Source organism: Streptococcus sanguinis, assembly GCF_050234405.1.
Lineage (GTDB): Bacteria > Bacillota > Bacilli > Lactobacillales > Streptococcaceae > Streptococcus > Streptococcus sanguinis_W.
In genome coordinates this window covers 2,212,501-2,268,250 of the sequence record NZ_CP092117.1, presented here as the reverse complement: position 1 = coordinate 2,268,250, position 55,750 = coordinate 2,212,501, and the positions used below count along the sequence as shown (strand labels likewise).

The 55,750-nt window shown below is 43.5% G+C and carries 65 protein-coding genes, 1 tRNA gene, 2 rRNA genes and 2 pseudogenes (2 of these 70 running past the window's edge); 61 read left to right on the top strand and 9 right to left on the bottom strand.

The annotated features are described in order from the left end of the window. The 5 genes from MFP28_RS11130 to MFP28_RS11110 form a co-directional block, all read left to right on the top strand. Positions 1-186 carry the final stretch of a hypothetical protein gene (locus MFP28_RS11130; RefSeq protein ID WP_002905609.1) on the top strand. The gene continues 705 nt to the left of window position 1, outside the view, so only the last 186 of its 891 coding nucleotides appear in the window; its start codon lies off the left edge, out of view; the stop codon is at positions 184-186. Positions 187-237: 51 nt separating this feature from the next. Then, positions 238-1,272: a SepM family pheromone-processing serine protease gene (locus MFP28_RS11125; RefSeq protein ID WP_002907534.1), complete on the top strand. Its 1,035-nt coding sequence runs from the start codon at positions 238-240 to the stop codon at positions 1,270-1,272. A 197-nt stretch (positions 1,273-1,469) separates the two neighbouring features. Next, on the top strand, positions 1,470-2,066 hold the full coding sequence (locus tag MFP28_RS11120) for a hypothetical protein (protein ID WP_002907532.1): 597 nt from the start codon (positions 1,470-1,472) through the stop codon (positions 2,064-2,066). A 2-nt stretch (positions 2,067-2,068) separates the two neighbouring features. Beyond that, positions 2,069-2,293, top strand: coding sequence for a helix-turn-helix transcriptional regulator (locus MFP28_RS11115; protein WP_002894155.1), 225 nt, complete (start codon positions 2,069-2,071; stop codon positions 2,291-2,293). A 149-nt stretch (positions 2,294-2,442) separates the two neighbouring features. Beyond that, on the top strand, positions 2,443-2,961 hold the full coding sequence (locus tag MFP28_RS11110) for an AAA family ATPase (RefSeq protein ID WP_173306647.1): 519 nt from the start codon (positions 2,443-2,445) through the stop codon (positions 2,959-2,961). A gap of 311 nt (positions 2,962-3,272) precedes the next feature. Here the strand turns inward: MFP28_RS11110 and cadX are convergent, their stop codons facing one another. Next, positions 3,273-3,611 (bottom strand): Cd(II)/Zn(II)-sensing metalloregulatory transcriptional regulator CadX, encoded by a 339-nt coding sequence (gene cadX / locus MFP28_RS11105; RefSeq protein ID WP_032916123.1) that lies wholly within the window; start codon positions 3,609-3,611, stop codon positions 3,273-3,275. A 17-nt stretch (positions 3,612-3,628) separates the two neighbouring features. Further along, positions 3,629-4,237 (bottom strand): CadD family cadmium resistance transporter, encoded by a 609-nt coding sequence (locus tag MFP28_RS11100; RefSeq protein WP_002907530.1) that lies wholly within the window; start codon positions 4,235-4,237, stop codon positions 3,629-3,631. 28 nt (positions 4,238-4,265) lie between these two features. Here MFP28_RS11100 and MFP28_RS11095 point away from each other — a divergent pair, with 28 nt between their 5' ends. Next, positions 4,266-4,439 carry a hypothetical protein gene (locus MFP28_RS11095; protein WP_002907529.1) on the top strand — a complete coding sequence of 58 codons (174 nt, stop codon included), beginning with the start codon at positions 4,266-4,268 and terminating at the stop codon, positions 4,437-4,439. Between the two features lie 90 nt (positions 4,440-4,529). Here MFP28_RS11095 and rpmG read toward each other — a convergent pair whose 3' ends face one another. Both rpmG and rpmF read right to left on the bottom strand, forming a co-directional pair. Then, entirely contained in the window at positions 4,530-4,679 is a 150-nt protein-coding gene (gene rpmG, locus MFP28_RS11090) for a 50S ribosomal protein L33 (RefSeq protein WP_001265622.1), read from the bottom strand. A gap of 15 nt (positions 4,680-4,694) precedes the next feature. Then, positions 4,695-4,877, bottom strand: a complete 183-nt coding sequence (gene rpmF, locus MFP28_RS11085) for a 50S ribosomal protein L32 (RefSeq protein WP_002907528.1) — start codon at positions 4,875-4,877, stop codon at positions 4,695-4,697. 255 nt (positions 4,878-5,132) lie between these two features. Between rpmF and ilvD the strand changes: the two genes are divergently transcribed. Then, positions 5,133-6,836 carry a dihydroxy-acid dehydratase gene (gene ilvD / locus MFP28_RS11080; RefSeq protein ID WP_023917059.1) on the top strand — a complete coding sequence of 568 codons (1,704 nt, stop codon included), beginning with the start codon at positions 5,133-5,135 and terminating at the stop codon, positions 6,834-6,836. An 82-nt stretch (positions 6,837-6,918) separates the two neighbouring features. Here the strand turns inward: ilvD and MFP28_RS11075 are convergent, their stop codons facing one another. Then, positions 6,919-7,260: a metal-sulfur cluster assembly factor gene (locus MFP28_RS11075; protein WP_002907526.1), complete on the bottom strand. Its 342-nt coding sequence runs from the start codon at positions 7,258-7,260 to the stop codon at positions 6,919-6,921. A 181-nt stretch (positions 7,261-7,441) separates the two neighbouring features. Between MFP28_RS11075 and hisS the strand changes: the two genes are divergently transcribed. The 11 genes from hisS to MFP28_RS11020 all read left to right on the top strand — a co-directional run bounded on the left by hisS (position 7,442) and on the right by MFP28_RS11020 (position 22,581). Then, the gene (gene hisS / locus MFP28_RS11070) at positions 7,442-8,722 is read left to right on the top strand and encodes a histidine--tRNA ligase (protein WP_002907525.1); all 1,281 of its coding nucleotides are present in this window, start codon (positions 7,442-7,444) and stop codon (positions 8,720-8,722) included. Positions 8,723-8,889: 167 nt separating this feature from the next. After that, positions 8,890-9,177 (top strand): WXG100 family type VII secretion target, encoded by a 288-nt coding sequence (locus MFP28_RS11065; protein ID WP_032909143.1) that lies wholly within the window; start codon positions 8,890-8,892, stop codon positions 9,175-9,177. Between the two features lie 234 nt (positions 9,178-9,411). Continuing rightward, entirely contained in the window at positions 9,412-12,348 is a 2,937-nt protein-coding gene (esaA, locus tag MFP28_RS11060; RefSeq protein ID WP_002907522.1) for a type VII secretion protein EsaA, read from the top strand. Positions 12,349-12,354: 6 nt separating this feature from the next. Further along, positions 12,355-12,813: a type VII secretion protein EssA gene (gene essA, locus MFP28_RS11055; RefSeq protein WP_002907520.1), complete on the top strand. Its 459-nt coding sequence runs from the start codon at positions 12,355-12,357 to the stop codon at positions 12,811-12,813. Between the two features lies 1 nt (position 12,814). Beyond that, entirely contained in the window at positions 12,815-13,054 is a 240-nt protein-coding gene (locus tag MFP28_RS11050) for an EsaB/YukD family protein (protein ID WP_002907519.1), read from the top strand. 1 nt (position 13,055) lies between these two features. Then, a complete protein-coding gene (essB, locus tag MFP28_RS11045; RefSeq protein WP_080556486.1) occupies positions 13,056-14,315 on the top strand; it encodes a type VII secretion protein EssB in 1,260 nt (419 codons plus the stop codon). A 2-nt stretch (positions 14,316-14,317) separates the two neighbouring features. Beyond that, positions 14,318-18,736, top strand: a complete 4,419-nt coding sequence (gene essC, locus MFP28_RS11040; RefSeq protein WP_002907517.1) for a type VII secretion protein EssC — start codon at positions 14,318-14,320, stop codon at positions 18,734-18,736. Positions 18,737-18,745: 9 nt separating this feature from the next. Beyond that, the gene (locus tag MFP28_RS11035) at positions 18,746-19,087 is read left to right on the top strand and encodes a hypothetical protein (protein WP_002907515.1); all 342 of its coding nucleotides are present in this window, start codon (positions 18,746-18,748) and stop codon (positions 19,085-19,087) included. A 33-nt stretch (positions 19,088-19,120) separates the two neighbouring features. Further along, positions 19,121-21,250, top strand: coding sequence for a hypothetical protein (locus tag MFP28_RS11030; protein ID WP_002907513.1), 2,130 nt, complete (start codon positions 19,121-19,123; stop codon positions 21,248-21,250). A 15-nt stretch (positions 21,251-21,265) separates the two neighbouring features. Beyond that, positions 21,266-22,258: a hypothetical protein gene (locus tag MFP28_RS11025; RefSeq protein WP_002907512.1), complete on the top strand. Its 993-nt coding sequence runs from the start codon at positions 21,266-21,268 to the stop codon at positions 22,256-22,258. Positions 22,259-22,269: 11 nt separating this feature from the next. Further along, on the top strand, positions 22,270-22,581 hold the full coding sequence (locus tag MFP28_RS11020; protein WP_002907511.1) for a hypothetical protein: 312 nt from the start codon (positions 22,270-22,272) through the stop codon (positions 22,579-22,581). A gap of 81 nt (positions 22,582-22,662) precedes the next feature. Here MFP28_RS11020 and MFP28_RS11015 read toward each other — a convergent pair. Next, positions 22,663-22,818, bottom strand: a pseudogene (locus MFP28_RS11015) (IS3 family transposase); the annotation flags it as partial. A 107-nt stretch (positions 22,819-22,925) separates the two neighbouring features. Between MFP28_RS11015 and MFP28_RS11010 the strand changes: the two are divergent. From MFP28_RS11010 to MFP28_RS10990, 5 genes are all read left to right on the top strand, one after another. Next, the gene (locus tag MFP28_RS11010) at positions 22,926-23,138 is read left to right on the top strand and encodes a hypothetical protein (protein WP_002907510.1); all 213 of its coding nucleotides are present in this window, start codon (positions 22,926-22,928) and stop codon (positions 23,136-23,138) included. A gap of 169 nt (positions 23,139-23,307) precedes the next feature. Continuing rightward, the gene (gene aspS, locus MFP28_RS11005) at positions 23,308-25,062 is read left to right on the top strand and encodes an aspartate--tRNA ligase (protein WP_002907509.1); all 1,755 of its coding nucleotides are present in this window, start codon (positions 23,308-23,310) and stop codon (positions 25,060-25,062) included. Further along, positions 25,049-25,984 carry a YitT family protein gene (locus MFP28_RS11000; RefSeq protein WP_002907508.1) on the top strand — a complete coding sequence of 312 codons (936 nt, stop codon included), beginning with the start codon at positions 25,049-25,051 and terminating at the stop codon, positions 25,982-25,984. The genes aspS and MFP28_RS11000 overlap by 14 nt, the downstream gene beginning before the upstream one ends. A 179-nt stretch (positions 25,985-26,163) precedes the next feature. Then, on the top strand, positions 26,164-27,441 hold the full coding sequence (locus tag MFP28_RS10995) for an MATE family efflux transporter (RefSeq protein WP_032916120.1): 1,278 nt from the start codon (positions 26,164-26,166) through the stop codon (positions 27,439-27,441). Next, positions 27,438-28,052, top strand: a complete 615-nt coding sequence (locus MFP28_RS10990; protein ID WP_002907506.1) for an HAD-IA family hydrolase — start codon at positions 27,438-27,440, stop codon at positions 28,050-28,052. Before MFP28_RS10995 ends, MFP28_RS10990 begins: the two co-directional genes overlap by 4 nt. A gap of 47 nt (positions 28,053-28,099) precedes the next feature. Here the strand turns inward: MFP28_RS10990 and MFP28_RS10985 are convergent, their stop codons facing one another. Both MFP28_RS10985 and MFP28_RS10980 read right to left on the bottom strand, forming a co-directional pair. Then, positions 28,100-28,576, bottom strand: coding sequence for a YcxB family protein (locus MFP28_RS10985; RefSeq protein ID WP_002905769.1), 477 nt, complete (start codon positions 28,574-28,576; stop codon positions 28,100-28,102). A 77-nt stretch (positions 28,577-28,653) separates the two neighbouring features. Continuing rightward, positions 28,654-29,196, bottom strand: coding sequence for a histidine phosphatase family protein (locus MFP28_RS10980; RefSeq protein ID WP_032916118.1), 543 nt, complete (start codon positions 29,194-29,196; stop codon positions 28,654-28,656). A 98-nt stretch (positions 29,197-29,294) separates the two neighbouring features. On the opposite strand from MFP28_RS10980, the gene polA reads away from it, so the two are divergent. The 3 genes and pseudogenes from polA to MFP28_RS10965 all read left to right on the top strand — a co-directional run. Continuing rightward, positions 29,295-31,937: a DNA polymerase I gene (gene polA / locus MFP28_RS10975; RefSeq protein WP_002907504.1), complete on the top strand. Its 2,643-nt coding sequence runs from the start codon at positions 29,295-29,297 to the stop codon at positions 31,935-31,937. Positions 31,938-32,210: 273 nt separating this feature from the next. Next, on the top strand, positions 32,211-32,648 hold the full coding sequence (locus MFP28_RS10970) for a CoA-binding protein (RefSeq protein ID WP_032916117.1): 438 nt from the start codon (positions 32,211-32,213) through the stop codon (positions 32,646-32,648). Between the two features lie 26 nt (positions 32,649-32,674). Beyond that, positions 32,675-32,986: pseudogene (locus MFP28_RS10965) on the top strand (kinase); the annotation flags it as partial. 17 nt (positions 32,987-33,003) lie between these two features. On the opposite strand, the gene MFP28_RS10960 reads toward MFP28_RS10965, so the two are convergent. After that, complete coding sequence (locus MFP28_RS10960) at positions 33,004-33,879, bottom strand: DUF975 family protein (protein WP_002907501.1); 876 nt, start codon at positions 33,877-33,879, stop codon at positions 33,004-33,006. Between the two features lie 152 nt (positions 33,880-34,031). On the opposite strand from MFP28_RS10960, the gene tgt reads away from it, so the two are divergent. The 35 genes from tgt to MFP28_RS10785 form a co-directional block, all read left to right on the top strand. Beyond that, complete coding sequence (tgt, locus tag MFP28_RS10955; RefSeq protein ID WP_002907499.1) at positions 34,032-35,174, top strand: tRNA guanosine(34) transglycosylase Tgt; 1,143 nt, start codon at positions 34,032-34,034, stop codon at positions 35,172-35,174. A 25-nt stretch (positions 35,175-35,199) separates the two neighbouring features. After that, positions 35,200-35,838, top strand: coding sequence for a uridine kinase family protein (locus tag MFP28_RS10950; protein ID WP_002907498.1), 639 nt, complete (start codon positions 35,200-35,202; stop codon positions 35,836-35,838). 374 nt (positions 35,839-36,212) lie between these two features. Next, positions 36,213-36,521: a 30S ribosomal protein S10 gene (rpsJ, locus tag MFP28_RS10945; RefSeq protein ID WP_002894478.1), complete on the top strand. Its 309-nt coding sequence runs from the start codon at positions 36,213-36,215 to the stop codon at positions 36,519-36,521. A gap of 84 nt (positions 36,522-36,605) precedes the next feature. Beyond that, positions 36,606-37,232 carry a 50S ribosomal protein L3 gene (gene rplC, locus MFP28_RS10940; protein ID WP_002907497.1) on the top strand — a complete coding sequence of 209 codons (627 nt, stop codon included), beginning with the start codon at positions 36,606-36,608 and terminating at the stop codon, positions 37,230-37,232. A gap of 24 nt (positions 37,233-37,256) precedes the next feature. Further along, entirely contained in the window at positions 37,257-37,880 is a 624-nt protein-coding gene (rplD, locus tag MFP28_RS10935; protein ID WP_002907496.1) for a 50S ribosomal protein L4, read from the top strand. After that, positions 37,880-38,176 carry a 50S ribosomal protein L23 gene (locus MFP28_RS10930; protein ID WP_002894481.1) on the top strand — a complete coding sequence of 99 codons (297 nt, stop codon included), beginning with the start codon at positions 37,880-37,882 and terminating at the stop codon, positions 38,174-38,176. Before rplD ends, MFP28_RS10930 begins: the two co-directional genes overlap by 1 nt. 17 nt (positions 38,177-38,193) lie before the next feature. Then, complete coding sequence (gene rplB / locus MFP28_RS10925; protein ID WP_002894482.1) at positions 38,194-39,027, top strand: 50S ribosomal protein L2; 834 nt, start codon at positions 38,194-38,196, stop codon at positions 39,025-39,027. Between the two features lie 85 nt (positions 39,028-39,112). Further along, a complete protein-coding gene (gene rpsS, locus MFP28_RS10920) occupies positions 39,113-39,394 on the top strand; it encodes a 30S ribosomal protein S19 (protein ID WP_000533766.1) in 282 nt (93 codons plus the stop codon). Positions 39,395-39,405: 11 nt separating this feature from the next. Next, positions 39,406-39,750 carry a 50S ribosomal protein L22 gene (gene rplV, locus MFP28_RS10915; RefSeq protein ID WP_002894484.1) on the top strand — a complete coding sequence of 115 codons (345 nt, stop codon included), beginning with the start codon at positions 39,406-39,408 and terminating at the stop codon, positions 39,748-39,750. A 12-nt stretch (positions 39,751-39,762) separates the two neighbouring features. Further along, entirely contained in the window at positions 39,763-40,416 is a 654-nt protein-coding gene (gene rpsC / locus MFP28_RS10910; RefSeq protein WP_002894486.1) for a 30S ribosomal protein S3, read from the top strand. Between the two features lie 3 nt (positions 40,417-40,419). Next, positions 40,420-40,833: a 50S ribosomal protein L16 gene (gene rplP, locus MFP28_RS10905; RefSeq protein ID WP_000960948.1), complete on the top strand. Its 414-nt coding sequence runs from the start codon at positions 40,420-40,422 to the stop codon at positions 40,831-40,833. 9 nt (positions 40,834-40,842) lie between these two features. Continuing rightward, positions 40,843-41,049 (top strand): 50S ribosomal protein L29, encoded by a 207-nt coding sequence (rpmC, locus tag MFP28_RS10900; protein ID WP_002894488.1) that lies wholly within the window; start codon positions 40,843-40,845, stop codon positions 41,047-41,049. 23 nt (positions 41,050-41,072) lie between these two features. After that, complete coding sequence (rpsQ, locus tag MFP28_RS10895; protein WP_000440801.1) at positions 41,073-41,333, top strand: 30S ribosomal protein S17; 261 nt, start codon at positions 41,073-41,075, stop codon at positions 41,331-41,333. Positions 41,334-41,358: 25 nt separating this feature from the next. Then, on the top strand, positions 41,359-41,727 hold the full coding sequence (gene rplN, locus MFP28_RS10890; protein ID WP_002894494.1) for a 50S ribosomal protein L14: 369 nt from the start codon (positions 41,359-41,361) through the stop codon (positions 41,725-41,727). Positions 41,728-41,803: 76 nt separating this feature from the next. Beyond that, complete coding sequence (gene rplX, locus MFP28_RS10885) at positions 41,804-42,109, top strand: 50S ribosomal protein L24 (RefSeq protein ID WP_002894497.1); 306 nt, start codon at positions 41,804-41,806, stop codon at positions 42,107-42,109. Between the two features lie 23 nt (positions 42,110-42,132). Then, positions 42,133-42,675 carry a 50S ribosomal protein L5 gene (rplE, locus tag MFP28_RS10880; RefSeq protein WP_002894499.1) on the top strand — a complete coding sequence of 181 codons (543 nt, stop codon included), beginning with the start codon at positions 42,133-42,135 and terminating at the stop codon, positions 42,673-42,675. A gap of 17 nt (positions 42,676-42,692) precedes the next feature. Continuing rightward, positions 42,693-42,878: a type Z 30S ribosomal protein S14 gene (locus MFP28_RS10875; RefSeq protein WP_001085697.1), complete on the top strand. Its 186-nt coding sequence runs from the start codon at positions 42,693-42,695 to the stop codon at positions 42,876-42,878. 213 nt (positions 42,879-43,091) lie between these two features. Further along, on the top strand, positions 43,092-43,490 hold the full coding sequence (rpsH, locus tag MFP28_RS10870) for a 30S ribosomal protein S8 (RefSeq protein ID WP_002898725.1): 399 nt from the start codon (positions 43,092-43,094) through the stop codon (positions 43,488-43,490). Between the two features lie 189 nt (positions 43,491-43,679). Further along, positions 43,680-44,216 carry a 50S ribosomal protein L6 gene (gene rplF, locus MFP28_RS10865; protein ID WP_002894503.1) on the top strand — a complete coding sequence of 179 codons (537 nt, stop codon included), beginning with the start codon at positions 43,680-43,682 and terminating at the stop codon, positions 44,214-44,216. A gap of 85 nt (positions 44,217-44,301) precedes the next feature. After that, on the top strand, positions 44,302-44,658 hold the full coding sequence (gene rplR, locus MFP28_RS10860) for a 50S ribosomal protein L18 (protein WP_009659213.1): 357 nt from the start codon (positions 44,302-44,304) through the stop codon (positions 44,656-44,658). A gap of 17 nt (positions 44,659-44,675) precedes the next feature. Next, positions 44,676-45,170: a 30S ribosomal protein S5 gene (gene rpsE / locus MFP28_RS10855; RefSeq protein WP_002894506.1), complete on the top strand. Its 495-nt coding sequence runs from the start codon at positions 44,676-44,678 to the stop codon at positions 45,168-45,170. A 13-nt stretch (positions 45,171-45,183) separates the two neighbouring features. Next, the gene (gene rpmD, locus MFP28_RS10850; RefSeq protein WP_002894509.1) at positions 45,184-45,366 is read left to right on the top strand and encodes a 50S ribosomal protein L30; all 183 of its coding nucleotides are present in this window, start codon (positions 45,184-45,186) and stop codon (positions 45,364-45,366) included. Between the two features lie 154 nt (positions 45,367-45,520). Then, positions 45,521-45,961 (top strand): 50S ribosomal protein L15, encoded by a 441-nt coding sequence (gene rplO, locus MFP28_RS10845; RefSeq protein ID WP_002901833.1) that lies wholly within the window; start codon positions 45,521-45,523, stop codon positions 45,959-45,961. 12 nt (positions 45,962-45,973) lie between these two features. Further along, on the top strand, positions 45,974-47,281 hold the full coding sequence (gene secY / locus MFP28_RS10840; RefSeq protein WP_002907494.1) for a preprotein translocase subunit SecY: 1,308 nt from the start codon (positions 45,974-45,976) through the stop codon (positions 47,279-47,281). 173 nt (positions 47,282-47,454) lie between these two features. Further along, complete coding sequence (locus MFP28_RS10835) at positions 47,455-48,093, top strand: adenylate kinase (protein ID WP_002907492.1); 639 nt, start codon at positions 47,455-47,457, stop codon at positions 48,091-48,093. A gap of 117 nt (positions 48,094-48,210) precedes the next feature. Next, complete coding sequence (gene infA / locus MFP28_RS10830; protein ID WP_001029883.1) at positions 48,211-48,429, top strand: translation initiation factor IF-1; 219 nt, start codon at positions 48,211-48,213, stop codon at positions 48,427-48,429. A 22-nt stretch (positions 48,430-48,451) separates the two neighbouring features. Further along, on the top strand, positions 48,452-48,568 hold the full coding sequence (gene rpmJ / locus MFP28_RS10825) for a 50S ribosomal protein L36 (protein ID WP_001808836.1): 117 nt from the start codon (positions 48,452-48,454) through the stop codon (positions 48,566-48,568). A gap of 17 nt (positions 48,569-48,585) precedes the next feature. Next, on the top strand, positions 48,586-48,951 hold the full coding sequence (rpsM, locus tag MFP28_RS10820; protein WP_002894516.1) for a 30S ribosomal protein S13: 366 nt from the start codon (positions 48,586-48,588) through the stop codon (positions 48,949-48,951). Positions 48,952-48,970: 19 nt separating this feature from the next. Next, positions 48,971-49,354 carry a 30S ribosomal protein S11 gene (rpsK, locus tag MFP28_RS10815; RefSeq protein ID WP_001118385.1) on the top strand — a complete coding sequence of 128 codons (384 nt, stop codon included), beginning with the start codon at positions 48,971-48,973 and terminating at the stop codon, positions 49,352-49,354. Positions 49,355-49,399: 45 nt separating this feature from the next. After that, positions 49,400-50,338: a DNA-directed RNA polymerase subunit alpha gene (locus MFP28_RS10810; RefSeq protein WP_002894519.1), complete on the top strand. Its 939-nt coding sequence runs from the start codon at positions 49,400-49,402 to the stop codon at positions 50,336-50,338. Between the two features lie 11 nt (positions 50,339-50,349). Then, the gene (gene rplQ / locus MFP28_RS10805; protein WP_002894521.1) at positions 50,350-50,736 is read left to right on the top strand and encodes a 50S ribosomal protein L17; all 387 of its coding nucleotides are present in this window, start codon (positions 50,350-50,352) and stop codon (positions 50,734-50,736) included. A 247-nt stretch (positions 50,737-50,983) separates the two neighbouring features. Further along, a complete protein-coding gene (locus tag MFP28_RS10800; protein WP_002907488.1) occupies positions 50,984-52,243 on the top strand; it encodes a glutamate-cysteine ligase family protein in 1,260 nt (419 codons plus the stop codon). A gap of 235 nt (positions 52,244-52,478) precedes the next feature. Continuing rightward, positions 52,479-54,026 (top strand): 16S ribosomal RNA (locus MFP28_RS10795). A gap of 64 nt (positions 54,027-54,090) precedes the next feature. Then, a tRNA-Ala gene (locus tag MFP28_RS10790) sits at positions 54,091-54,163 on the top strand. A 127-nt stretch (positions 54,164-54,290) separates the two neighbouring features. Beyond that, positions 54,291-55,750 (top strand): 23S ribosomal RNA (locus tag MFP28_RS10785) (it continues 1,441 nt past the right edge of the window). Together the 16S and 23S rRNA genes with 1 tRNA gene alongside form the textbook arrangement of a ribosomal RNA operon.

Sequence of the window (55,750 nt, the reverse complement as noted above, 5' to 3'; positions counted from 1 at the left end):
ATGGATCTGATAAGGCAGTATATTGGTCCCTTGCTGGGGGAACTGGATGATTTACTTGGCCTGATTCAGATGATTCCTGTCCTAGTTTTCAGTAGCTTTTACTGTGTATTTGTTCTGGTTGTTCGGACAGTTTTTGCCGATACTCTGATGGAAAATGATGCAGAAGTGGTGGATTTTGGTGATTAATTTAGGAAGTAGAAAGACCAGACAATACTTGATAGAAACAAGAGGAAGGGTATGAAATCAGTAACAAGAATCTTAATAACAGCTTTGGTGCTAACTGGGATAGGCTTTATTCCTCTCCCTTATGAATTAGAGACCGTGAGGCCGGCTTTGAATGCCAAAGACTTTGTCCAAGTTCAAGGAGGAACTGATAAAGGAAAAGGTAAAATCTATGTCATGGCTGTTGGTGTTTCCAAGGCCCGAGTGTTCAGTCTCTTTTTAACTCTGCTGCCTAATTACAGGCTGGAAACAGAGTATGTCTCTGTTCCTGAAAACTATTTCGATAAGGAGAAGGGACGGGAAGAGCGAGAGAACAGCACTATGGGCTCTTCCCATCTCAATGCTTTGCAGGTGGCTTATCAGGCTGCTGGTCGTACAGTTGAGATTAGGCATAAAGAGATTTACGTAGGTGGTATCAGCAGCGAGACGCCTCTATCAAAGGAGTTACAGCGAGGCGATGTGATTTTAAAGATTGACAATCAGACTTACACTAGCCCATACGACATCGTTGATCAGATGGAACAGCGGCCAGTCGGCGATGTGGTATCAATTGAGTACAGTCGTAATGGTGTAATCGGTTTGGCTAGCGGTCCTGTGATTGTGGATGAGACGACTGGTAAGCCTGGTTTGGGAATCGAATTGGGATCTAAAGCCAGTGTTGCCATGAATCCTCTGACCGAGTTTAAGAGCAACGGTGTAGCAGGTCCTTCTGGTGGACTCATGTTCAGTCTGGAGCTTTACAATCAGCTCGTGTCTGAAGACATTACCAAAGGAAAAACTATTGCTGGTACTGGAACGATTGACCACAAGGGAAATGTTGGCCGGATTGGCGGGATAGAGATGAAGGTCATGGCTGCAGATAAGGCAGGCGCCGAGATTTTCTTTGTTCCTGATGATACAATTGACGCCGATATTGCCCAGTACAATCCCAAGCTGCGCTCTAACTACCATGAGGCACTTCGTGCTTCTATCAAAATCAAGAGTAAAATGAAAATCGTCCCTGTCAAAACCTTCAACGAAGCTTTGAACTACCTCAGAGAGATGGAATAAGAGACTTTACTACTCTATGAATAGTCAATAGAAACACAAGCTCTTGCTAATTATTTATCTGGCGAGGGCTTTTATTTTATAATTTTTTCAAATAATTGCCACCTTGGCACATAAATTCTTGCTTTCCAAATTGAAGTGTGATATATTTATAACATAAAGAATGTTAAATATTTCTAACACAAGGAAAGGAGTCTGTCATGAAAAAAAGTCAAAAAACGGGTGGTCTCATTGCGATGATTGCCGCAGCTCTCTTTATTGATTTTACTGTTTTATTTGGTTCCAATCTTAGTTGGGGACCCAAGTTGATTATTCTCGGTATTTCAGTGTTAGGTCAGATTGTAGCTATTTGGGGCTGGCTGCACATGAAACCATGGCCTCATAAGAGTCAGAAAGGTAAGGGAAAGACTATTTTTGACTTGTCTGCTAAGCTATACACGATGCTTTTGTTTGCAGCAACCATTTTTTATACAGTAGGAATTTGGGTTGCAACCCCAAGCGAAGGATCCAGTATTAAGGAATGGATTTTGGGAGTTGGCCTCGTTATTGAAGCGATTGTATTTGGTTTTTTCTCTTTGAAAAATGTCAAGGAAACTCCAGACGAACGCTTTTATGCTAATTTAGCTAAGGCAGCTAGCTTGATGTTTGTCTTTATACTAGGCGCACTGATGATCCTAGCAGTTATCATTGGGTACATGGGTTCTCTCACTCTCTACATGGGCCAGATCTTTATTAGCATAGCTGCCTTGATTTGCATCTTTGCAGTTGTCTATCTTATCTTGGAGCGGAGAGGATAACCATGGCCAAGGAAAGCAAGATTATCACTAATCTCAAATCCGTTCGCGAATCCATGGGCATGACCCAGCAGGAGCTAGCCGACCGCATCGGCATGCGGCGCGAGACAATTCTGCACTTGGAAAATAACCGCTACAACCCTTCGCTGGAAATGGCTCTCAAAATTGCTCAAGTTTTTAACCTTAAAGTGGAAGATCTCTTTGAACTCAGACAGAAAGAGGAGGCATAATTCTTTTCGAGACCTGCTAGTGACATAAACCAGAATACTCTAGGCAGTTTGCTGCTTAGAGTATTCAATTTGTATATGAATCATCGTTTTTATCTTTTTCCAAAAAATGCTATAATATGAGCAAGTATGTAGAGTATAGAGGTATTAGGTTGGAAAATTGTGTTTATATCATTTCGGGTCCTCCAGGTGTTGGAAAAAGCAGTGTCAGTAAAGAATTAGCCTATTCTTTTGACAAGAGTGCTGTGATAGAAGGCGACATGATTTATTTAATGGTTAAAAGCGGCTTAGTAGCACCTTGGGAAGACGATGGCTACTACATGGATTTATTCTGGGACAATATCATTAGTCTTACCAGCAATTTACTTAATAGAAGCATGACTATCATCATAGACTATGTCATATTCGAGGAACAAATCAAAAAAATTACAGATTTTTTAAAGGCCAGACAAACAAGATTAAAATACTGTGTATTGCTGGCAGAAGAAGAAAAGCTTAAAGAAAGGGACCTATCCAGAAATGAAATAGAAAGAACGGGTGACTTATCAATCAAATCTAGAAAAGAGTTTCTAGCTAAAAATATTACTCAGGAGCATTTCCTTTATACGGATCAGTTAGATATCAGAGAAACTGTGAATCTCATAAAAACAGAAGATCGATTTTTTGTTTAAGAACGAATAAAAGAAAAAAAGCCTTTGAAATACTGATTTCAAAGGCTTTTCTTTATCTCAATTATTTCACTTCTATCTACAGTTTCTAAATCTCTAAATATAATAGAGCTGAAGCAGTGGTAAAACAAATCATCAACAAACTTGGTAATATCTTAGAAAATAATTTCTTTATAGTCCAAGTCGGTTTGCTTTAAATTATACTTTTTTCTTAAACATTTGCTACGAGTAGGTCTTTCTTGTGAGTAATTTTCATCAAAAAATTTCATAGATAAGTCCTATATATAATCATGGAAAAGTAGTAAAAATAGTTGTTATCCTAGTTGATTAAAAAAATCTCTGATTTCCTCATCTTTTATAAAATAATATATAATTTTCCCCTCTCTTCTAGTATCCAAGATGTTTTGATTGGCTAGTTTACGAAGATGGTGGGAGGCAGATGCCATACTGAGATTTAATAAACAGGCTATATCGCAGACACAGAGTTCTTCGACGGCAAGGAGATAAAAGATGATATTTATCTGTTTATTATCGGTAAATTTTGATAAAATGCGAAGTGATTTTTGGACTTTTTCCTTTTCAAGGTAGTTCGATGCGGTTGTAACATTTTGTTGATTTATAACATCCACTTGACAGATACTATCTTTTTTCATAATTTTTTCTCCTAGCCTTACACAGCCCATAGCATGTCAAAGCTGTTGTTTTCAATCAGGATATACATCCCCAATCCTAAATAGACAACGGCAATAAACCATCTGCTATATTTTTCCAAAGTTTCTCCAACAGAAGGGACTTGTGCCAATTTTTGGGCAGAAAAAACCAAGAGATAAATCATGACTAGAAAGGTAAGTAAAGCCACTATCAAATTCGCTAAATTTAAGGTAATAAAATATGGGACAAAAACACCAATATTGTCAGCGCCACAACTTGCAAAAGTAATCATAGCGACTAGAAAAATCAAGTTTTTATTATCTTTGCGCAAACCATCTTTTGCAATAGCTTCTCCATCAGAATCTCCTAAAAGCAAAACTTTGAGTCCTAGGAAAATTGGAATCAAACCGAGCAAACCTAAAATCTCTTTACTAGGAATATAATTTAAGACAAATGCAAAAAGTAAACTTAGCAATATTAGACTAACAGAGCCTAGAAATTGTCCTAAATAGATGTTAATGATGTCTTTTCTGCTTTTTCTTTTGGCAAAAAATAACATTAGGATAATAAGTAAGTCTACGGCTGTCCCAGAATACAGGATTATTGAAGTAACAACATTTTGAACCATAAAGCACCTCATTCAAATATATTTTTGAATGTATTTTAACATTAACCTTTGTAGATGTCAACTTCAGCTCCATCAAAATATAGATAAGAAGGTAGTGTACCAAATATTAAAAAGCCCTGCCATCGAAATTATAGCAGGGCTTAACTTCAATATCCAGATGATATATTTATCTAAAAAAGGTAGAGAAAAAGGTAGAGTTTGAATTGAAATACAGTGCAATATATCGCATTTGGCAAAAAGAAAAAACGCTTGAAATCAGCGTTTTTCTTCTGTATTGATTCGTATTGAATGCTTACTTCACTTCTGTAAACACAACGTGCTTGCGAAGTTTTGGTGAGTATTTCTTCAATTGAAGACGGTCTGGTGTGTTGCGTTTGTTTTTAGAAGTAAGGTACAAGCGTTCACCAGATTCTTTGTGTTCAAGTGTGATATTTACGCGCATGGTAGCTCCCTTCTATTATTCTTCTGCAGCAGCTTTGGCAATCTTACGGCCCTTGTAGTATCCTTTAAGGGATACACGGTGAGAGCGTGAGTAATCACCAGTAGTTTCGTCAAAAGTTACAGTTGGAGCTGTCACTTTGTAGTGAGTGCGGCGTTTGTTTTTCTTCGCTTTGGAAGTGCGACGTGCAGGTACTGCCATTGTTTGTTTCTCCTTTTAGATTGTGAATTCGATTCAATTTGATGATTTTCATCAACTTTAACAGTATAACAAAACTTTTTTGTAAAGTAAAGTTACTTGACAGATTTTTTTCTTCTTTTTGCTTGATAGGAAAAAGTTTCAAATCCGCCTCTATATTTTCCCAATCTTCTGAAAATTTAAAAATTTTCTTCTGTAAAATACAGCCTAAGTGTGGTATAATAAAGCACAAAGATTACTGTAATGAAAGGGAAAGATATGACAGATAAGGACATTCGTCACAGAAGTAAGATTTATGACAGTATGGTTAAATCTCCTAACCGTGCCATGCTTCGCGCGACGGGGATGACTGATAAAGATTTTGAAACGCCTATTGTTGGGGTGATTTCCACTTGGGCGGAAAATACACCTTGTAACATCCATTTGCATGACTTGGGCAAGCTGGCCAAGGAAGGCATCAAAGCAGAGGGCGCTTGGCCTGTTCAGTACGGGACTATTACGGTTGCGGACGGGATTGCCATGGGGACGCCGGGCATGCGCTTCTCTCTGACCTCACGCGACATTATCGCAGACTCCATCGAGGCTGCCATGGGCGGGCATAATGTGGATGCTTTTGTAGCTATCGGGGGCTGTGATAAAAATATGCCAGGCTCCATGATTGCCATTGCTAACATGGATATTCCTGCTGTCTTTGCCTACGGCGGAACGATTGCACCGGGGAATCTGGACGGCAAGGACATTGACTTGGTTTCTGTCTTTGAAGGAATCGGGAAATGGAACCATGGTGACTTGACGGCTGAGGAAGTACGACGCATTGAGTGTAATGCCTGCCCTGGCCCTGGTGGCTGTGGTGGTATGTATACAGCCAATACTATGGCGACGGCAATTGAAGTTCTAGGCATGAGTTTGCCAGGCTCCTCTTCTCACCCTGCTGAGTCCAAGGACAAGCAAGAGGATATCGAAGCAGCTGGTCGTGCTGTTGTGAAAATGCTGAAAATGGGGCTGAAGCCGTCTGATATTTTGACACGTGAAGCCTTTGAAGATGCAATCACAGTGACCATGGCTCTGGGTGGCTCGACCAATGCTACTCTGCACTTGCTGGCCATGGCACACGCGGCCAATGTTGAGCTGACGCTTGATGACTTTAATGTCATTCAAGAGAAAGTACCGCATTTGGCTGACTTGAAACCATCTGGTCAGTATGTCTTCCAAGACCTTTATGAGGTTGGTGGGGTACCGGCTGTGATGAAATATCTCTTGGCGAACGGCTTCCTGCATGGTGATCGCATCACTTGTACAGGTAAGACTGTGGCAGAGAATCTGGCAGAATTTGCTGACCTGACACCAGGTCAAAAGGTCATTATGCCGCTTGAAAATCCAAAACGTGCGGACGGTCCGCTGATTATCTTGCATGGTAATCTGGCTCCAGACGGCGCTGTTGCCAAGGTTTCTGGTGTTAAAGTGCGTCGTCACGTTGGACCAGCCAAGGTCTTTGACTCGGAAGAAGCCGCTATTGATGCGGTACTGGCCGATGAAGTGGTCGATGGCGACGTGGTTGTAGTTCGCTACGTTGGACCAAAGGGTGGCCCTGGTATGCCAGAAATGCTGTCACTTTCTTCTATTATCGTAGGGAAAGGCCAAGGAGACAAGGTGGCACTTCTAACTGACGGTCGCTTCTCAGGCGGTACTTACGGTCTGGTTGTCGGACACATTGCTCCGGAAGCTCAGGATGGTGGCCCGATTGCCTACCTTCGTACAGGCGATATGGTCACGGTTGACCAAGATACCAAGGAAATTTCCATGGCAGTCTCTGACGAAGAGCTGGCGAAACGCAAGGCAGAAACGACCATCCCACCGCTTTATAGTCGCGGGGTACTTGGTAAATATGCTCACATGGTATCCTCTGCCGCTAAAGGTGCTGTTACAGACTTCTGGAAACCAGAAGAAACTGGTAAAAAATAGCTTATATATGATAAAAGAACCCGCTAGTTTTTCTAGCGGGTTTGATATTTTTACTTTAAATGTAGATGAACTAGTCGTCTTCTTATCTAGGACTGATTCCCAGAGCAATGCGGCCGAAACGGCTGATACGGGTGATTTTCCAAGCAGGAGACCAAGTAACTTCGACAGAGGTGCTTTCAATCTCATCTATTTTTTTAAGAGAGTCCATAATGGCGATGGGCAGGCTCTCAGCACAGTCACAGGCTGTATCGGTAAAGGTCATGACAACCTTGCAGTGGCCGTTTTCGTCTAAGTTGATTTCATAAATCAGCCCTAAGTTATAGACATCCAGCTCTACATCCGGATCGTAAATACGCTCGAGCTTCTCCACCAATTTATCCTGAATTGCAGCTGCTCGATCATTGATTTTGATATCATCTCTCATGGCTATCCCCTTCTATTCTGAGTTGAATTGTTTTTATTTTCTCACAATTCAGACTTTTTTTCAAGCTATTTTGGAACGTGAAAACGGATTTAGTTCTTCCAAATGAAAAATCTCTTTCGGACTCCTCAAAATGGAGGACTTATGATAGAATATAAGTACTAAAGAAGGCGGAGGTCAGAAGATGAAATTACAAAAACCTAAAGGAACTCAGGACATTCTTCCTCAAGAATCAGCCAAGTGGCAGTATGTAGAAGACTTTGCCCGCAAGACGTTTAGAAAATACAATTATGGCGAAATCCGCACGCCAATTTTTGAGCACTATGAGGTCATTAGCCGCTCGGTCGGGGATACGACAGACATTGTGACTAAGGAAATGTATGACTTCTATGACAAGGGCGACCGCCATATTACGCTGCGTCCAGAGGGGACAGCACCTGTGGTGCGTTCTTATGTAGAGAATAAACTTTTTGCTCCTGAAGTGCAAAAGCCTGTCAAAGTCTACTATATGGGCTCTATGTTTCGCTATGAGCGGCCTCAGGCTGGACGTCTGCGGGAGTTTCACCAGATTGGTGCAGAGTGTTTTGGCTCTAGCAATCCTGCTACAGATGTAGAAATGATTGCCATGGCGGCTCAATTTTTCAAGGATATTGGTATTACCAATGTCAGCTTGGAGCTTAACTCGCTGGGGAATCCTGAGAGCAGAGCTGCTTACCGTCAGGCCTTGATTGATTATCTGACTCCACTGAAGGCTAGCCTTTCAGCAGATAGCCAACGTCGCTTGGAGGAGAATCCGCTGCGCGTGTTGGATTCTAAAGAGCCCGAGGACAAGGTGGCTGTAGAAGGTGCTCCGTCTATTCTGGACTATCTGGATGAGGAGAGCAGTGCCTACTTTGCGGCCGTTCGATCCATGCTGGAGACCTTGCAGATTCCTTATGTCATCAATACCAACATGGTCCGTGGGCTAGACTACTATAATCACACCATTTTCGAGTTTACGACAGAGGTGGCTGGCAGTCAGCTGACTATTTGTGCTGGCGGCCGTTATGATGGGTTGGTAGCTTACTTTGGTGGCCCTGAAACTCCAGGTGTCGGCTTTGGTATGGGCTTGGAACGTTTGCTTCTCGTACTTGACAAGCAAGGAGTAGAGCTGCCGATTGAAACCGCTCTGGATGTTTATGTAGCTGTTTTAGGAGCTGGTGCCAATGACAGAGCTTTGGAGTTAGTGCAGGCTCTCCGCGCACAAGGATTTGCGGCAGAAAGGGATTATCTAGACCGCAAGCTCAAGGCTCAGTTTAAGTCGGCTGATAGCTTTAAAGCCAAAACTCTTATCACCTTGGGTGAAAGCGAAGTGGAAAGCGGTCAGGTGACTGTTAAGAACAATTATAATCGTGAGGAGATTACTGTTAGCCTAGACCAAATCCAAGAAAACTATCAGCTTATTTTTGAGAAATTGGGGTTTTAAAGGTTTGAATCTAACAGTCAAAAACGCTATAGTATCAGACGTTTAAACGAACTCGGTTGACAACATGTCAATATATTTTCTAAAAAAATATATTTAAAAACTTGAAACATAAAGTGATTATTGATATAATGTACCCGTTATATAAATTTGCTAAAGGAGAAACAACTATGGCACAAATTAAATTAACTCCAGAAGATCTACGCACATCTGCGCAAAGATACACTCAAGGTTCTGAAAATGTAACTCAAGTTCTTAATGAATTGACTCGTGAACAAGGTATTATCTCAGATAACTGGGATGGTTCTGCATTTGATAGCTTTGAAGCACAATTCAATGAATTGACTCCAAAAATCAGAGAATTTGCAACCTTGCTTCAAGATATTAATGCTCAATTGGTTAAAGTTGCTGACATTGTTGAGCAAACTGACCAAGATATCGCTGCACAAATTCACTAATTTTGTTATAACGGCTTTAGGAAGGCAAGAGCCTTCCTATTTTTGTAAAGATTAAAAATGAAAAAATGGCAGTTTCTTTCATGTTTGATAAGAAAATCACTGCAATGTAAAGGCAAGCTCTGACAATCTGAATCAACATCTGAATTAGACTGTTAGAGCTGTTTGTGTCTTTCTGTGTGCTTTTTTATGTAACAGTAAACTAAAAAATTTAAAAAGAAAAAGAAATTTACATCCATGGGAAATAAAAAATTACTTAAGTATATAGGAAACGTTGTTTTAGTCATCGCCTTGCTGGCTGCAGTAGTGACGCTGAATGTCGCAGTGCAGAAGAATACAAGCAGCGCTAGAGACAGCAAAATCAAAACAGATCAAAAGACTAAGCTGAATGTCGCGGTCGTCAATGAAGATCGGGCTGTTAAGGTTGACAAGAAAGAGTATAATCTTGGAGCTAGCTATGTCAAAAATCTAGAACGGGATGACTCTCAAAACTGGTACATCGTGACGCGTGGAGCTGCAGATGCTGGCCTGGAAAGTGGGAAATACCAGCTGGTCGTGACGATTCCAAGTGACTTTTCGGAAAAAGTGCTAGATGTCAATGCTATCAGTGCAGATCGGACAATCGTCACTTATAAAGTTAACGCTGCAGGAAATCAGCAGATTGAAAATGAGGCCAATAGTCTGGCTAAGGATATTATCGCAGATCTAAATAGCCAGTTGGTTGATATGTATATGGCAAGTATCTTGAGCAATCTATATACAGCTCAGCAAAATGTGCAGGCTAGTTCAGAGGTGCAAATTACCAATATTGGCAATTATCGAACCAACTTGTTGGAGTCTGCTATTGGGTCTAAGAATATCTTCCCAACGTTGGTTAGTATGTCTGCCTCATCTGTCGAAGCCAATAACTCTTTGAAGACGACTCTGGAAACTTATGCTAAGGCTTTCGATGACTTGGATAATTCTCAGGCCACTTATGGAAAGAATTTTGATAGTCTTCTCAAACAGCGAGTTAGTGACCAAACTAGTTATGAAGAATTTATGACCCAGCTGATTGAGATGGATCGTCAGCTTTTGGCAAATGAAACTGAGACGCTTTATAATAGTTTGAGCGAATCGCAACAAAAATTGACTGCACAGCTTGAACTTGCCAAAAAACAATCTAGTGATGATTCAGACGATAATAATAATCAGCCAAATCAAAATCAATCTGATAATGTCAGCAAGCAACTAGAGCAGTTGGAAGCTGCCTTAAAAGCAGAACGTGGGCAATTAGATGTCCATAAACAACAGATTAAGGACTTTGTTGATAATAAATTAAGGACCTACTATGGTGTTGAAGAAGGCAAGCCTATTACTCTTAGCGCAGTGTTAGGAGATGCTATAACAAGCTACGATGCTTCTTTGAAGGCACAAATAGCTGAAGCAGTAAAAGCTTTGCCAGCTTCTCAACCAACAGAGGTGAAATTCGGATTGTCTGTTCCTGCTCTTGACTATTCAACCATTTCGCAATTTGGAACACCACAAGGAAATGGAAGTGCTGAGTTAGACAATCTGGCAGCAGCTGCAGAGAAAGCGGCTAGCTCTACAGCCAGCCCAGTTAATAGCCAGGTTGGAAAGGCTACTTTGTCAGTCACTCCACCAACAGGTGTAACAATTAAAACTATTACATACAATGGCGAAACAGTAACAAATGGGCAAGAAATTAATTTGGCTGAAGGCGCTAATTTTAATGTGCATTTCAATGTAGCTAGTGATGCTGCAGCCACTTCAGTTGACAGCTCAATTGATATTTCTCTGAATGGTATTAAGGTTGCAAGTGCGCCAGTGAATGTAGAGGATGCACAAAAAGCTGCAGCGGCATATGGAGCTAAAGTACAAGAGATTTCTTCTGCCTATCAACACGTTGTGTCTTTAATCCAAGCTTATAATTCTTTTGATGAGTTAAAAAATAAAGATATGTCTGAATCTTTATCTACCCTTTTGATAAATGCTATTAATTCGAATCTAGATAGTTATCAAAATAGCTTGTCTAAAAGTAACGATGGTAAGAGTCAAGGGGTTAAAGAAACCTTAGATGAAACGATTAGTAACTTGAAAAACAAGATTGAAGACGTCAAAGGGACCAATTCAGAACTCGCAACTGAGATTGATAAACAGCTCAATCTTTACAAAGATGTACGAGAGAAATTGAAAGGCATCTCAACTTCTCGGGAAACTTCTACGGATGCACTGAAAAAGACAGACACCGATTTGTCATCTCTGAATTCAGAATTCTCATCCTTGCTGTCTTCGACTTCTGGCGTTAAGTCTTCTTCACAGACCAATGTGCAAGCAGCTGATAGTGTCAACCAGATCTTCAGCAGCTTCAATCGTGAGCTGGAAAATGCACAAGGAACGACAGAGAAATTGTCTGCGAATGCTGAAAGCTTGATGGGGCAATTCAATAAGGAATTGGAAGATAATGGCAACTTTGTGGAGTCCTTTGTCAAGGTTCTTAACAATGCCTATGAGAATGGTGTTCCTAATGAAGTATTGTTGGACTTCCTATCTAATCCAGTTGCTCAGTCTTCTTCATCTGTCAAAGCGACTGTCAATGTTTACCGTCCATTCACATGGATCCTCTTGTTGGAGATTGTCAGTCTCTTTACGGCCTATCTTTTTGCAACGCAAAATATTGTGCGCAAGGTTAAAGACCGCTTTAAGCTTAATAAGCTACAAGATACCGATATTACGACTGTGGGCATCCTAGGCTTCCTGTCTCTGACGATTGGTCTGGTCATTGGGATTGTCTCCAGTATGCAGCTTCACATTGGCAAGGAATATGTTCCATCTTGGGTCTTGTTGATTGTGGTTGCTAGCTTTGTCTTGATTCAGGGGCAGTATTTATTCCTCAAGCATCTGCGCGTGATGGGCATGGGCTTAGCTTTCTTCATGATTATCAGCTTTGTCTACCTATCTAATGCTATTGGTACGACAGCTAGTCTGACTGGCTTCCCAGCCTTTATCAAGAGTTTGAATGCCTTGTCTGTGCTAGAAGGCATGCTGTCAGGTTACTTTGACGGCAAGACCGCTGGCTTCTTTGCCATCTTTGGCCTGATTGTTTTGCTGGCTCTGCTAGTTGCAGCTAATATCTTTATCAAGACTAGAACATTAAAAACTGAGGAAGTTTAAAAGAGTATGAAAAAAATTCTGTTTTTATTCCTACTTCTAAGTTCGTTTGCGGTGACGGCTGTTGCCGCAGATGAGCTTAAGGATAATCGTCTGCAGATAGATAATTCGCGGATTGAAAAAGAGCAAGAACTGAACTTTGGTGCACAATCGGAAGGCACCAAGTCTCTTTTCGTTGCTGAGAATCAGGAAAAAATTCAGGAAATGAAGCAGTATCAAAATAAACAGTTGGCCACAGAAGCGGGACAACTGTTTTCTGCTATACAGGGGCCGACGGATATTTACCATTCCAAGGAGCTTTTTCAGCCGGGAACGGAAAAATTGTCCAAGCTGCAGACGAGTTTGAAAAGCGATGAAGAAAGCAGCTGGGATGATTTTCTGCCAGGAGTAGTCTACTTTGTAGCAGCCATACTCTTGGTCAGTATGACTGTCTTTGTCAGCTATCGTATCAGTAAGGGAGAAGTATAAAATGGAAGGACATATCAACATCACCCTCCGTTTGCGGGATAAGGACGTGGATATTCGCATTCCTAAGCGGATTGAGGTCCGTCGTTTCATTCGGGAGATTGATCAGATTTTCAATATCGAAGGGAAGCGCCATAAGTATCAGCTGCGGATTGTTAACAAGGGGCTGATACTGGATGAGGGCAAGGTTTTGGCTGATTATCCAGTCACAACAGGAGATTTAGTAGAGATTGAGGAGATTTAAGGTGACTGAGGAAAAATTTGTATTTGCTGAACAAGAGTTTATCTATGAAAAAAATGACAAGAATTGGAGCCTAACACTGAAGCGTTCGGATGTAGCAACGCAAGATTTGCGGGAGCTCTTGCTTTTGGACCTGCACCATCCGCTTTTCTTGGAACAGGAGACTAAGGCCGACCACGATAGTGTCTACTTCACCTATCAGATTGAGCCTTTGGGGCTGTCCAAGGAAGAGATTGAAAAGCGCACGATTTCTGAGCGGATTCGTCTGGCTCTTAATGTTTTTGCTCTAGAAGAGGCACTGGAATTGCCGGTTACTTTTTTGTTGCATCCTAGCAATCTCTTTATTACCAAGGATGCGCAGGCGAAGATTGCTTATCGCGGAGTTCCCGGTATCATGACACCTCAGGCTATTTCTCGGGAGGACTTTTTGCGCCAGGCCAAGTGCTTTGCGGTGACGCTCTTTGCAGATCTGGACTTTATGGAGCTTTACAAGGGTTCGCTAGAGCTAGAAACTCTGCCAGATTTCCTAGTGGAACTGCGTGAGGCTGACAGTCTGGAAGATGCGGTTGCTGTTTTGGAGAAATCTTATCAGGAAAAGGCTGCAGAAGAAGCAGAGAAGCAGACACTGGTCTCCAAGCGCCAGCATAAGATTTTCAAACTGGCGACCATCTGGCTGACAGCAGCTGTTGTGATTTTGACCATTCCTTTGATTTACTTGATTTTCATACAAAATCCTTTCAAGGAAAAGCTGTTACAGGCGGATACTGCCTTCATCAAAGTGGACTATAGCAAGGTCATCGATGAGCTGGAGGGAATCTCTCCTAAGAGCCTGCCGAATACACAGAAATATGAACTGGCCTATTCTTATATTCAGGGGCTGGAATTTTCCGATGATCAGCGTAAGGTCATCCTGAACAATGTCACACTTAAATCAGATGATTTGTATCTCAATTACTGGATTCAAGTTGGACGTAATGATTTTGAAGATGCTTTGGATACAGCCAAACGGATTAATGACTCAGATCTAATCATCTACGCCTTGACGCAGGAGATGAAAAAGGTGCGTGAGGACGATAGTTTGTCTGGTAAGGATCGGGAGACTAAGCTTGAGTCCTTGGAAGGCGAGTATAAGAAATACTGGGATAGCCGCAAGGAGCTTCTAACTGGTGATTCTAGCTCAAGCGCTTCTGGCGAGGAAGGTTCTTCAGGAGCAAGCTCTTCCTCCAGCAGTGAAGCGTCATCTAGCAGTAGCGCGAAGGAGTAAGTATGAGCAAGACAATCATCATCTATACAGACCATCTGCGCTATGAGCTGCAGCTGACAGAGGACAAGAAAGTTCTCTTAGCAGCGAGTGAGAAGGCCCAGCTTTACCTGCCTCATCAGGAGACTCCTATCCAGCTTCAGCTAGCTAAAGGGCAAGTCTTTTATCAGATGGGGGAAGAAACGGGTGTCGTAACTGACGGCCTGGCCTTGGATAATCTGACCTTGTATCAATCTGATTCAGAACCGGCTGTTTATGACCTACTGGACAGAAAAGAGTTACTCATCAGCGACCAGAAGGGAGCAGCTATCAGTCTGGAAGCGCCTTTGGAGTTGCTCTTGAAGCGAACGAATGATTCTTGGCTTTTGACCAAGATGCGAGGTCAAGTTTATCTCAATCACGTTGAGTGGACGGGAGACCAAATCCAGCTGGAAGCCGGCGACGAGCTAAGCTTGGAAGGCATCTGCCTCAAGGTCTATCCAGAAGAAATCTGGGTGACGGGTCCAGCTACGGTCAGTTCTAACCTAACCTTGCGGGGCGCTTCTCGTCATGGTTTTTATCCAGACTATCCAGACTATCACCGCTCGCCGCGAATTATCTATCGGAGCTCAGAGGACAAGATTCAGATTGCTCCGCCAAGCAAGGAGCCTCAAAAGCCCAATGATGAGCTCTTGAGACTGATTGTGCCGCCACTTCTCATGGTTGGGGTGACGGTGTTGATTACACTGGTTCAGCCGCGGGGGATTTATATCCTCGTTACAGTTACTATGTCAATCGCCAGTGCTATCTTCTCGGTTCGTGGTTTCTTCAAAAATCGCAAGAAGTTCAAGGAAGATAAGAAGGAGCGCATAGATCTTTATCACCTCTATTTAAAAGACAAGGCTATTGAGCTGAACAAGCTGGAACGTGAGCAGCGTGATGGCATGCTTTACCATTTTCCAAACATTAACGAATTAACGGGTCTGGTGACAGACTACAGCCATCGCATCTACGAGAAGACACCGCTTCACTTTGACTTTCTTTACTATCGCTTGGGGCTTGGACAGGTGCCAACCTCTTATAAGCTGACCTACGGTCAAGAGGAGCGGAGTGGAAAGAAAGATGCGCTGGAAGAGGAGGGCTATGCTCTCTACACTCGGCATAAGAAAATTCCCGATCTTCCAATTGTCGCTAATCTCAGCCATGGGCCGGTCGGCTATATCGGTCCGCGCAATTTGGTCCTAGAACAGCTCCAGCTCTTGGTCATGCAGTTAGCGGTCTTTCACTCTTACCATGATGTACAGGTAATTACCATCATGCCAGAGGAGGAGCGCGACCAATGGGATTGGCTGCGCTGGCTACCGCATGCGACTCTACAAGAGCTGAACGTCCGTGGCTTTGTCTATAACCAACGGACGCACGATCAGGTCCTAAATAGCCTGAACCAAATCTTGAAACTGCGCAAGGCGCAGAAGGAAGAAGCGACCCGGCAGGAGACGACACTCTACAGTCCTCACTATGTGGTATTGGTCACAGATGAAAAGTTGATTCTCGACCATATTATCATGGAGTTCTTCACGGAGGATCCGACAGACCTGGGCTGCTCACTGATCTTCGTGCAGGATGTGATGAGCTCGCTGTCTGAGAATATCAAGACGGTTGTCAATATCAAGGACCGCAACACTGGGCAGTTGGTCATGGAAGAAGGAATCCTCAGAGAAATTGACTTCCGCTTGGATCATTTCCCAGAAGGCTATGACAAGGAGCGAATTGCTCGGACCTTGGCGCCGCTCAATCACCTGCAGAATCTCAAAAGCTCGATCCCTGATACCGTGACCTTTATGGAGATGTATGGGGCGGAGACCTTCTCGGACCTGCAAGTCTTGCAAAAGTGGCAACAGAATGCACCTTATAAGAGCTTGGCGGTGCCTATCGGCCTGCGGGGGAAAGAAGACCTAGTCTACCTTAACCTGCATGAAAAAGCTCACGGACCGCACGGGCTGATTGCCGGGACAACCGGATCAGGTAAGTCAGAGACTATCCAGTCCTATATCCTGAGTCTGGCTGTCAACTTCCACCCGCACGATGTAGCCTTTCTGCTCATCGACTACAAGGGTGGGGGAATGGCCAATCTCTTCAAGAACTTGCCCCATCTCTTGGGAACCATTACCAACTTGGACGGAGCCCAATCCATGCGGGCGCTGGCTTCCATCAATGCGGAGATTCACCGTCGGGAGCGGCTCTTCAGAGAGTTTGAAGTCAATCATATCAACCAATATCAAAAGAAATTTAAAAACGGGGAAGCAACTGAACCCCTGCCCCATCTCTTCCTCATCTCGGATGAGTTCGCAGAGCTCAAGGTCAACCAGCCTGACTTTATAAAGGAGCTGGTATCCATCGCTCGGGTCGGACGTTCCCTCGGGGTCCACTTGATTCTGGCTACTCAGAAGCCCTCTGGGGTGGTGGATGACCAAATCTGGTCCAACTCCCGCTTTAAGCTGGCGCTCAAAGTGGCAGACCGGACGGACTCGATGGAAATGCTTAAGACGCCAGATGCGGCAGAGATTACCCAGACTGGTCGGGCCTATCTGCAGGTCGGCAATAATGAAGTCTATGAACTCTTCCAGTCAGCCTGGTCAGGGGCAGATTACCAGCCGGATAAGGACGAGATGGGAATTGAAGACCATACCATCTACCTGATCAACGACCTAGGCCAATACGAAGTGCTCAATCAAGACCTGTCAGGTCTTGACCTAGCAGAAGATATCAAGGAAGTACCGACAGAGCTGGAGGCTATTGTCAGTCAGATTCAACTACTGACAGAGAGCCAGCAAATCCCACCGGTACCGCAGCCATGGCTGCCACCGCTTAAAGAGCGGATGACCCTACAGGAGCTGGAACCTATCCAGCCGCAGGAAGCCTGGGAGCAGAAGAAGCCTGTCTCCGTTCTTCTGGGAATGGCGGATATCCCACAGGCACAGAAGCAAGAGCCTGTCTCTGTCAACCTATCCAAGGATGGGCATATCCTGCTCTACGGAAGTCCTGGTACGGGGAAGACAACCTTCCTGCAGAGTGCGGCTATGGACTTGGCTCGCAAGTTCAGTCCCAAAGATGTCACGCTCTACTTGATGGACTTCGGGACCAATGGTCTAGCACCGCTGGGCCAATTACCGCAGGTAGCCGATACCCTGCTTTTGGATCAGACGGAGAAGATTGCCAAGTTTGTCCGCATCATGGAGCGGGAGCTCAACCGGCGTAAGAAGCTCTTGTCTGACTACGGTGTTGGGACCTTGGAGCTCTACCGTCAGGCTAGCGGTCAGCAAGAGCCGGCTATCGTCATCCTACTGGATAGCTATGAGTCCATGAAGGAAGAAGACTATGAGGTGGAGCTCTTCAAACTTTTAGTGCGGATCTCCCGCGAAGGTCTCAGCATTGGTGTTCACCTCTTGGTAACAGCGGGTCGTCAGTCCAACCTTCGGGCGCAGTTCTATGCCAACTTCAAGCACCAACTGAGTCTGCCGCAGAATGATTTCGGAGAAGTCCGCTCGATTGTAGGCTCTACCCCTCTTGCGAAAACGATGGAAGATATCAAGGGCCGGGCGCTTATGAAGCGTGACGAAGTTGATGTCATCCAGCTGGCTTTGCCGGTAGCGGGTGCTAATGATGCTCAAATCCTTAACAACCTGCGTCAGGAAGTCGCTTCTCTCCAAGAAGCTTGGACTGGACAACGACCAAGTGCCATTCCAATGGTACCAGAGGAATTGACGGAGTCAGACTTCTATAGCCGAGATAGTGTTCAAGCTGCTTTGGAAGCTGGCAAAATTCCAGTTGGGTTGGATATAGAGACTGTAATGAGTCGACAATGGAATCCGGAGCTTAGCTCACTCCTTTATCTATATGATAAAGATGGTGATAGTGAGCAATTCATTAATTTTATCAAGCGTGAAGCTGATATGCTTGGGATTAAAGTGACACTGGTAATGCCTGAGAATGGTATGATTGGCTTAGATCTTGAAGATATACAGATTTATGACCATGAAGAGGCCTATAAAGAAATGTTAGCTGCTCTGGATCGTCAAATTGACAGTCGACAGAAGGAGAAACATCGTGAAACAACACATATCATTATCTGGTATCGTTACGAAGAAGTAATTTCACAAATTAATATACTTCAACACGAACAGGTCACCAAACTCTTTGATAAAGGGTATCAAGTTGGCTTGGCAAATATTGTTCTTGCTAGTCCAGCTGCCATGATGCGCCAACAGGATATGCCATCGCGTAGTGCTAAGGCTTTTAAACAGGTACTCCTTGGTATGCGAATTCAAGACCAAATGGTAATTAGTCCAATCAATCGTCCTTCTAAGGAAGCTGCTTTGAAACAGCAGGAGCACTATCTGGTTATCCACGGACAGGCGTCTAAAATCCAAGTTATTATAAAATAAGGAGAAAAAATGGGAAAATCAAGTAAAACTATACAACTTGAGCAAGAAATTCAAGAGATTAATACAAAAATTACTAAGTTAAATTCTGCAAAGAAAGCTGTTGAGGCCTGTAAGACAAAGGTCAAGTCAACCTATAATAACGCAGATTCTGATCATGTAGATGGTGATAAATATCAAACTATGTATACCGAGGATCAGGATTTGATTGAGGGCTTTAGTAAATCCTTAAAAAGTAAGAAGGATGAAGTGAAGGCAGAATTAGATAGTAATCTTTCTATATTATCTAACTTGCTTGCAAGCAAGAAAACCGCATTAGCTTATTCTGTAATCATGGATGCGATTAAGTCGTGATAAATTGACTTTGTAAAAAGAAAGGAAAAACCTATGTCAGATCAAATATCCGTAAAACAAATTCATTCTCTACAAACACTGGCGACGGGGAGTAAAAAAGCCTCTGAAAAATATATAGAAGAGACTCAGCAAGCCCACCAGTCGTTTCAGTTTAGAACTAACGCAAATGAGGGAACAGCTATAGAGGCATTTGTGAATAAGATTAATAATCTTTCCAGTCAGGTATTTGCGGTTTACCCGGGTCTATTGAGTGATTTTTCAACAGCTATCTCAAACTATAATACTGTGCTGACTGGTGAGGGTTTTTCTAATAAAGTATATTCAGATACCAGTGATATCGAGGCAATTAAGAACTGGTTATATGTTCAAAGAAAACATAGTGTTGTTGAAAAAGGTGAAGCATTAGATGAAGCCTTTAAAACAGCTTCTGAAGCACTAGCTTTAAGTCCAAGCCCAGTAGATATAAATGTTAATACCAGCCTTATAAGACAATCGGCTGAGGAGAGTTTTGCGACTAGGAGGCGAGTCTATCATGAAAAGCACACAAACTTAATGCAAGGAAAGCAGACTTTTTCAGCTGATTTAGGCACAGTTCAGACTGGTTTAGAACGAGTTAAAATCTACCTAAACAATGCTTTGCAACTCTCTCAGATTGATACACAGAAATTAGTGGACTGGGTCAAAGATGGTTTTCTGAACGTCGATAATATGGGTTACCTCGATTCTGTTCAAGAAAGTAATGATGCTAAAGTGTTAGAGTCATTGATATCAAAGGATGATGATAATACGAAAATGGAACAAATTGGTAATGTAGATCCAAAAAATATTAGCCAAGCAATGATGAACCATGTTTATGTTAAATCTTATGAGTTGCTGGATGACTACAAAAAGACAGGGAATAAGGATAGTTTAAAGGCTTTAGAAACCTTTTTAGTAACGATTACTGGAAATGATCATAGTGATACTTATGTGGATACCTATATGACTAAATTGTCGGCCGGAGGAGTCATTTTTTCGACTGCTATTAGTGGGCAAGCAACTAGCGTGATGCCAGATGTAGATAACTATAAAAACGACTATGCACGTTATATGGTTGACTTTAATAATGCTAAAGCTTACATTGCAAATGAGCTATCTCCTAAGATGGCTACGGCTCAGTCTCTAAGCGGGCTTTTTGATACGATTCGTTTGATGGGCTTAGGGAAGAAAACAGAACCACCTGGAATCCATTTTGGTAATTACAAATCAGGAAGCACACAGACCATTAAAACAGGTTCATTAGCATTGGATGGAGATAACTTTGTCTTTACTACAAAGAGAAGTGAGACTTGGGCCAAACCACGTAATGGCTTTATTCAATATGAGACAAAGAATTTGAAGGATGAGAAAGTGAATACCAATATTTACAATAATCCGGAATCTATTCAGAATGCACAGATGTTGAAAGAAATCAAGGACTTAAAAGAAGAGAGAGAGCAGGCCGTTAAAGATTTTTGGAAAGGGATGGCCAAAACAGCGACTGGTTATGTTTTACCACCTGGATTTGACACCGTTGCGAACATGGCAATTGATGCTTCTACGATTAAAAAGACAGAGGATTATGGGGGAATTCTGGCAGACGGAACGGGTCTGTACAATGGGAAATACTCAGAGTCAGTCGGTATTACTAAGGATGTTTTGGGGCACATCCTTGATTTAAATTCTGAGTTGGGGAGAATTGATGGTGATATCGAAGAAAATAAAGCGAAACTGTATGCCAATTTGTTTGGTGTGGGAGGAGTTACTTACCGTACCAATTCGGAGACTAACGGACTCTATCAACCGAATTATGACCTCCAGTCTATCCTCTATGCGGATGATATCGAAAAGAATGGGATGAAGGGATATGCGATTCGGGAAGCCGCAGCACAGGGGCAGTGTAACGATGGATTGGCAGCTGCAGTTGAGGAATTTAACCGAAATGTAGATGGTTCTACTTATTCCAGCAGTGAAAAATCCTTCCTTAGGGGGACTAGCCGTCAGAGTCTTGCTGACAGAGGGATTGAGAAAGTATATGATATTTTCCAAAGAATGGATAATCAAGGCACTAATTTTGGTAAATACAAGTATGAAGATTACCATGAAAAAGCTATTAATCAGTTTGAACCGTTTGAGGGTAGCTAATAAGGAGGTAAACAGATGAACAACAAGAATAGGTTTGTCAAAAGATACATCTGGATTTTAATCCTATCGATTAGTGTTCTACTCTCTTTTTGGGGCTATCAGGCTTATCAGAACCATCAGAAAAAGGAAGCTAAAGCTAAAGAAGAGGCATACTACAGGCAGTTCTCAACACGTTGGGATCGACTGAAAGATAGTTCTCCGATTTTGATTGGTGATAAAGGGCAATTTGTAGTTGCGCCTATAGGAGTTAAAGTAAATCAGAATTATATGGTGGATACAAAAATCACCACATATAAAAGAGAGGATATTCCGCCAAGAAAAAAACGAGGATATGAAGCAAAGTTAGTATCTTTGGACCTTAATCAAAACTTTAAACGCCGAGAATATGATCTTTACGAGGCGATAGATAAGTATAAAAAAGGTTCAAAATTAGGAAGGATGCTAATTGATGCTGTAACTTATGAGGGAAGGGATTGGGCTGTTCTGATTTTGACCTCTGATGATGAAAAGAAGGAAGTGGATGAGTATGTAGGTTTGAACTTGGCTACAGGGCGTATAGAAGACCTCCCTCTTCCTTTGAAAAACTTTTATGAAACATCAGATTCTAGACCTGAAGCTTCAGGATGGGAATATTATCATTATTATTACAAAGCCCCCATGACGAATACTAGCTTATTTCACATACTACAAAGTTATAATTTATATGGTAGTTCGGATATCGTATTTAGCGGTGATGACGGTGGAGATAGTAATGCAGCTAGGAATTTGAATCTTTTTGTGGAAAAGCCAACTTTATGGAATAAAATTTATATAGATGACTATGCTATTTATCCTCGGCCAGATTCGGTCAGCGTGGAAGAGTGGTTTAACACCTCTCTTCACTGGTTTGCACCTGCCGGCGGAGAAGATTTAACAGTTTATGCAAGTGAGAAGGGGCATAGGACAGATTATGCCATTCACAACTATGCAGAATATCAGACTTGGAAGCAAGCGCATCCAGATGAATAAAGGAGGGAAAAATGACAATTAATATAAAACCGGATCAGCTGAATGGAACTGTAACAAGTATATCAAATGAAGTTAGTGATATTCATGCGAATGAAGCTATTATTGATGATACTGGTACAAAATTAAATGATTGTACGGCTCTTATTCGTTATACAGGTACCATTTTAGGTGAAACAGTCAGCAAATATAATACTCTTTTGAATGGTTTGGCAGAAAAGTTTAAAAATACAGATTATAATATCAGTATAGAGATAAGAGATAATTCATCTCGTATTAATGATGGGAAAGTTAATCCAAGCGATGACTACTTTGCAGTTAAATAGTTTTATGATTTCTGACTCTTTGTCAACTGTAGTGGGTTAACGAAAAAGTCATACTCTGGAGAGGACTAAATTGGTTCTCTCTTTTTTAACAATCACTAATCCATAACGATTAATCAATCTAATCATGTATTGAAGATTAGAAATAGCTACTCCAAATCTATTTGAAAGCTGTTTGAAGTTTTGTCCTTATTTTCTAAGTTCATAGATCTGAACGTTGTACTCATAAGTTAATTTCATTTATAAACACACCAAAAAGTTAAATTCTTTGTGTCTAACTTTTGGGGTGCGGTTCATTCTCCATTCCTCCTTTCTTATGCTATAATAGTCTATAGAAAGTCGAGGGAATGATGAAGAAAATATTATTGGTGGTTGTGGTGCAGGGGTTTGCTATCTTTGTGATTACTGGTCTGCTTTGTTATTTTATGCGGGGAGATTTTTTCTTCCGTGCTTTGGCGCCGATTTTTGGTCTGGCAGCGGGAGGGTTTCGCTTCTTGACAGCCATGGTAACAAAAGCGTTTGCGCCTAGTCTCTATGAAGATAGCAAGAAAAAGGAATAATCTATAGAGTAGACAGTAGGTCTGAGGTCTTCGCCTCAGGCCTACTGTCACAACTGTCAGCATTAGTCATGCAGAGCTTTAATATTTTTCAGAAAAAGAACGGACAGAAGGGCTTTCTTAGGCTCTTTGTGGTAAAATAGTAACAGAATTAAAAATTTGGAGAGTAAAGATGAAACGTTCTATGTATGCTGGGCGTGTTCGCAAGGAGCATGTTGGTCAGGAAGTCACTTTGAAGGGCTGGGTAGCCCGCCGTCGGGATTTGGGTGGTCTGATTTTCATTGATTTGCGCGACCGCGAAGGCATTATGCAGCTGGTCATCAATCCTGAGACTGTGGCTGCAGAGGTCATGGCAACCGCAGAAAGCCTGCGCAGTGAGTTTGTGCTGGAGGTGACAGGCAAGGTGGCTGCGCGGGAGCAGGCCAATGACAAGCTGACAACAGGAAGCGTGGAGCTGCATGTGGAGAGTCTGACGGTTTTAAATACAGCCAAGACGACTCCTTTTGAAATCAAAGACGGCATCGAGGTGAATGACGATACGCGCTTGCGCTACCGTTATCTGGACTTGCGCCGACCAGAGATGCTGGAAAACTTCAAGCTCCGCGCCAAGGTGACTCACTCTATCCGCAACTATCTAGATGAGCTGGAGTTCCTTGATGTGGAAACACCTTTCCTATCTAAATCAACGCCAGAAGGAGCGCGTGATTACTTGGTGCCTAGTCGGGTTCATCAGGGGCATTTTTACGCTCTGCCCCAGAGTCCACAGATTACCAAGCAGCTCTTGATGAACGCTGGTTTCGACCGTTATTATCAGATTGTTAAATGCTTCCGTGATGAGGACTTGCGTGGTGATCGTCAGCCAGAGTTTACTCAGGTAGACTTGGAAACTTCTTTCTTGTCTGAACAGGAGATTCAGGATATTACAGAAGGCTTGATTGCTCGTGTTATGAAGGAAACTAAGGGCATTGACGTTGAGCTGCCTTTCCCCCGCATGAAGTATGATGATGCTATGGCTCTTTATGGTGTTGATAAGCCTGATACTCGATTTGAGATGTTGTTGCAGGACTTGACAGAGCTTGTCAAGGGAGTTGACTTCAAAGTCTTTTCAGAGGCTCCAGCTGTCAAGGCAATTGTGGTAAAAAATGCTGCAGATAAATACTCTCGCAAGGATATTGACAAACTGACAGAGCAAGCAAAACAGCATGGTGCTAAGGGGCTTGCTTGGGTGAAAGTGGCTGATGGTGAGCTGGCTGGTCCAGTTGCTAAGTTCTTAACAGACTTGACAAATCCGTTGACAGAAGCTTTACAGCTTGAAAATAATGACCTGGTGCTCTTTGTGGCTGATACTTTGGAAGTGGCAAATGCAGCTTTGGGAGCTCTTCGGGTGCGTTTGGCCAAAGAGCTGGACTTGATTGATCCTGATACATTTAACTACCTTTGGGTGGTGGATTGGCCCATGTTTGAATGGTCAGAAGAAGAGGGCCGCTACATGAGTGCCCACCATCCTTTCACCCTGCCTCAGAAAGATTCCGAGCAAGAGCTGGAAGGCGACCTGAGCAAGGTACGGGCTGTGGCCTATGATATCGTCCTTAATGGTTATGAGCTAGGTGGCGGCAGTCTTCGGATCAATCAAAAAGCCTTGCAGGAGAGGATGTTCAAGGCGCTTGGTTTCTCAGCTCAAGAAGCTGCCGAGCAGTTTGGCTTCCTTCTTGAGGCTATGGACTATGGTTTTCCACCGCATGGCGGCCTAGCTCTAGGCTTGGACCGCTTTGCGATGCTGCTGGCTGGTGAAGAAAATATCCGCGAAGTCATCGCCTTTCCAAAAAACAACAAAGCTTCTGATCCAATGACACAGGCACCAAGTCCAGTGTCGGTCGCTCAACTAGAGGAATTAAGTTTACAAGTGGAAGCACATGAAGAAGACTAATTTTTATAAACTCTTTCGCTATTATGTCCGTAGGTTTGCTTATAATTTTAAGATTTTGCGGTCTTTAAAGAGTATCTCGCGTGAGAAGTACGATGAGAAGATTTCTGCCTCGCTTGTCTATGGCTTTTTATCAGCTGTCGCAGTCAATTTCTTCTTTCAGCCGGGGCATGTTTATTCCAGCGGGGCGACTGGTCTGGCGCAGGTCATTACTGCCCTCAGTACTCGTTTCTTAGGTTTTACCATTCCGGTTTCTGTGACCTTTTACGCCATCAATATTCCGCTGATGATCCTGGCCTGGTACCAGATTGGGCATAAGTTTACCATTTTCACCTTTATCACGGTTACGATGAGCTCGCTCTTTATCCAGTTTGTGCCGGAAGTAACCTTGACTGATAATCCTATTATCAACGCCCTTTTCGGCGGTGTGGTCATGGGAGCGGGGATTGGCTTTGCCCTTAAGTCCAGTATTTCCAGTGGCGGGACAGACATTGTCAGCCTGACCATTCGGAAAAAAACAGGTCGGAATGTCGGGAATATTTCCTTGATTGTCAATGGGATTATCATGCTGATTGCGGGTTTGACCTTTGGCTGGGAGTATGCGCTTTACTCCATGATTACTATTTTTGTATCAAGCCGGGTGACGGATGCTGTCTTTACCAAGCAGAAGCGTATGCAAGCCATGATTATCACCAGTCATCCAGACAGAGTGATTGATAAGATTCACAACAAGCTGCATCGCGGGGCGACAGTGATTCATGGAGCCGAGGGAACCTACAATCATGAGAAAAAAGCTGTTCTGGTGACGGTTATCACCCGAGCTGAGTTTAATGAATTTAAGCAAATCATGAAGCATACAGATCCAGCTGCCTTCGTTTCCGTTGCAGACAATGTCCATATCTTAGGACTCTTTGTAGAGGAGTGAAGAGATTCATTGTGTTTGGGAATGCGAAGCGGTATAGTTGGGAGTTTGTGCTTACAAAAGTTTTGAGATAGGAGATTAATATGCGGTAGGACAATAGTCCCACCGCTTTCTATTCTCTATGGTGGGGGGTGGAAATCTCAAGTAAGAAAGGATATACAAATGCAGGAGATCTTCAGACAATGACGACTTATAAAAAAATCATGAATATCGCCTTGCCGGCTATGGCGGAGAATTTTTTGCAGATGCTCATGGGAATGGTCGATAGCTATCTGGTGGCCAGTCTTGGGCTGATTGCGATTTCCGGTGTCTCGGTGGCCGGCAACATCATTACGATTTATCAGGCAATTTTTATCGCGCTGGGGGCTGCTATTTCCAGTCTCATCTCCAAGACTCTAGCTCAAGGAGACAAGGAGCGTTTGGCCTATCATACAGCCGAGGCTATCAAGCTGACCTTGCTTCTGAGTCTTCTGTTGGGCCTCGTTTCCCTGCTCTTTGGCAGGCAGATGCTGGATCTTCTGGGGACAGAAAAGGCGGTGTCTGAAGCAGGCGGTCTTTATCTGGCTCTGGTTGGTGGGACTATCGTTCTGCTAGGCTTGATGACTTCTTTTGGAGCTTTAGTGCGGGTCACACGCAACCCTAGATTCCCCATGTATGTCAGTATTCTGACTAACGTCCTCAATGCCCTCTTTTCCGGTCTGGGGATTTACGTCTTTCGGCTTGGTATTGTCGGTGTAGCGCTGGGAACGGTGCTGGCTCGTTTGGTGGGTGTGCTGATTCTCTGGCGGGAGCTGGATTTGTCCACAATCCGCTGGCGCTGGGGCTTAGACGGAGAGCTCTTGCGCCTGTCTCTGCCGGCTGCTGGAGAGCGGCTCATGATGCGGGCAGGTGATGTAGTGATTATCGCCATTGTGGTCGCCTTTGGGACGGACGTAGTAGCGGGGAATGCCATCGGTGAAGTCCTGACTCAGTTTAATTATATGCCAATCTTCGGGGTTGCGACAGCAACAGTCATGCTGGTAGGCCATGCGGTAGGTGAGGGAGATATGCAAGAGGTCGGTCTGATTCGTCAGCGAACCTTCTGGCTGTCTTTTGCTTGCATGCTGCCCGTGGCTCTAGGAATTTTTGCTTTTGGTCGGCCACTGACCTTGCTCTATACGGACAATAGCGGAGCTATCACAGCCAGTCTTTCGGTCATGCTTTTCTCTCTGCTGGGAACTCCCATGGCAGTGGGAACCGTGATTTACACAGCTATCTGGCAGGGGCTGGGGAATGCCAGACTGCCCTTTTATGCCACGACTGTTGGCATGTGGCTGATTCGCATCGTTGCCGGTTACTTGCTGGGTGTGACCTTTGGCTTGGGTCTGCCAGGAGTCTGGACTGGGATGCTCTTGGACAATGGCTTCCGCTGGCTATTTTTAAAGGTTTTATTTGACAGAAAAATGAGGAAAATCACATGACAAAAGCGTTTATTTGGGATTTGGACGGTACCTTGCTGGACTCCTACGATGCTATTTTGGCGGGGATTGAGGAAACCTATGCTCACTATGGTCTGGACTTTGACAGGGCTAGTATTCACAGCTACATCCTAAAGCACTCTGTGCAGAAGCTCTTGGAAAAAGTAGCGTCTGAGAAAGGTCTGGATGCTGCCGAGATGAATACCTTCCGTGGAGCAAGCCTAAAGGAGAAAAATGCTCAGGTCCATCTGATGGAAGGAGCGGCGGAGATTCTGTCCTGGGCTGAGGAGCAGGGCATTGCCCAGTTCGTCTATACCCACAAAGGACTCAATGCCCATCAAATCTTGCAAGACTTGGGCATTCATGACTATTTTACAGAAATCATCACAACAGCCAACGACTTTGAGCGCAAGCCCCACCCAGAAGGTGTCGACTATCTGCTCGAGAAATATGGCCTGGACAAGCAGGAAACCTACTATATCGGCGACCGGACGCTGGATGTGGATGTTGCTGTCAACAGTGGCATCCAGAGCATTAACTTCTGTAACTACCGGCCAGAAATTAATCAGAAGATAGAGAAGTTGATGGATATCAAGCAATTATTTACAAGATAAAAAGCAGACCAGAACTGATCTACTGTCAGTCTAGCCTGCTTTTTCTTTTACATATGCTCAATGTGAAGTTCCAGCAAGAACTCAAGAGCCTCGGGAGAACAGTTTTCTTTTTCAATTGCGAAACCAGTGTTCTCTCCTATCAAGATATAAAAATCTTGCTTTGTCATAATGACTTTGACAATATCATCATAGGTATAGTGAAATTCTCCACGTTTATTCTGAGCTACAAAAGACTCTCTGTCAAATATCAGAGTGACCTCCATGTTCTGAAATAAAGGATTTTTTTGATAGGCTCTCTTTATCTGATAATTCATGCCAAAATAGTACATAGAGGCGCAAATAGGGGGAGCCAATATGATAGATATTATCTTTTCCTCTAATGGGCCGAGCATTACGTAGGTGAACAGCCCGATTATCAGTATGATTATGTATAATACAAATCCTTTTCGTCGCACGAGAATAGCCCATGAAAATCTTTTATAAACTTCTTCAGTCATAAGAGTTGTAATACGGATTGGAAACATCTTTTACCTCCAGTTTTTATATTATAACATATAAGAGCGATAAGATTTAGTCGAATCTTGCTAGGCGATACCATCTTTTATAGGAGCCGAGTGATTTTTTCGTTTTTATCTAAAACTAGCACATCTGGCATGGGAAGATTATGCCAGAAGTTATAATCAATGCTGGAGTCGAATGCGCTTAGTAAAATGCAGATAAGGTTACCATGAGAGCTAATGATAATCTTTTCGTTTTGATGCTTACTTTCCAGTTCATGAAGAAAGGCTAAGGTTCGCTGTTGAGCTTGTTGATTAGACTCGCCACCAACAAATGAAAAAGTCGGCTGTGACCAAAGTTGCATGAGGGCTTCTTCAAAGTCTTGGTCGGCAATCGCTTGACTACTTAGCTTTCGCTCTATTAGCCGTTTGTCGGTTTGAATAGCGAGTTTCAGACTCTGAGCCAAAGGATCAACTGTTTGGATAGCCCTTCGATAGGGGCTAGAATAAATAGCGGTAATGGGTTTGTCTGCTAAAAATTCAAGCTGTGCCAAGGATTCTCGCCCTTTGTCTGATAATGGTCGGTTGATTTCATCAGGTGTATAGTTAGAATGCGCATGACGGATAAAATAGTAGGTGTTGTTCATAAAATGATTATAGCAAAATTTAAATCTCAATTCATTTTCTACCTATTTTCTACACCGCTGTTCCTGTCTTTGTCCGCCTTTCGTGTTATAATAAACCTATGGAAAAAAAGAATAAGTTATTATTAATTGACGGTTCGTCCGTTGCTTTTCGCGCTTTTTTTGCGCTTTATAATCAAATTGACCGTTTCAAGAGTCCATCGGGCCTGCATACCAATGCCATTTATGGCTTCCACCTCATGCTCAATCATCTCTTGGAGCGCGTGCAGCCGACCCATGTCCTAGTAGCTTTTGATGCTGGCAAGACGACCTTCCGGACCGAGATGTACGCCGACTATAAGGCTGGTCGGGCCAAGACACCAGATGAATTTCGTGAGCAGCTGCCTTTTATCCGTGAAATGCTGAAGCACCTAGGCATTCACTTCTATGACTTGGCTCAGTATGAGGCGGATGACATTATCGGGACCTTGGACAAGATGGCTGAAAAGACAGCTGTGCCTTACGATGTGACCATTGTCAGCGGCGATAAAGACTTGATTCAGCTGACGGATGATAATACCGTGGTGGAGATTTCCAAGAAAGGCGTGGCTGAGTTTGAGGAATTTACCCCAGCCTACCTCATGGAAAAGATGGGCATCACGCCAGAGCAGTTTATTGACCTCAAGGCGCTGATGGGCGATCAGTCGGATAATATCCCCGGCGTGACCAAGATTGGTGAGAAGACTGGTCTCAAGCTCCTCTTGGAGTACGGCTCTTTGGAAAATCTCTATGAAAACATTGACCAGCTCAAGGCTTCCAAGATGAAGGAAAATCTGATCAATGACAAGGACAAGGCTTTCTTATCTAAAACCCTAGCCACCATCAATACTCAGGCTCCAATTGAAATCGGGCTGGATGATTTGGTTTATAAGGGTCCTCAGATAGAGACCCTGAGCAAGTTCTATGACGAGATGGGCTTCAAGCAGCTAAAGGCTCAGCTAGGGACTAGTCAAGAGCCGGTAGAAGTCAAACCAATTGAATTTACCAAAGTGACTGAAGTGACAGCAGATATGTTGGCACCAGAGCAGTTTTTCTATTTTGAAATCTTGGGTGACAACTACCACAAGGAAGAGATTGTCGGCCTTGCCTGGGGAGATAGTCGTCAGATTTATGTCGGCTCCAGCGATTTACTACAGCAACCTCTCTTTCAGGAGTTTTTGACAAAAACAGCTCTGAAAACCTACGACCTCAAGCGGACCAAGGTACTGCTCAGTCATTACGGCATTGAACTGCCAGCAGCATCCTTTGATGCGCGCCTAGCTAAGTATTTGCTTTCGACGGTCGAGGATAATGAGCTGGCGACTATTGCTCGCCTCTACGGCCAAACAATCCTGCCGACAGATGATGAGGTTTACGGCAAGGGAGCCAAGCGCGCTCTGCCGGAGCAAGAGCAGCTCTTTGAGCATCTGGCTCGTAAGATCCAAGTGTTGCTGGAAACAGAAGAACCGATGCAAGAGCAGCTCCGCGCCCACAATCAGCTGGATTTGTTGCTTGAAATGGAGCAGCCGCTGGCCTTTGTCTTAGCCAAGATGGAGATTGCGGGGATCAAGGTTGAGCGGGAAACCCTGCAGGGCATGCAGGCAGAAAATGAAAAGACGCTGGAAAGTCTAACGCAGGAGATTTATGATCTGGCTGGTCAGGAGTTTAATATCAACTCACCGAAACAGCTGGGAACCATTCTTTTTGAGGATATGGGACTGCCACTGGAGTACACCAAAAAGACCAAGACAGGTTACTCGACAGCGGTTGATGTGCTGGAGCGCCTAGCTCCCATTGCACCGATTGTGTCTAAGATTCTGGAATACCGTCAAATCAGCAAGCTCCAGTCCACTTATATCATCGGACTGCAGGAGGCGATTGCGGCTGACGGCAAGATTCACACTCGCTATGTTCAGGATTTGACTCAGACTGGCCGCCTGTCCTCGGTTGACCCGAACCTGCAGAATATCCCCGTTCGTTTGGAGCAGGGGCGCCTCATTCGCAAGGCCTTTGTACCGGAGTGGGCAGACAGTGTGCTTCTCAGCTCGGATTATTCCCAGATTGAGCTGCGGGTGCTGGCTCATATTTCGCAGGACGAGCATCTGATTGCTGCCTTTCAGCATGGAGAAGATATTCATACGGCTACCGCCATGCGGGTCTTTGGTATTGAAAAGGCAGAGGATGTGACGCCTAATGACCGCCGCAATGCCAAGGCTGTCAACTTCGGAGTAGTCTATGGCATTTCCGACTTCGGACTGGCCAATAATTTGGGAATTTCCCGCAAGGCTGCCAAGGACTACATTGAGACCTATTTTGAGCGTTTCCCTGGTATCAAGAATTATATGGAAACCATCGTTCGCGAAGCGCGTGATAAAGGCTATGTAGAGACCATTTATCATCGCCGCCGCTCCTTGCCGGACATCAATTCCCGCAACTTTAACATCCGTAATTTTGCGGAGCGCACAGCTATTAACAGCCCCATCCAAGGCTCCGCTGCAGATATTCTCAAAGTCGCTATGATTAATCTGGACCGAGCTCTGACAGAAAATAATTTCAAGTCGCGCATGCTCTTGCAGGTACACGATGAAATTGTGCTAGAAGTGCCAAATGACGAACTAACAGCTGTCCGCCAGCTAGTCAAAGAAACCATGGAAGCCGCGATTGAGCTAGCCGTTCCACTAGTAGCTGATGAAAATGCCGGCCAAACTTGGTACGAGGCGAAGTAAGATAAGATACAAAGAGCGTCAAAACTGACTGAAAATTAGAAATCCGGACGACGGAGCGATGCTCCTAGAATGGATTATCTATTTTCCAAGGTTTTAGCTCGTGTTCAGTTTAAGATATCAAGGGCGTAAAACACAAAGTGAAAATAGAAAGCTGACACAGCGTTCGATGACTGCGAGGAAGCTTGTCTTTTTCACACGGTACTTAGACTAGATTCTGTTAAAACATGAATACTACAAAACTATCCAACTTTATTATGAATGAGGAGGAAGCCTATGACTTATCATTTTCAAAATCCCAGTGATGCAATCGTCAAGCATTATTTGAACAACAGCAAGGTGATTGCTGTTGTCGGACTGTCTGACCGCGAAGAAACGACCAGCAACCGTGTGTCCAAGGAGATGCAGGAGCGAGGCTATCGCATTATCCCTGTCAATCCGCGGGCAGCGGGCAGTCAGATTTTTGGTGAGACTGTTTATGCCAGTCTTAAAGACATTCCTTTCCCGGTGGATATTGTCGATGTATACCGTCGCAGTGAGTTTTTGCCAGATGTGGCACTGGATTTTCTGCAGTCGGATGCCAAGATTTTCTGGGCTCAGTTGGGCTTGGAGAGCGAGGAGGCTGAGCAGATTTTGCGGACAGCCGGTCGGGATGATATTGTCATGGATCGCTGCATTAAGCGCGAGCATACACGATTGATTCTGGGCGAATAAGATGGCCAAGTTAGTCATCATTCGTGGAAATTCCGGTTCTGGTAGAAGGATTTTATGAGACAGACATTTACGGACAGATGCTAGAGCGGTTGAAAAAACTTTTCGCTCCGCAGGTCTTGGCTTACTACTATGACCTATCCTTTGAAGAAACAGTCCGCCGCCATCAGACTAGAGCGAAGCAAGAAGAATTTACCCCAGCCGACATGAAGTGCTGGTGGAAAGACCGAGACTTCTTGGGCTGGGAAGAGGAATCCTTCTTCACAGATGAGGATTCACTAGAGGCAGCCTTTGACAAAATCTGCTCTGCCCTGGACAAGACAGAATATAATAGTAAATAAAAAAACAACTCACAAGCTTAGGACAAGGAGTTCTGTGCCTGTGGGTTGTTTTCATGTGAGATTGCGTTTTCTTTTTTCAATTCTTCATAAAAGAGAATGTAAGCTGTCGCCGTATAAGGGAGAACTATAAAATTCAGCAAGCCGTAAGTTAATCTGGCCAATAAATTCCAGCCGATGAAGCTCAGATTAAGCATAAAAAGCTTTCCTTTATAGCCTTTCATTAGCTTCCGGCTTTGACGGATAGCATAGAAAGCTCCCTGGTAACTCCCAGCCTCAAGCTGGTCATAGAGGATGAACTCTGCTTGAGCATAAGCATAGTACTGAGGGATGGCAATACCTAAGCCAGTGAATATCAAGAGGGTTCCCAGTAACATACCGGGGGTGTATTGAAGAATCTGCTGGCCTGCAGCACTTTGAGCCGTCACTACTGTATGGGCTGGGATTTTTTCCGAAATAGAGAGGATTTTATAAGCATTAAAGATTGCTAGAAGACTCCCGCAGAACATAGGAATATTCCAAAGAAAAATCAGCAGCTGCTTGAGCAAAACCGTCTTAAAGACAGGTGTGAAAGTCTTGCTGGTAAAAAGCTGGCCAATATCTGAAAAGCCAACATCATCCTTTGTCTTACGAAGGACCCTCATCATGGTATAGCTGGCAGAAAGCAGTAGCAAGGTCAAGATAAACTGGATGGTCGTCGGGAAAAGATTTTTACTTATGAGGAGATAGATGAACTGGCTAAAAGTTAGGCTGGGAATGGAATCTCTTAGATTGTCATTGAGGGAAAGTAAGATGCTGAGGATGCTGACAAGGGTTGGGGCCGCAAACAAAAGAAAAATCCCCCTCGTTTGACTGCGGACGGTACGAGCCTGAGCTCTGATGTTACTTAGATTCATAATTCCTCCATTTGGATTTGTCTGTTACATTATATCATACCCCGTGACAGATAGAGGTTTTTTTGGTAAAATCATACGGTATCTTGTGAGCCCTTGCTGCTCATTATATAGAAGAAAAATCGCTGGGACTGTTTTTCCCAGCAGGAGGAAACATGTCAACATCACCGATTCAGTATCGTTTGATCAAAAAAGAAAAGCACACAGGTGCTCGTTTGGGGGAGATTATCACGCCTCACGGGACTTTTCCGACACCTATGTTTATGCCGGTTGGGACCCAGGCAACGGTCAAGACCCAGTCACCAGAAGAGCTCAAGCAAATGGGTTCAGGTATCATCTTGTCCAATACTTATCACCTTTGGCTGCGGCCGGGCGATGAGCTGATTGCTCGTGCAGGTGGCTTGCACAAGTTCATGAACTGGGACCAGCCTATTCTGACGGATAGCGGTGGTTTTCAGGTCTATTCTCTAGCTGACAGCCGCAATATCACAGAAGAAGGAGTAACTTTCAAGAACCACCTCAATGGTTCCAAAATGTTCCTGTCACCAGAAAAGGCCATCTCCATCCAGAACAATCTGGGCAGTGACATTATGATGTCTTTTGATGAGTGCCCGCAGTTCTACCAACCCTATGACTATGTCAAGAAGTCCATTGAGCGGACTAGTCGTTGGGCAGAGCGTGGCCTCAAGGCCCACAGCCGTCCACACGACCAAAGTCTCTTTGGTATTGTTCAGGGTGCTGGGTTTGAAGATTTGCGTCGTCAGTCTGCTCAAGACTTGGTCAGCATGGATTTTCCAGGCTACTCTATTGGAGGACTGGCTGTTGGAGAGTCTCACGAAGAGATGAATGCGGTGCTAGACTTCACGACGCCTATGCTGCCTGAAAACAAGCCTCGCTATCTCATGGGAGTTGGGGCGCCAGATAGCTTGATTGATGGGGTTATCCGTGGCGTTGATATGTTTGACTGCGTCCTGCCGACTCGGATTGCCCGAAACGGTACCTGTATGACCAGCGAAGGACGTCTGGTTGTTAAAAACGCTCAGTTTGAGGAAGATTTCACGCCACTGGACCATGACTGTGACTGCTACACTTGCAGCAACTATACGAGGGCCTATATCCGCCACTTGCTTAAAGCGGATGAAACCTTTGGCATCCGCCTGACCAGTTATCATAATCTCTACTTCTTGGTAAACCTTATGAAGAAGGTCCGCCAAGCCATCATGGATGACAACTTGCTGGAATTCCGTGAAGACTTTATTGAGCGCTACGGCTACAATAAATCCAGCCGAAATTTCTAAGAACCTCCATTTGAAAGGAGAAGCCATGTCTGATGAAGAGAAATTGCTGAAAAGATTGACAGCGTATCTGTCAGGCGACCAAAACCATACCCTGCGTATTTACGGTCACGGTGCTTCGGGGAAGTCAACTTTTGCTCGAAAACTCCAGCTAGCCTTGGGTGAGGAACGAGTCAATCTGCTGGAAACAGATCCTTATGTAATTACTGGGGAGTATCGAGATTTGCTTAGTTCCAAAGATTTTCCTCATCAAAAAGTAACAGCCTGTCTCCCTGCGGTTCATGAACTAAGCAGTCTGGAGCGAGATATTTGCGCCTTGCAGTCTGGTCTAGATATTCTGACCATTTGCACAGCTTGGTCGCCTAGCTTGCGTTTATCAGCCCGAAAGCCTATTCTGATAGTAGAAGGTATGTCGGCTGCCTTTTTGCCTGAAAGTTTGTTTGATTTGTCGCTTTGCTTTTACACGGACGATCAGACTGAGTTAGAACGCCGCTTGGCAAGAGATGTGGCTGTGCGAGAGCGCAGGTCAGAGTGGATAGAGCAGACGCATCTGGCTCGACGAGAGCAATATAGGCACTTTTATCAACCCTATCTAGCAGCTGCAGACCTTGTCATCTGCCAGTCGGGCAATAGCTTTCGTATCGAAAAGGACAGCCCATTTCTATAAAGACAAAGAAGCCAAGGGTAAATTTTCATTTTTTTATCTCACTGATGTGCGTCAGTGAGATTTTGTATTTTCTGAATACAAAATCGAATAAATAGGTTAAAAGTCTAAATTTTCTTCTCTGTAATGATTTACAAGACTTATAAATTGTTTAGAAAACACTTTCATAAAAAATTATCCTAAAAATCTTTAAAAAATTACTCAAATCCCTTGCAATGACTGGTTCTTTGTGTTAAGATACTATGGTGCTGTAAAAATACAGTGTGTAGCTTTGATGCAAGAGGTTGCGACACGCTCGGTTGCATTGCCACGCAATCGTCTGTCGGTTTTCTTGTGGAGCTAGCCTATTATCTTAAATAGACGAAAAGGAGAAAAAGATGGCAAACAAAAAAATCCGCATCCGTTTGAAAGCTTACGAACACCGTACACTTGATACAGCGGCTGCAAAAATCGTAGAAACTGCTACTCGTACTGGTGCTGAAGTTGCGGGTCCAATCCCACTTCCAACTGAGCGCAGCCTCTACACAATCATTCGTGCGACTCACAAATACAAAGACTCTCGCGAACAATTTGAAATGCGTACTCACAAACGCTTGATCGATATCATCAACCCAACTCAAAAAACAGTTGACGCTTTGATGAAATTGGATCTTCCAAGTGGTGTGAACGTAGAGATTAAACTTTAATCTAAAGTTTGATCTAAACCAGAGCATGAAAAACGCTCGTTAAAAACTTTTTGAAAAAAATTATAGAAAAGGAAACATTTTCTCATGACAAAAGGAATCTTAGGGAAAAAAGTGGGAATGACTCAAATCTTCACTGAAGCTGGCGAATTAATCCCTGTAACTGTTATTGAAGCAGCTCCAAACGTTGTTCTTCAAGTTAAAACAGTTGAAACAGATGGTTACAACGCAGTTCAAGTTGGTTTTGATGATCTTCGTGACGTATTGAGCAACAAACCTGCCAAAGGCCATGTAGCGAAAGCTAACACAGCTCCTAAGCGCTTCATTCGTGAATTCAAAAACATTGAAGGCTTGGAAGTAGGAGCAGAAATCACTGTCGATACATTCGAAGCTGGTGATGTTGTTGATGTAACAGGAACTTCAAAAGGTAAAGGTTTCCAAGGTGTTATCAAACGCCACGGCCAATCTCGTGGTCCAATGGCTCACGGTTCACGTTACCACCGTCGTCCTGGTTCAATGGGACCAGTTGCACCAAACCGCGTGTTCAAAAACAAACGCTTGGCTGGACGTATGGGTGGCAACCGTGTAACGATTCAAAACCTTGAAATCGTACAGGTTGTTCCAGAGAAGAACGTTATCCTGATTAAAGGTAACGTACCAGGTGCTAAGAAATCTCTTATCACTATCAAGTCAGCAGTTAAAGCTGGTAAATAATAAAGAAAGGGGAAATCAGTCACAATGGCAAACGTAAAATTATTTGACCAAACTGGTAAAGAAGCTGGTGAAGTAGTTCTGAACGATGCGATCTTTGGTATTGAACCAAATGAATCAGTTGTCTTTGATGTTATCATCAGCCAACGCGCTAGCCTTCGTCAAGGAACTCATGCTGTTAAAAACCGTTCTGCAGTATCAGGCGGCGGACGCAAACCATGGCGTCAAAAAGGAACTGGACGTGCTCGTCAAGGTTCTATCCGCTCTCCACAATGGCGTGGTGGTGGTATCGTATTCGGTCCAACTCCTCGTTCATATGCTTACAAACTTCCACGTAAAGTTCGTAGATTAGCATTGAAATCAGTTTACTCTGAAAAAGTTGCTGAAAACAAATTCGTAGCTGTAGACAGCCTTTCATTTACAGCTCCAAAAACTGCTGAGTTTGCAAAAGTGCTTGCTGCACTGAGCATCGATACGAAAGTTCTTGTTATCCTTGAAGAAGGAAATGAATTCGCTGCACTTTCAGCTCGCAACCTTCCAAACGTGAAAGTTGCAACTGCAACAACTGCAAGCGTTCTGGACATCGTAAACAGCGATAAACTTCTGGTTACTCAGGCAGCTATCTCTAAAATTGAGGAGGTTCTTGCATAATGAATTTGTACGACGTAATCAAAAAACCTGTTATCACTGAAGGTTCAATGGCTCAGTACGAAGCAGGCAAATACGTATTTGAAGTGGACACTCGCGCTCACAAGCTCTTAATCAAGCAAGCTGTTGAAGCTGCTTTTGAGGGAGTTAAGGTTGCTAACGTTAACACTATCAATGTAAAACCAAAAGCAAAACGCGTTGGACGTTACACTGGTTTTACAAACAAAACTAAAAAAGCTATCGTAACACTGACAGCTGATTCTAAAGCAATCGAGTTGTTCGGTGCAGAAGAAGAATAATCTAAGGAGGAAATATCGTGGGAATTCGTGTTTATAAACCAACAACAAACGGTCGCCGTAATATGACTTCTTTGGATTTCGCTGAAATCACTACCAGCACTCCAGAAAAATCTTTGCTTGTTTCTTTGAAGAGCAAGGCTGGTCGTAATAACAACGGTCGCATCACTGTTCGTCACCAAGGTGGCGGCCACAAACGTCACTACCGTTTGATTGACTTCAAGCGTAACAAAGACGCTGTTGAGGCAGTTGTAAAAACAATCGAGTATGATCCAAATCGTTCAGCAAACATCGCTTTGGTTCACTACACTGACGGTGTGAAGGCTTATATCATCGCTCCTAAAGGTCTTGAAGTTGGTCAACGTATCGTTTCAGGTCCTGAAGCAGATATCAAAGTCGGAAATGCTCTTCCGCTTGCTAACATCCCAGTTGGTACTTTGGTTCACAACATTGAGTTGAAGCCAGGCCGCGGTGGAGAATTGGTTCGTGCTGCTGGAGCTTCTGCTCAAGTATTGGGTCAAGAAGGTAAGTACACTCTTGTTCGTCTTCAATCAGGCGAAGTTCGTATGATTCTTGGTACTTGCCGCGCTACAGTTGGTGTTGTCGGAAACGAACAACATGGACTTGTAAACCTTGGTAAAGCAGGACGTAGCCGTTGGAAAGGTATCCGCCCAACAGTTCGCGGTTCTGTAATGAACCCTAACGATCACCCACACGGTGGTGGTGAAGGTAAAGCACCAGTTGGTCGTAAAGCGCCATCTACTCCATGGGGCAAACCTGCTCTTGGACTTAAAACTCGTAACAAAAAAGCGAAATCTGACAAACTTATCGTTCGTCGTCGCAACGAGAAATAATTTAAAACAATCTATCCGCCAGCTCGGTAGCGCTGCTTAGTCAGCGCAGGCCGCTGTGGTACTTATTTAAAGGAGAAAATATAAAATGGGACGCAGTCTTAAAAAAGGACCTTTCGTCGATGAGCATCTGATGAAGAAAGTTGAAGCTCAAGCTAACGACGAAAAGAAAAAAGTCATCAAAACTTGGTCACGTCGTTCAACGATCTTCCCAAGTTTCATTGGTTACACAATCGCAGTTTATGACGGACGTAAACACGTACCTGTTTACATCCAGGAAGACATGGTAGGTCACAAGCTTGGTGAATTTGCGCCAACTCGTACTTACAAGGGTCACGCTGCAGACGACAAGAAAACACGTAGAAAATAAGGAGAACATAAATGGCAGAAATTACTTCAGCTAAAGCAATGGCTCGTACAGTGCGTGTTTCACCTCGTAAATCTCGTCTGGTTCTTGACAATATTCGTGGTAAAAACGTCGCTGACGCAATCGCAATCTTGAAATTCACTCCAAACAAAGCTGCTGGCATTATCGAAAAAGTTTTGAACTCTGCAATCGCTAATGCTGAAAACAACTTTGGTTTGGAAAAAGCAAACTTGGTAGTATCTGAAGCTTTCGCAAACGAAGGACCAACTATGAAACGTTTCCGTCCGCGCGCTAAAGGTTCAGCTTCACCAATCAACAAACGCACAAGCCACATTACTGTGGTTGTTGCAGAAAAATAAGGAGGTAACATCGTGGGTCAAAAAGTACATCCAATTGGTATGCGTGTCGGCATCATCCGTGATTGGGATGCCAAATGGTATGCTGAAAAAGAATACGCGGATTACCTTCATGAAGATCTTGCAATCCGTAAATTCGTTCAAAAAGAATTGGCTGACGCAGCGATTTCAACTATTGAAATTGAACGCGCAGTAAACAAAGTAAACGTTTCTCTTCACACTGCTAAGCCAGGCATGGTTATCGGTAAAGGTGGAGCAAACGTTGATGCACTCCGTGCAAAACTCAACAAATTGACTGGAAAACAAGTCCACATCAACATCATCGAAATCAAGCGTCCTGACTTGGATGCGCATCTGGTTGGTGAAGGAATTGCTCGCCAGCTTGAGCAGCGTGTTGCTTTCCGTCGTGCTCAAAAACAAGCTATCCAACGTACAATGCGTGCAGGAGCTAAAGGAATCAAAACTCAAGTATCAGGTCGTTTGAACGGTGCAGATATTGCCCGCAGCGAAGGTTACTCTGAGGGAACTGTTCCGCTTCACACTCTTCGTGCGGATATCGATTACGCTTGGGAAGAAGCTGATACTACTTACGGTAAACTGGGTGTTAAAGTCTGGATCTACCGTGGAGAAGTCCTTCCAGCTCGTAAAAACACTAAAGGAGGTAAATAACCAATGTTAGTACCTAAACGTGTTAAACACCGTCGCGAATTCCGTGGAAAAATGCGCGGTGAAGCTAAAGGCGGAAAAGAAGTAGCATTTGGAGAATACGGTCTTCAAGCAACTACTAGCCACTGGATCACTAACCGCCAAATCGAAGCTGCCCGTATCGCTATGACTCGTTACATGAAGCGTGGTGGTAAAGTTTGGATTAAAATCTTCCCACACAAATCATACACTGCAAAAGCTATCGGTGTACGGATGGGATCTGGTAAAGGTGCTCCAGAAGGTTGGGTTGCACCGGTTAAGCGTGGCAAAGTAATGTTTGAAGTTGCTGGCGTTTCAGAAGAAATCGCTCGCGAAGCGCTTCGCCTTGCAAGCCACAAACTTCCAGTTAAATGTAAATTCGTAAAACGTGAAGCAGAATAAGGAGAAGGCATGAAACTTAATGAAGTAAAAGAATTTGTTAAAGAACTTCGTGGTCTTTCTCAAGAAGAACTCGCGAAGCGTGAAAATGAATTGAAGAAAGAATTGTTTGATCTTCGTTTCCAAGCAGCTGCTGGCCAATTGGAGCAGACAGCTCGCCTGAAAGAAGTGAAAAAACAAATCGCTCGTATCAAAACTGTTCAATCAGAAGTTAAATAATAGACTAGGGAAGGAGAATTTCAATGGAACGCAATAATCGTAAAGTTCTTGTCGGACGCGTTGTTTCTGACAAAATGGACAAAACAATCACAGTTGTAGTTGAAACTAAACGTAACCACCCAGTCTATGGTAAACGTATTAACTACTCTAAGAAGTACAAAGCACATGACGAAAACAATGTTGCCAAAGAAGGTGATATCGTTCGTATCATGGAAACTCGTCCGCTTTCAGCTACAAAACGCTTCCGTCTTGTAGAAGTCGTTGAAGAAGCGGTTATCATCTAATCAAACCAGAAAGGAGAAAACTTAAATGATTCAAACAGAAACTCGTTTGAAAGTTGCCGACAACAGCGGCGCTCGCGAAATCTTGACAATCAAAGTTCTTGGTGGTTCAGGACGTAAGTTCGCTAACATCGGTGATGTAATCGTTGCGTCTGTAAAACAAGCTACTCCTGGTGGTGCGGTTAAGAAAGGTGACGTTGTAAAAGCTGTTATCGTTCGTACTAAATCAGGTGCTCGTCGTAAAGATGGTTCATACATCAAATTTGACGAAAACGCTGCAGTCATCATCCGTGAAGACAAAACACCTCGCGGAACTCGTATCTTCGGCCCAGTTGCTCGCGAATTGCGTGACGGCGGCTTCATGAAGATCGTATCATTGGCTCCAGAAGTACTTTAATCAAAATTAACAAACACAAGTCCCCTGGCAAAAGTCAGGGTGCCCCTATGGGCGTAAGAATTAAGAGGAGAAATAAATGTTTGTAAAAAAAGGCGACAAAGTTCGCGTAATTGCTGGTAAAGACAAGGGTGTAGAAGCGCTTGTTGTTACAGCTCTTCCAAAAGTAAACAAAGTTGTTGTTGAAGGTGTAAACATCGTTAAGAAACACCAAAAGCCAAATAACGAAAACCCTCAAGGTGCTATCGTGGAAAAAGAAGCACCAATCCATGTGTCAAACGTTCAAGTTCTTGACAAAAATGGTGTTGCAGGACGTGTTGGCTACAAGTTTGTAGACGGCAAAAAAGTTCGTTACAATAAAAAATCAGGCGAAGTGCTTGACTAATCACGAAGGAAAGGAGAAGTATAATGGCAAATCGTTTAAAAGAAAAATATCTTAAAGAAGTAGTTCCTGCTTTGACTGAAAAGTTCAACTACTCATCTGTTATGGCTGTGCCAAAAGTGGATAAAATCGTTTTGAACATGGGTGTCGGTGACGCTGTATCAAACGCTAAAAACCTTGAAAAAGCTGCTGAAGAATTGGCTCTTATCTCAGGTCAAAAACCACTTATCACTAAAGCTAAAAAATCAATCGCCGGCTTCCGTCTTCGTGAAGGTGTAGCGATCGGTGCTAAAGTAACCCTTCGTGGCGAACGTATGTATGAATTCTTGGATAAATTGGTTTCAGTTTCTCTTCCACGTGTTCGTGACTTCCACGGCGTTCCAACAAAATCTTTTGATGGACGCGGAAACTACACACTTGGTGTGAAAGAACAATTGATTTTCCCAGAAATCAACTTTGATGACGTTGATAAGACTCGCGGTCTTGACATCGTTATCGTAACAACTGCTAACACTGACGAAGAGTCACGCGAATTGCTTACAGGCCTTGGAATGCCTTTTGCAAAATAATATAGGAGGTAAAACAAATGGCTAAAAAATCAATGATTGCTAAGAACAAACGCCCAGCTAAGTTCTCTACGCAAGCTTATACTCGTTGTGAAAAATGTGGCCGTCCACATTCCGTTTACCGCAAGTTTAAACTTTGCCGTGTTTGCTTCCGTGAATTAGCATACAAAGGACAAATCCCAGGCGTTACCAAAGCTTCTTGGTAATATCATGATACAAAGAGCGTAACAACCACAGCAAAAATAGGAAATTTGGTGAAGGAGCGATGCTCCAAAACAAATTTATCTTTTTTGCCCAGGTTGTAGCTCGTGTTCAAATAAGAGTTATCTTATTCGAATGTGTCAATACAATCTGAGCATAGCTCAATCATTAACTAGCAAGTGCAGCTTGCAAACTACTAGTAAGAGGAGAAATATAAAATGGTTATGACTGACCCAATTGCAGACTTTCTGACACGTATCCGTAATGCTAACCAAGCAAACCACGAAGTGCTTGAAGTGCCTGCATCAAACATCAAAAAAGGGATCGCTGAAATCCTGAAGCGTGAAGGTTTCGTGAAAAACGTTGAAATCATCGAAGATGACAAACAAGGCATCATCCGTGTATTCCTTAAATACGGACAAAATGGTGAAAAAGTTATCACTGGTTTGAAACGCGTTTCAAAACCAGGTCTGCGTGTTTACAAGAAACGCGACGATCTTCCAAAAGTTCTGAACGGACTTGGAATTGCTATCCTTTCAACATCTGAAGGCTTGCTGACTGATAAAGAAGCACGCCAAAAGAATGTTGGTGGTGAGGTTATCGCTTACGTTTGGTAATATTTAGCTCCCAATTTCTTTGTGACTCTTCGTTATCGTCTCTTGCCTAACCCAAAGTTATGCTTGCGAGATGATGCCTAGATTCACTTTGAAATTGAAACCTAAATGTTCCTTTAAATCGAGAAATCGATTTAAGCCCCGTGAAAACTGGTCGCTTGCGGCCTGACAATCTAACAGGAGAATATATACATGTCACGTATTGGTAATAAAGTTATCGTGTTGCCTGCTGGTGTTGAAATCAGCAACAAAGACAACGTTGTAACTGTAAAAGGACCTAAAGGAGAACTGACTCGTGAGTTCTCAAAAGATATTGAAATCCGTGTGGAAGGAACTGAAGTAACTCTTCACCGTCCAAACGATTCAAAAGAAATGAAAACAATCCACGGAACAACTCGTGCCCTTTTGAACAACATGGTTGTTGGTGTATCAGAAGGATTCAAGAAAGAACTTGAAATGCGTGGGGTTGGTTACCGTGCACAACTTCAAGGCAAAAAGCTTGTACTTTCAGTTGGTAAATCTCATCCAGACGAAGTAGAAGCACCAGAAGGCATCACTTTTGAACTTCCAAACCCAACAACTATCGTTGTCAGCGGAATTTCAAAAGAAGTAGTTGGACAAACTGCAGCTTACGTACGTAGCCTGCGTGCTCCAGAGCCATACAAAGGTAAAGGTATCCGCTACGTTGGTGAATTCGTTCGCCGTAAAGAAGGTAAAACTGGTAAATAATCTTGTCTGGCTGATTTTTTCAGCCAAACAAGCTGTTTCCCAAGGTTGTGCATAAGCACAAGATTAAAATTAAGAGGTGAAAATTGTGATTACGAAACCAGATAAAAATAAAATCCGCCAAAAACGCCACCGTCGCGTTCGCGGAAAACTCTCTGGAACTGCTGATCGCCCACGTTTGAACGTATTCCGTTCTAATACAGGCATCTACGCTCAAGTGATTGATGACGTAGCGGGTGTAACGCTCGCAAGCGCTTCAACTCTTGACAAAGAAGTTTCAAAAGGAACTAAAACAGAACAAGCCGTTGTTGTTGGTAAGCTCGTTGCTGAACGTGCAGTTGCTAAAGGTATTTCTGAAGTCGTCTTCGACCGCGGTGGATATCTCTATCACGGACGTGTAAAAGCTTTGGCTGATGCAGCTCGTGAAAACGGATTGAAATTCTAAGAGGAGGACACTAGAAAATGGCATTTAAAGACAACGCAGTTGAACTTGAAGAACGTTTAGTTGCCATCAACCGTGTTACAAAAGTTGTTAAAGGTGGACGTCGTCTTCGCTTTGCAGCTCTTGTAGTTGTTGGTGATCGCAATGGTCGTGTTGGTTTCGGTACTGGTAAAGCCCAAGAAGTACCAGAAGCAATCCGCAAAGCAGTTGAAGATGCGAAGAAGAATTTGATTGAAGTACCAATGGTTGGCACAACAATTCCTCACGAAGTTCTTTCAGAATTTGGCGGAGCTAAAGTATTGCTTAAGCCAGCTGTTGAGGGTTCTGGAGTTGCTGCTGGTGGTGCGGTTCGTGCCGTCATCGAATTGGCAGGTGTAGCAGATGTTACATCTAAATCTCTTGGCTCTAACACTCCAATCAACATCGTTCGCGCAACTGTTGAAGGTTTGAAACAATTAAAACGCGCTGAAGAAGTTGCTGCCCTTCGTGGTATTTCAGTTTCTGACTTGGCATAAGAAAGGGGATAACATGGCTCAAATTAAAATTACTTTGACTAAGTCTCCAATCGGACGCATCCCGTCACAACGTAAAACTGTTGTAGCACTTGGACTTGGCAAATTGAACAGCTCAGTTATCAAAGAAGATAATCCAGCAGTACGCGGTATGATTACTGCAGTATCACACTTGGTAACTGTTGAAGAAGTTAAATAAGCTTTGCTGATTTAACAACTTTAAATTAAAATACGTTAGGGGATGGGATTTTCTCAGCCCCTAAAACTAAATATATGTATAGGCGAGTTTATATAGGAGACACCTTTTCTCCTATATGAGCGCTAGCATTTTACAAAAGAGGAGAAATAATATAATGAAACTTCATGAATTACAACCTGCTGCAGGTTCTCGTAAAGTCCGCAACCGTGTTGGTCGTGGTACTTCATCTGGTAACGGTAAAACATCTGGCCGTGGTCAAAAAGGTCAAAAAGCTCGTAGCGGTGGCGGCGTTCGCCTTGGTTTTGAAGGTGGACAAACTCCATTGTTCCGTCGTCTTCCAAAACGCGGCTTCCTAAACATCAACCGCAAAGAATATGCGATTGTTAACCTTGACCAACTGAACGCCTTTGAAGATGGCGCTGAAGTAACACCAGTTGTTCTCATCGAAGCAGGTATTGTAAAAGCTGAAAAATCAGGTATCAAGATTCTTGGTAACGGAGAATTGACAAAGAAATTGACTGTTAAGGCAGCTAAATTCTCTAAATCAGCTGAAGAAGCTATCACTGCTAAAGGTGGTTCAGTGGAAGTCATCTAAGCGAGGTGACCTATGTTTTTCAAACTATTAAAAGACGCATTTAAAATCAAACAGGTACGGTCTAAGATTCTGTTCACGATTTTTATCATCTTAGTTTTCCGTATCGGTACAACCATAACGGTTCCAGGGATTAATGCCAAAGCCTTAAGCAATTTGAATGATTTGCCATTCTTGAATATGCTGAGCTTGGTCTCTGGTAACGCCATGCGCAACTTCTCTGTCTTTGCACTTGGGGTCAGTCCTTATATCACAGCTTCGATCGTTGTTCAGCTGCTGCAAATGGACTTGCTTCCGAAGTTTGTAGAGTGGGGCAAGCAAGGGGAAGTGGGACGGAGGAAGCTGAATCAAGCGACTCGTTATATCGCCCTAGTTTTGGCCTTTGTGCAGGCAATTGGGATTACCGCTGGTTTTGATACTCTCTCAAGAGCTAATCTGGTTGCCAATCCTAATGTTCAGACCTACGCTTTGATTTGCGTTCTTCTAGCAACTGGTTCAATGATTGTAACTTGGCTGGGTGAGCAGATTACAGACAAGGGTTACGGAAATGGCGTTTCCATGATCATCTTTGCTGGTATCGTTTCAGCTATCCCTGATATGATTAAAGGTATTTATGAAGATTACTTTGTCAATATTCCTAGTGATCGTTTGACTTCATCTTTCATTTTTGTAGGAATTCTGATTGTAGCAGTCCTGCTTATCATTTACTTTACAACCTTTGTACAGCAGGCTGAATATAAAATTCCAGTTCAGTATACGAAAGTAGCGAAGGGTGCACCTTCTAGCTCCTATCTACCACTGAAAGTCAATCCAGCTGGGGTTATTCCAGTAATCTTTGCCAGCTCGATTACAGCTGCACCGGCAGCGATTTTCCAAGTTGTCAGTGCCTTGGGCTATGACGCAGATTGGGTTAAGACAGCTCAGTCACTTTTGGCAACAACGACCATTAGTGGTATGTTCATGTACGCCTTCCTGATTGTCCTCTTTACATTCTTCTATACTTTTGTACAGATTAATCCAGAGAAGACAGCAGAAAATCTGCAAAAGAGCGGAGCCTACATTCCAGGTGTTCGTCCTGGTAAAGGAACAGAAGACTACATGTCTAAGCTGCTGCGTCGTTTGGCAACAGTTGGATCTCTCTTCTTAGGTTTCATTTCTATCCTGCCTATCTTGGCTAAAGATGTATTTGGATTGACAGATGCCGTTGCTCTTGGAGGAACCAGTCTCTTAATCATCATCTCAACTGGTATTGAGGGAATGAAACAGCTAGAAGGCTACCTGCTGAAGAGAAAGTATGTCGGCTTTATGGATACTTCAGAGTAAGGGAACTTTTGAATAGCTTTTCTAATGAGAAGCCTGTTCAGATAACCTTTCTTGAACCGAAAATAAACAAAATAAAAGGGGACAGAGTAGACTCACCCCCTTCTATTTTGTTTTTAAACGAGTTTATTAATCGGTTTAATAGATTGCTTTAAAAACAAAAAAGGAGACCAATCATGAATCTTTTGATTATGGGCTTACCAGGTGCTGGTAAAGGAACTCAAGCTGCTAAAATCGTTGAGCGCTTCAATGTTGCACATATTTCAACTGGAGATATGTTCCGTGCGGCGATTGCTAACCAAACAGAGATGGGCGTTTTAGCCAAGTCCTATATTGACAAGGGCGAGTTGGTGCCAGATGAAGTCACAAACGGAATCGTTAAAGAACGCCTTTCACAGGACGACATCAAAGAAACAGGTTTCTTGTTGGATGGTTACCCACGTACGATTGAACAAGCACATGCCTTGGACCAAACTCTGACAGAGCTTGATTTGGCTTTGGATGGCGTTATCAATATCGAAGTAGATCCTAATTGTTTACTGGAGCGTTTGAGCGGTCGGATTATCCATCGTGAAACAGGCGAAACCTTCCACAAGGTCTTCAATCCGCCAGCAGACTACAAAGAAGAGGATTATTACCAGCGTGAAGATGATAAGCCTGAGACGGTTAAACGTCGTTTGGATGTTAATATCGCACAAGGTCAGCCGATTATTGATCACTATCGCAGCAAAGGTCTGGTCCATGATATTCAAGGAAATCAAGATATTAATGATGTCTTCTCAGCTATCGAAAAAGTCTTGACAAATTTGAAATAAAAGCGTTTTTCCTGCTTGCAATATTTGACAAGTAGTGATACAATGAATTAGTCTGACTTATAATTGTTACCTCTGTGCTCAGAGGGATCAAATCGAAATTTATGGAGGTACTTTTGCGTGGCAAAAGACGATGTGATTGAGGTTGAAGGCAAGGTAGTTGATACAATGCCTAATGCAATGTTTACGGTTGAACTTGAAAATGGACATCAGATTTTAGCAACAGTTTCTGGTAAAATTCGTAAAAACTATATTCGTATTTTAGCGGGAGACCGTGTGACTGTAGAAATGAGTCCTTATGATTTGACACGTGGACGGATCACATACCGCTTTAAATAATCGAAAAACTTGGAGGGAAAAAATGAAAGTAAGACCATCGGTCAAACCAATTTGCGAATACTGCAAAGTTATTCGTCGTAATGGTCGTGTTATGGTAATTTGCCCAGCAAATCCAAAACACAAACAACGTCAAGGATAAGATAGAAAGGAGAAAAAATGGCTCGTATTGCTGGAGTTGACATTCCAAATGACAAACGTGTAGTCGTTTCACTGACTTATGTGTACGGTATCGGACTTCCAACTTCTAAGAAAATCTTGGCAGCTGCTGGAGTTTCAGAAGACATCCGTGTAAAAGATCTTACAATCGAACAAGAAGACGCTATCCGTCGTGAAGTAGATGCGATTAAAGTTGAAGGTGACCTTCGTCGTGAAGTAAACTTGAACATCAAGCGTTTGATGGAAATCGGTTCATACCGTGGAATCCGTCACCGTCGTGGACTTCCTGTCCGTGGACAAAACACTAAAAATAACGCCCGCACTCGTAAAGGTAAAGCTGTTGCGATTGCAGGTAAGAAAAAATAATATAAGGAGGTAAAAAGTCTTGGCTAAACCAACACGTAAACGTCGTGTGAAGAAAAATATCGAATCCGGTATTGCTCATATTCACGCTACATTTAATAACACTATTGTTATGATTACTGATGTGCATGGTAACGCGATTGCTTGGTCATCTGCTGGAGCTCTTGGATTTAAAGGTTCTCGTAAATCTACACCATTTGCTGCCCAAATGGCATCTGAAGCAGCTGCTAAATCTGCACAGGAACACGGTCTGAAATCAGTTGAAGTTACTGTAAAAGGTCCAGGTTCTGGTCGTGAGTCTGCTATTCGTGCTCTTGCTGCCGCTGGTCTTGAAGTAACAGCTATTCGTGATGTGACTCCTGTACCACACAATGGTGCTCGTCCTCCAAAACGTCGCCGTGTATAATCACCAACCGTTACACTGCTTTTCGTTTAAGAGGGAGTATAGCAAATGATTGAGTTTGAAAAACCAAATATAACAAAAATTGATGAAAATAAAGATTATGGCAAGTTTGTAGTAGAGCCGCTTGAGCGTGGTTATGGTACAACACTGGGAAATTCTCTTCGCCGTGTGCTTTTGGCTTCACTTCCAGGTGCTGCTGTTACTTCAATTAATATTGAAGGTGTTTTGCACGAGTTTGATACAATTTCCGGTGTCCGCGAAGACGTGATGCAAATTATTCTGAACGTCAAAGGGATTGCTGTAAAATCTTACGTCCAAGACGAAAAGATTATTGAACTGGATGTTGAAGGACCAGCAGAAGTAACTGCCGGAGACATTTTGACAGACAGTGATATTGAAATTATAAACCCTGATCATTATCTCTTTACAATCGGAGAAGGCGCAAGCTTTAAGGCAACGATGACTGTTAACAGCGGCCGTGGTTATGTGCCTGCTGATGAAAATAAGAAAGATGATGCACCAGTGGGAACACTTGCGGTGGATTCTATCTATACGCCTGTGACAAAAGTTAATTACCAGGTTGAGCCAGCTCGTGTTGGTAGCAACGATGGTTTTGACAAACTAACCCTTGAAATTTTAACGAATGGAACAATTATTCCAGAAGATGCTTTGGGACTTTCAGCCCGCATCCTTACGGAACATTTGAATCTCTTCACTAATCTGACAGAAGTAGCTATCGCTGCAGACGTTATGAAGGAAGCAGAAAAGACTTCTGATGACCGCATTTTGGAACGGACCATCGAAGAATTAGATTTGTCAGTTCGCTCATACAACTGTTTGAAACGTGCAGGTATCAATACTGTATTTGATTTGACAGAAAAATCTGAGCCTGAAATGATGAAAGTTCGTAACTTGGGACGCAAGAGTCTGGAAGAAGTAAAAGTTAAACTTGCTGATCTCGGTCTGGGGTTAAAAAACGATAAATAAAGGAGGAATACATGGCTTACCGTAAACTAGGACGCACTAGCTCGCAACGTAAAGCGATGCTTCGCGATTTGACTACTGATTTGCTGATCAACGAATCAATCGTGACAACTGAAGCTCGTGCTAAAGAAATCCGTAAAACAGTAGAAAAAATGATTACATTGGGCAAACGTGGAGACTTGCACGCTCGTCGTCAAGCTGCAGCTTTTGTACGTAATGAAATCGCATCAGAAAACTATGATGAAGCAACAGAAAAGTATACTACAACTACTGCTCTTCAAAAATTGTTCTCTGAGATTGCACCACGCTATGCAGAGCGCAACGGTGGATATACTCGTATCCTGAAAACTGAACCGCGCCGTGGAGATGCTGCGCCAATGGCAATCATCGAATTAGTTTAAGATCATCAATCTTTGTTGAGTGTTATGATGATGGAATAGAATCTCTATTCTTAGTCTAGCTCTGGTCTACCGCTAGGATTCTTTCCTAGCGGGAACACTCATCATATAGTTGATAATAGGTAGACGCTTGTTTACGAAATTGCTTTTAAGGCAAAAACAATTTCGTAAGCAGGCGTTTTTGCATGAGGCTAGGAAAATACCTGAAATTTTGTTATAATACTTTAACACTATCAAAAATTTATAGGAAATGGAAATGACTGATTCAATCCAAATTTTAAAAGAACGCTATTTAAAGAATATCAAAGAAAATCCAACTGTCTACATTGGCATTGAGTTAGAATTTCCTATTGTCAATAGCCAGGGCGGAGCGACTGATACAAATGTTGCAAAAAATCTCTTGAAACGTCTGTTGGAAGAGTATGATTTTGAGTCGGAACGATTTGACAGAGACGGGAATCCTATCCAACTGAAATCTACTAAAAATGAAGACAGGATTCTTTTTGAGGTCTCTTACAATACTTTGGAATTTGCTTTTGCCAAGGCTAGCAGAATTCAAGAAGTTGAAGAGCGTTTTAAGAACTATCTGAGCATTATTCAGGCAATTCTACGCAAAGAAAACCATGAAATTCAAGGTAAAGGAATTCATCCTTTCTGGGCAGAAAATGATAATAGTCCAGTTAAGTATCCAAGATATGAAATGCTGATGCAGTATTTAGCTATGGGAAAGAACATGGATGGTCTGCACAATTATCCAGAATATGGTGCTTTTATTTGTGGGAGTCAGGTGCAGTTAGATGTTTCAAGAGAAAATTATTTAACTGTTATCAATGTCTTCAATCAAATTGAAGCTGCCAAGGCATACCTCTTTGCCAATTCAGAGTTTTCTGATTCTTCTTGGGATACAAAAATAGCTCGGGATATTTTCTGGGAGCAATCAATGCATGGCATTTTACAGGAAAATGCGGGTGTGAATTCGAAAGATTTTCAAACTGAAGATGATTTTTTTACTTATCTTAGTAAATCAGCGGTTTTCACTGCTGAACGGGAAGGTAAATCCTACTATTTCTATCCGATTGCTGCTAATGAATACATGAGTCAGAAAACTATTGAGGCTTATAGCCTTTCAGGTGAAAAAGTAAACTTGACTCCAAGGGAAGCGGACTTCAAGAATCACAGAAGTTACCAGTATCAAGATTTGACGACACGGGGGACAGTAGAGTTTCGGAGCGTCTGCACCCAGCCTTTTGATAAAACTTTTGCTTCTGCCGCTTTTCATCTTGGTATTTTAGAAAACTTGGAAAATGTGAAAGCCTATTTACAAAACGCTCCCTTCTTTCAGGAGGAAGGTCGGGATTACAAAGCTTTAAGAAGAAAGTTTTCCAAAAAAGAGTTGTCTTCAAGTGAAAGAGAGCATATTTATGAATTCACAAAAACTTTGCTTCAGCTGGGGAGAGCTGGTTTAATAGCACGTCAACTAGGTGAGGAAGCTTATCTTCCCTCTCTTTAATAGAGGTTAGCCTCTGATGAATAAAAAATTCTAGAAAACTTTTAATTTTTTTCAAAAAAGGTATTGACAGGGTTAGGGTATAGGTGATATACTAATATAGTTGTCGCGAAAGACAAAGCCCTTTGAAAACTGAACAAGACGAACCAAGTGCAGGGTGACATAGAGATATGTAACCTGTCAAAAAAACGAGAAAATAAATCTGTCAGTGGACAGTAATGAGTGCGAACTCAAACTTTTTAATGAGAGTTTGATCCTGGCTCAGGACGAACGCTGGCGGCGTGCCTAATACATGCAAGTAGAACGCTGAAGAGAGGAGCTTGCTCTTCTTGGATGAGTTGCGAACGGGTGAGTAACGCGTAGGTAACCTGCCTGGTAGCGGGGGATAACTATTGGAAACGATAGCTAATACCGCATGATATTAATTATCGCATGATAATTAATTGAAAGATGCAATTGCATCACTACCAGATGGACCTGCGTTGTATTAGCTAGTTGGTGAGGTAACGGCTCACCAAGGCGACGATACATAGCCGACCTGAGAGGGTGATCGGCCACACTGGGACTGAGACACGGCCCAGACTCCTACGGGAGGCAGCAGTAGGGAATCTTCGGCAATGGGGGGAACCCTGACCGAGCAACGCCGCGTGAGTGAAGAAGGTTTTCGGATCGTAAAGCTCTGTTGTAAGAGAAGAACGGGTGTGAGAGTGGAAAGTTCACACTGTGACGGTATCTTACCAGAAAGGGACGGCTAACTACGTGCCAGCAGCCGCGGTAATACGTAGGTCCCGAGCGTTGTCCGGATTTATTGGGCGTAAAGCGAGCGCAGGCGGTTAGATAAGTCTGAAGTTAAAGGCTGTGGCTTAACCATAGTATGCTTTGGAAACTGTTTAACTTGAGTGCAGAAGGGGAGAGTGGAATTCCATGTGTAGCGGTGAAATGCGTAGATATATGGAGGAACACCGGTGGCGAAAGCGGCTCTCTGGTCTGTAACTGACGCTGAGGCTCGAAAGCGTGGGGAGCAAACAGGATTAGATACCCTGGTAGTCCACGCCGTAAACGATGAGTGCTAGGTGTTAGGCCCTTTCCGGGGCTTAGTGCCGCAGCTAACGCATTAAGCACTCCGCCTGGGGAGTACGACCGCAAGGTTGAAACTCAAAGGAATTGACGGGGGCCCGCACAAGCGGTGGAGCATGTGGTTTAATTCGAAGCAACGCGAAGAACCTTACCAGGTCTTGACATCCCTCTGACCGCTCTAGAGATAGAGTTTTCCTTCGGGACAGAGGTGACAGGTGGTGCATGGTTGTCGTCAGCTCGTGTCGTGAGATGTTGGGTTAAGTCCCGCAACGAGCGCAACCCCTATTGTTAGTTGCCATCATTGAGTTGGGCACTCTAGCGAGACTGCCGGTAATAAACCGGAGGAAGGTGGGGATGACGTCAAATCATCATGCCCCTTATGACCTGGGCTACACACGTGCTACAATGGCTGGTACAACGAGTCGCAAGCCGGTGACGGCAAGCTAATCTCTGAAAGCCAGTCTCAGTTCGGATTGTAGGCTGCAACTCGCCTACATGAAGTCGGAATCGCTAGTAATCGCGGATCAGCACGCCGCGGTGAATACGTTCCCGGGCCTTGTACACACCGCCCGTCACACCACGAGAGTTTGTAACACCCGAAGTCGGTGAGGTAACCGTAAGGAGCCAGCCGCCTAAGGTGGGATAGATGATTGGGGTGAAGTCGTAACAAGGTAGCCGTATCGGAAGGTGCGGCTGGATCACCTCCTTTCTAAGGAGTCCGTAAGGACACACGGAATGCACTTGAGTCTTGTTTAGTTTTGAGAGGGCTATGTGGGGCCTTAGCTCAGCTGGGAGAGCGCCTGCTTTGCACGCAGGAGGTCAGCGGTTCGATCCCGCTAGGCTCCATTATCTAGTTTGACTAGATAAAGAACTTGTCCATTGAAAATTGAATACCGATATCAAATAGTAACAAGAAAATAAACCGAAAACGCTGTGAATATTAATGAGTTTAAGACTGAAAGGTCAAAAATAAGGTTAAGTTAGTAAGGGCGCACGGTGGATGCCTTGGCACTAGGAGCCGATGAAGGACGTGACAAACGACGAAATGCCTCGGGGAGCTGTAAGTAAGCACTTGATCCGGGGATGTCCGAATGGGGGAACCCAACAGGTTGATGCCTGTTACCCATTTCTGTTAAGGGAATGAGGAGGAAGACGCAGTGAACTGAAACATCTAAGTAGCTGCAGGAAGAGAAAGCAAAAGCGATTGCCTTAGTAGCGGCGAGCGAAGAGGCAGGAGGGCAAACCGAAGAGTTTACTCTTCGGGGTTGTAGGACTGCAATGTGGACTCAGAATTTATAGAAGAATGACTTGGGAAAGTCTGCCAAAGAGAGTAAGAGCCTCGTATTTTAAATAGATTCTGTACCTAGCAGTATCCTGAGTACGGCGGGACACGTGAAATCCCGTCGGAATCTGGGAGGACCATCTCCCAACCCTAAATACTCCCTAGTGACCGATAGTGAACCAGTACCGTGAGGGAAAGGTGAAAAGCACCCCGGGAGGGGAGTGAAATAGAACCTGAAACCGTGTGCCTACAACAAGTTCGAGCCCGTTCATGGGTGAGAGCGTGCCTTTTGTAGAATGAACCGGCGAGTTACGTTATGATGCGAGGTTAAGTTGAAGAGACGGAGCCGTAGGGAAACCGAGTCTGAATAGGGCGTTTTAGTATCATGATGTAGACCCGAAACCATGTGACCTACCCATGAGCAGGTTGAAGGTGCGGTAAAACGCACTGGAGGACCGAACCAGGGCACGTTGAAAAGTGCTTGGATGACTTGTGGGTAGCGGAGAAATTCCAAACGAACTTGGAGATAGCTGGTTCTCTCCGAAATAGCTTTAGGGCTAGCGTCGACATGAAGATTCTTGGAGGTAGAGCACTGTTTGGGTGAGGGGTCCATCCCGGATTACCAATCTCAGATAAACTCCGAATGCCAATGAATTATGGTCGGCAGTCAGACTGCGAGTGCTAAGATCCGTAGTCGAAAGGGAAACAGCCCAGACCACCAGCTAAGGTCCCAAAATAATTGTTAAGTGGAAAAGGATGTGGGGTTGCACAGACAACTAGGATGTTAGCTTAGAAGCAGCTATTCATTCAAAGAGTGCGTAATAGCTCACTAGTCGAGTGACCCTGCGCCGAAAATGTACCGGGGCTAAAACAATTTACCGAAGCTGTGGATACCTTTTATAGGTATGGTAGGAGAGCGTTCTATGTGTGGAGAAGGTGTACCGTGAGGAGCGCTGGAACGCATAGAAGTGAGAATGCCGGTATGAGTAGCGCAAGACAGGTGAGAATCCTGTCCACCGTAAGACTAAGGTTTCCAGGGGAAGGCTCGTCCGCCCTGGGTTAGTCGGGACCTAAGGAGAGACCGAAAGGTGTATCCGATGGCCAACAGGTTGAGATTCCTGTACTAGAGTATGAAGTGATGGAGGGACGCA

Coding starts and splice junctions, on each gene's coding strand:
- MFP28_RS11125 (WP_002907534.1), top strand. CDS start 238: ATGAAATCAGTAACAAGAATCTTAATAACAGCTTTGGTGCTAACTGGG.
- MFP28_RS11120 (WP_002907532.1), top strand. CDS start 1,470: ATGAAAAAAAGTCAAAAAACGGGTGGTCTCATTGCGATGATTGCCGCA.
- MFP28_RS11115 (WP_002894155.1), top strand. CDS start 2,069: ATGGCCAAGGAAAGCAAGATTATCACTAATCTCAAATCCGTTCGCGAA.
- cadX (WP_032916123.1), bottom strand. CDS start 3,611: ATGAAAAAAGATAGTATCTGTCAAGTGGATGTTATAAATCAACAAAAT.
- MFP28_RS11100 (WP_002907530.1), bottom strand. CDS start 4,237: ATGGTTCAAAATGTTGTTACTTCAATAATCCTGTATTCTGGGACAGCC.
- MFP28_RS11095 (WP_002907529.1), top strand. CDS start 4,266: ATGTATTTTAACATTAACCTTTGTAGATGTCAACTTCAGCTCCATCAA.
- rpmG (WP_001265622.1), bottom strand. CDS start 4,679: ATGCGCGTAAATATCACACTTGAACACAAAGAATCTGGTGAACGCTTG.
- rpmF (WP_002907528.1), bottom strand. CDS start 4,877: ATGGCAGTACCTGCACGTCGCACTTCCAAAGCGAAGAAAAACAAACGC.
- ilvD (WP_023917059.1), top strand. CDS start 5,133: ATGACAGATAAGGACATTCGTCACAGAAGTAAGATTTATGACAGTATG.
- MFP28_RS11075 (WP_002907526.1), bottom strand. CDS start 7,260: ATGAGAGATGATATCAAAATCAATGATCGAGCAGCTGCAATTCAGGAT.
- hisS (WP_002907525.1), top strand. CDS start 7,442: ATGAAATTACAAAAACCTAAAGGAACTCAGGACATTCTTCCTCAAGAA.
- MFP28_RS11065 (WP_032909143.1), top strand. CDS start 8,890: ATGGCACAAATTAAATTAACTCCAGAAGATCTACGCACATCTGCGCAA.
- esaA (WP_002907522.1), top strand. CDS start 9,412: ATGGGAAATAAAAAATTACTTAAGTATATAGGAAACGTTGTTTTAGTC.
- essA (WP_002907520.1), top strand. CDS start 12,355: ATGAAAAAAATTCTGTTTTTATTCCTACTTCTAAGTTCGTTTGCGGTG.
- MFP28_RS11050 (WP_002907519.1), top strand. CDS start 12,815: ATGGAAGGACATATCAACATCACCCTCCGTTTGCGGGATAAGGACGTG.
- essC (WP_002907517.1), top strand. CDS start 14,318: ATGAGCAAGACAATCATCATCTATACAGACCATCTGCGCTATGAGCTG.
- MFP28_RS11035 (WP_002907515.1), top strand. CDS start 18,746: ATGGGAAAATCAAGTAAAACTATACAACTTGAGCAAGAAATTCAAGAG.
- MFP28_RS11030 (WP_002907513.1), top strand. CDS start 19,121: ATGTCAGATCAAATATCCGTAAAACAAATTCATTCTCTACAAACACTG.
- MFP28_RS11025 (WP_002907512.1), top strand. CDS start 21,266: ATGAACAACAAGAATAGGTTTGTCAAAAGATACATCTGGATTTTAATC.
- MFP28_RS11020 (WP_002907511.1), top strand. CDS start 22,270: ATGACAATTAATATAAAACCGGATCAGCTGAATGGAACTGTAACAAGT.
- MFP28_RS11010 (WP_002907510.1), top strand. CDS start 22,926: ATGATGAAGAAAATATTATTGGTGGTTGTGGTGCAGGGGTTTGCTATC.
- aspS (WP_002907509.1), top strand. CDS start 23,308: ATGAAACGTTCTATGTATGCTGGGCGTGTTCGCAAGGAGCATGTTGGT.
- MFP28_RS11000 (WP_002907508.1), top strand. CDS start 25,049: ATGAAGAAGACTAATTTTTATAAACTCTTTCGCTATTATGTCCGTAGG.
- MFP28_RS10995 (WP_032916120.1), top strand. CDS start 26,164: ATGACGACTTATAAAAAAATCATGAATATCGCCTTGCCGGCTATGGCG.
- MFP28_RS10990 (WP_002907506.1), top strand. CDS start 27,438: ATGACAAAAGCGTTTATTTGGGATTTGGACGGTACCTTGCTGGACTCC.
- MFP28_RS10985 (WP_002905769.1), bottom strand. CDS start 28,576: ATGTTTCCAATCCGTATTACAACTCTTATGACTGAAGAAGTTTATAAA.
- MFP28_RS10980 (WP_032916118.1), bottom strand. CDS start 29,196: ATGAACAACACCTACTATTTTATCCGTCATGCGCATTCTAACTATACA.
- polA (WP_002907504.1), top strand. CDS start 29,295: ATGGAAAAAAAGAATAAGTTATTATTAATTGACGGTTCGTCCGTTGCT.
- MFP28_RS10970 (WP_032916117.1), top strand. CDS start 32,211: ATGACTTATCATTTTCAAAATCCCAGTGATGCAATCGTCAAGCATTAT.
- MFP28_RS10960 (WP_002907501.1), bottom strand. CDS start 33,879: ATGAATCTAAGTAACATCAGAGCTCAGGCTCGTACCGTCCGCAGTCAA.
- tgt (WP_002907499.1), top strand. CDS start 34,032: ATGTCAACATCACCGATTCAGTATCGTTTGATCAAAAAAGAAAAGCAC.
- MFP28_RS10950 (WP_002907498.1), top strand. CDS start 35,200: ATGTCTGATGAAGAGAAATTGCTGAAAAGATTGACAGCGTATCTGTCA.
- rpsJ (WP_002894478.1), top strand. CDS start 36,213: ATGGCAAACAAAAAAATCCGCATCCGTTTGAAAGCTTACGAACACCGT.
- rplC (WP_002907497.1), top strand. CDS start 36,606: ATGACAAAAGGAATCTTAGGGAAAAAAGTGGGAATGACTCAAATCTTC.
- rplD (WP_002907496.1), top strand. CDS start 37,257: ATGGCAAACGTAAAATTATTTGACCAAACTGGTAAAGAAGCTGGTGAA.
- MFP28_RS10930 (WP_002894481.1), top strand. CDS start 37,880: ATGAATTTGTACGACGTAATCAAAAAACCTGTTATCACTGAAGGTTCA.
- rpsS (WP_000533766.1), top strand. CDS start 39,113: ATGGGACGCAGTCTTAAAAAAGGACCTTTCGTCGATGAGCATCTGATG.
- rplV (WP_002894484.1), top strand. CDS start 39,406: ATGGCAGAAATTACTTCAGCTAAAGCAATGGCTCGTACAGTGCGTGTT.
- rplP (WP_000960948.1), top strand. CDS start 40,420: ATGTTAGTACCTAAACGTGTTAAACACCGTCGCGAATTCCGTGGAAAA.
- rpmC (WP_002894488.1), top strand. CDS start 40,843: ATGAAACTTAATGAAGTAAAAGAATTTGTTAAAGAACTTCGTGGTCTT.
- rpsQ (WP_000440801.1), top strand. CDS start 41,073: ATGGAACGCAATAATCGTAAAGTTCTTGTCGGACGCGTTGTTTCTGAC.
- rplN (WP_002894494.1), top strand. CDS start 41,359: ATGATTCAAACAGAAACTCGTTTGAAAGTTGCCGACAACAGCGGCGCT.
- rplX (WP_002894497.1), top strand. CDS start 41,804: ATGTTTGTAAAAAAAGGCGACAAAGTTCGCGTAATTGCTGGTAAAGAC.
- rplE (WP_002894499.1), top strand. CDS start 42,133: ATGGCAAATCGTTTAAAAGAAAAATATCTTAAAGAAGTAGTTCCTGCT.
- MFP28_RS10875 (WP_001085697.1), top strand. CDS start 42,693: ATGGCTAAAAAATCAATGATTGCTAAGAACAAACGCCCAGCTAAGTTC.
- rpsH (WP_002898725.1), top strand. CDS start 43,092: ATGGTTATGACTGACCCAATTGCAGACTTTCTGACACGTATCCGTAAT.
- rplF (WP_002894503.1), top strand. CDS start 43,680: ATGTCACGTATTGGTAATAAAGTTATCGTGTTGCCTGCTGGTGTTGAA.
- rpsE (WP_002894506.1), top strand. CDS start 44,676: ATGGCATTTAAAGACAACGCAGTTGAACTTGAAGAACGTTTAGTTGCC.
- rpmD (WP_002894509.1), top strand. CDS start 45,184: ATGGCTCAAATTAAAATTACTTTGACTAAGTCTCCAATCGGACGCATC.
- rplO (WP_002901833.1), top strand. CDS start 45,521: ATGAAACTTCATGAATTACAACCTGCTGCAGGTTCTCGTAAAGTCCGC.
- secY (WP_002907494.1), top strand. CDS start 45,974: ATGTTTTTCAAACTATTAAAAGACGCATTTAAAATCAAACAGGTACGG.
- MFP28_RS10835 (WP_002907492.1), top strand. CDS start 47,455: ATGAATCTTTTGATTATGGGCTTACCAGGTGCTGGTAAAGGAACTCAA.
- rpmJ (WP_001808836.1), top strand. CDS start 48,452: ATGAAAGTAAGACCATCGGTCAAACCAATTTGCGAATACTGCAAAGTT.
- rpsM (WP_002894516.1), top strand. CDS start 48,586: ATGGCTCGTATTGCTGGAGTTGACATTCCAAATGACAAACGTGTAGTC.
- MFP28_RS10810 (WP_002894519.1), top strand. CDS start 49,400: ATGATTGAGTTTGAAAAACCAAATATAACAAAAATTGATGAAAATAAA.
- rplQ (WP_002894521.1), top strand. CDS start 50,350: ATGGCTTACCGTAAACTAGGACGCACTAGCTCGCAACGTAAAGCGATG.
- MFP28_RS10800 (WP_002907488.1), top strand. CDS start 50,984: ATGGAAATGACTGATTCAATCCAAATTTTAAAAGAACGCTATTTAAAG.